Source organism: Mesorhizobium sp. LSHC412B00 (assembly GCF_000503035.1).
Lineage (GTDB): Bacteria > Pseudomonadota > Alphaproteobacteria > Rhizobiales > Rhizobiaceae > Mesorhizobium.
Genome location: NZ_AYWB01000006.1, coordinates 346,030 through 397,059, shown reverse-complemented (window position 1 = coordinate 397,059; position 51,030 = coordinate 346,030). Strand labels below are relative to the sequence as shown.

The window sequence follows — 51,030 nt, the reverse complement described above, 5'->3', positions numbered from 1 at the left end:
GAACGCTGGTAGCGCTCGAACAGCTCGGTGGAGAAGTGACCCGCCCGGTCCTGTGGAACCCGCAGCTCAAGCTTGCCCACCCGGGTGACCAGGGTGCGGCCGTAGTAACCCGAGCGATACCCAAGGCGCTCAGGCGTGCGTTCGCCCTTCGAAGCACCCAGCGCCTCCTCCATCTCGGCCTCGAGAACCTCCTGCATTACCGCACGGATCACTTCGTGCAGCCCCTCCGGGTTCGAAAGCAGAATGTCTTTGACGGCAGCGCTGGTCGATTTACCTTCTGTCTTGGTCATGGTGGCGTTCCTTCCAGGGAATCGGTGACGTTGAACATCACCAGCCTGCCATGACCGCCCTCTCTCAGCGAATTTGCAGAACTCTCAGCACACTACCGGCGCTCAACTCCTCGCCTTCAGCTCCAGCCGCCGTGCGTGCAGCACCGGTTCCGTATAGCCATTCGGCAGCTCGCGGCCCTTGAACACCAGATCGCAGGCGGCCTGGAAGGCGATTGAAGCGTCGAAGTCGGTGGCCATCGGGCGGTAGAGCGGGTCGCCGACATTTTGGAGGTCGACGATCGCTGCCATGCGCCGCAGCGAATCCATCACCTGAATTTCGGAGCAAACCTTGTGGTGCAGCCAGTTGGCGATGTGCTGCGAGGAGATGCGCAGCGTGGCGCGGTCTTCCATCAGGCCGACATCGTTGATGTCGGGCACTTTCGAGCAGCCGACGCCCTGGTCGATCCAGCGCACGACATAGCCGAGAATGCCTTGCGCATTGTTGTCGAGCTCGCGCTGGATCTCGTCGGGGGTCCAGTTCGGCCGCACCGCCACCGGCACCGACAATATATCATCGAGCTTCGCCTTCGGCCGGCTCTTGAGCGCCGCCTGGACGGCATGGACATCGACCTTGTGATAGTGCGTGGCGTGGAGCGTCGCCGCTGTCGGCGACGGCACCCAGGCGGTGTTGGCGCCGGCCTTGGGATGGGCGATCTTCTGTTCCAGCATCGCCGCCATCAGATCCGGCATTGCCCACATGCCCTTGCCGATCTGGGCATGACCGGCGAGCCCGCATTCGAGCCCGATGTCGACATTCCACGCCTCATAGGCGGAGATCCAGGCGGCCTGCTTCATGTCGCCCTTGCGGATCATCGGCCCGGCTTCCATCGAGGTGTGGATCTCGTCGCCGGTGCGGTCGAGGAAGCCGGTGTTGATGAACACGACGCGTTCCTTGGCGGCGCGGATCGCCTCCTTGAGGTTGACGGTGGTGCGCCGCTCCTCGTCCATGATGCCCATCTTGATGGTGTTTGCCGCCATACCGAGCAGCGCTTCGACGCGGTCGAAAATCTCGACTGCGAAGGCGACTTCCTCCGGCCCATGCATCTTCGGCTTCACCACATACATCGAGCCCGCGCGGGAATTCATCCGACGCCCGTTGGCGCCGACATCGTGCAGCGCGATCAGCGCCGTCATCGCCGCATCCAAGATGCCTTCCGGCACCTCGTTGCCATCGCGGTCGAGGATGGCCGGATTGGTCATGAGGTGACCGACGTTTCGCACCAGCATCAGCGAGCGGCCAGGCAAGCTCAGCGCGCCACCACTGGGCGCGGTCCAGGCGCGGTCCGGATTGAGCTTGCGCGTGAAGGTTTTGCCGCCCTTGCTGATTTCCTCCGCCAGATCGCCCTTCATCAGGCCGAGCCAGTTGCGGTAGACGATGACCTTGTCCTCGGCATCCACCGCCGCGACCGAATCCTCGCAGTCCTGGATGGTGGTCAGCGCCGATTCCAGGATCACGTCGGCAATGCCGGCCGGGTCGGTGCGGCCGATCTGGTTGGTGCGGTCGATGAGGATCTCGATGTGCAGGCCGTTCTGGACCAGCAGGATGGCTTCCGGGTTGGCGCCGTCACCGCGATAGCCGGCAAATTGTTTCGGGTTGGCCAGCGTCGTGCCGCTGGCGCCGGCGCCGAGCCGCAAGGTGCCACCCGAAACCGTCAGCCCGTTCACGCCGGCCCATTTGCCCGAGGTGAGCGGCACGGACTCGTCCAGAAAACTCTTCGCCCAGGCAACCACCTTGGCGCCGCGCACGGGGTTGAAGCTTTTGCCCTTCTCGGCGCCACCGGTCTCGGCAATAGCGTCGGTGCCGTAGAGCGCATCGTAGAGCGAGCCCCAGCGGGCATTGGCGGCGTTGATCGCATAACGCGCATTCATCACCGGCACCACCAGCTGCGGCCCGGCAACGGTGGCGATCTCGGGGTCGACATTGTCGGTCGACACGGAAAAGGCCGGCCCTTCGGGCACGAGATAGCCGATCTCACGCAAGAAGCTTTTGTAGCCCTCCATATCGATGGGCGCGCCATTGGCGCGGTGCCAGGCGTCGATCTGTTCCTGCATGGCGTCGCGTTTGGCCAACAACGCCCGGTTCTTCGGCGCGAGATCATGGACGATGGCCGAAAAGCCGTTCCAGAAGACGTCGGCGGCAATGCCGGTACCCGGCAGCGCTTCGCCGACAAAGTCATGCAGTTCGCGGGCAATCCGCAATCCGGCGATCTCGACGCGATCGGTCATCAGGGCTTCTCCAGATGAAAGGCTTTGCGGCCTTTGGCATGTCGGGGGTGAGGGGTCAATTCAGCTTAGGGTGAAGGCGGGGAATTTGAAGCTGCTGATCTCCCCCCTCGTGGGGGAGATGTCCGGAAGGGCAGAGGGGGGCGCGAAGGAACGCAAACCTTTCCATGACCGATCGAAACAGGCCGAGTCGCGGGGTTGAGCGTCGATGAGAGGTCGGCGGGACAGCGCCCCCCTCTGGCCTGCCGGCCATCTCCCCCTCAAGGGGGGAGATCGACTGCGCCACTGTTGGCGCCAGTTCCTCCGCCAGCCGCTTGATGCGCTCTACCCGCTCGCCTTGCGTGCCGAGCTTGGCGTGGAAAGTCACCCCGAGATGGTCGAGGCGGGCCATGCGTTGGTCGAGCGGCTTTTTCAGATCGAGCCCGAACTTTTCCGCCGATGCTTCAAGCTGCTCGAGATCGGGCAGATCGCCCTGGTCGGTCCGCCAGAAGTACAGCGCATCCGACAGGCGCGCGCGCACCACCTTGCCGTTGCCGTGCGCGATCTCCTTGCCGCCATCCTTCGCCTCGATGTTGGCGGTGAGGATGAACCGGTTGGAAAGGTTTTCGCCGTCGCCTTGCGGACGGGTGACAAAGCATTTCTGATTGGCGCGAATGGTCAGCCGCACCACCTCGGGCGGAATGGCAAGAAAGGCCTGCTCGAATTCGCCCATCAGCACCACCGGCCATTCGACCAGGCCCGACACTTCTTCCAACAACCCTTCGTCCTCAACCAGGTCGAGCCCGTTGGCGAAGGCGAGGTTGCGGGCGTCGGCAAGGATGATCTCCTTGCGGCGGTCGCCATCGAGCACGACCTTGGCTGCTTCGAGCTTGGTCACGTAATCGTCGAAGCGGCGCACGGTGATTTCACCCGGCGCCATGAAACGATGGCCGTAGGTGATATTGCCCGAGCGGATGCCATCGATCTCGAAATCGACCACCACCGGCTCCTCGGTCTCCGGGCCGAAGGTGCACAGGATCGTCTGCAGCGGCCGCACCCAGCGCAGCGAACCGGGCTTGGCTGAAGCCGGCCCCCAGCGCATCGATGTCGGCCACGGGAAGCTGCGGATGATGGCCGGCACCAGTTCGGCGACGATTTCTTCCGCCGCCCTGCCCGGCTTCGAAATATGGGCGACGTAGAAATCTCCCTTCTTCGGATCGGAATGGACATGCGCCTCGGCAACCGAGGCAAGGCCTGCCTTGCGCAGAAAACCCTGCACCGCCTGTTCCGGCGCCGTCGTCGACGGCCCCTTGATCTCCTCGTGGATATCCTTCGAGCGTGCGGTCAGGCCCCTGACATCGAGCGCCAGGCGCCGCGGCGTCCAGTATTCGCGCGCGGCGTCATAGGTCAGACCCGCCTCGACCAGACCGTCGGTCAGCATCTTCCTGAGATCGCCCGCCGCCTTGCGCTGCATGCGGGCGGGAATTTCCTCGGAGCGGAGTTCCAGCAACAAATCCGGCATCAGAGTTTCTCCACCCGCATGCCTTCTCCCTGATTGCGCGTCCTCGCGCCTCCGGCGCTGCGGTTGCGCGGCCGGGCGGGGATTTCCTCGGAGCGAAGTTCTAGCAAAAGATCAGGCATCAGAGTTTCTCCACCCGCATGCCTTCTTCCTGATTGCGCGTCCTCGCCCCTCCGGCGCTGCGGACGCGCGGCTGGGCGGGGATCTCTTCCGAGCGGAGTTCTAGAAGCAGATCAGGCATGGTCAGGCTCCCACCCTCCCCTCGATGGGGAGGGTCGGCGCGCAGCGCCGGGGTGGGGTGGCGACCTCTCAGCCGCCGATACCTTCGGCACCATCGCGCAAACGCAGGTGTGATTTTCGTTCTTCCACCGCCGCATAGATCGTATCGAGCACGGAATCCAGTTCGTTTTTGATTTCATGGTTCCAGAAGCGAATGACGCGGTAGCCTTGGCTCTCGAACCATTTCGTTCGACGCTCGTCATGGTGCTGCTGGTCATCGAAGCTGTGATGGGCACCGTCCACCTCAATGATCAGCTTCAGCCGGTGGGAGATGAAATCAGGGAAGTAAACGCCTACCGACGCCTGCCTGCGAAAATGAGTGCCTTCTACTGGAATGCGCCACAGATGCCGCCACAGGATGCGTTCCTCGTCGGTCATCGCCGCGCGAAGCCTTTGCGCAGACTGCAGCTTGAATCGATCGAGTTTTGGCATGGAACGTCGCGCTGTCNCCCGCCGCTTCGCGGCGACCTCCCCCATCTAGGGGGAGGTAAGAGGGCATAGCAACTCGGCTGACCGCTGTTTCCAGAAATTTTGACCGCCCCTGTCGGGCCGCAACCAGCCCGCCCGTCCTTTGATCAAAGATTTCCATGAACCAAACGCAGCGCTGAAGCGACGAACGCTCAGGCAGGGAACTTATTGGCTGAACGACCATGAAAACGGCATCGAGACTTCTCCAGATCATCGCGCTCAGCGCCTGTCTCGCCGCGCAGGTGCATGGCGCCTTCTCGATGCCGGGTGTGCGGCAGGCTATGCGGACCATGGCGGGATCGTCTGGCCAGTTCTCGGCGCCAATCAACATTTCCCCCGAAATGATGAAGTGAGCCTCAGGCGGCGAGCCCGCCGGCCTGGGTCTGCAAAAATGCCTCGCCGCAGGCTTTCGCCAGATTGCGCACCCGCAGGATGTAGCTCTGCCGCTCGGTCACCGAAATCACGCCGCGCGCGTCGAGCAGGTTGAAGACGTGGCTGGCCTTGATGCACTGGTCATAGGCCGGGAAGACCATGCGGTGCATCGGCAGATTGTCGTTCGAAGCCGGGGCGCCGGCCGCGAGCAGCGCCTTGCATTCGGCTTCGGCGTCCTCGAAATGCCTGAGCAGCATGGCGGTGTTGGCATATTCGAAATTGTGCCTGGAATATTCCTGCTCGGCCTGCAGGAAGACATCGCCATAGGTGACTTTTTCGGCGCCTTCTCGGCCATTGAAGTTGAGGTCGTAGACATTGTCGACGCCCTGCACATACATGGCCAGCCGCTCCAGGCCGTAAGTCAGTTCTCCCGCCACCGGCGCGCATTCGATGCCGCAGACCTGCTGGAAATAGGTGAACTGCGACACTTCCATGCCGTCGCACCAGCACTCCCAGCCGAGCCCCCAGGCGCCAAGCGTCGGGCTTGCCCAGTCGTCCTCGACGAAGCGAATGTCGTGCAGCAACGGATCGACGCCGATCGCCTTGAGCGAGCCGAGATAGAGTTCCTGCAGGTTCGGCGGGTTGGGCTTCAGGATCACCTGGTACTGGTAATAATGCTGCAGCCGGTTGGGGTTTTCGCCGTAGCGGCCGTCCTTGGGCCGGCGCGAGGGCTGGACGTAGGCGGCGTTCCAGCCCTTGGGCCCGAGCGCGCGCAGCGTGGTGGCCGGATGGAAGGTGCCGGCGCCGACTTCCATGTCGTAAGGCTGCAGGATGACGCAGCCATAGGCGGCCCAGTAATTGTGCAGGGTCAGGATCAGCCCCTGGAACGAGCGGCTGGGGTGCATATGGGCTGGACTGTCTGACGTCACGGCGGCCTCGGAAAGCGCTGAAATGATGACATTCCCTAGTTGCCGGGCCGGCAAGCGTCAAGGCAGCGCCTATCGCCGCCTTGATGAGAGGTTGAACGCTTTGCTTCGGACTGGCCCATTGCCGGACGGTGCCGGTGGCCGTTTGCTCGCCCAGCTTCAACGACAAAGGTTCAGCCATGCAAGGCCAGCTCACCGTACGCCCCGTCACCCGAGAGGATTACGAGCAATGGCTGCCGCTGTGGGACGGCTACAATGCGTTTTACGGCCGCTCGGGCGAGACCGCCTTGCCCGGTGACATCACTGCAATGACATGGTCGCGCTTCTTCGATGCCTATGAGCCGATGCATGCGCTGGTCGCCGAGAGCGAAGGCAAGCTTCTCGGCCTTGTCCACTATCTCTACCACCGCACCACGACGGCGATTTCGCCGAACTGCTATCTGCAGGATCTCTTCACCAATGAGGCGTCGCGCGGCAAGGGCGTCGGCCGGGCACTGATCGAAGACGTCTATACCAGGGCGCAAACCGCAGGCTCCAGCCGCGTCTACTGGCTGACACACGAAACCAACCACACGGCGATGAAGCTCTACGACAAGATCGGCGATCTCTCGGGGTTCGTCGTCTACCGAAAGCTGTTCTAGAATGAGCGCCAACGCTGGGTCTGCGCCGCGTCGCTTCGCTCCTTGCTCCGCCATAGAATGACGATCGCGATAGGGCGTCTCTATCTCTTTGTTTCTGTCGCAATTCCGAACGGAAAACCGCGCACACTTTCCTGGAATTGCTCTAAGACGCCAAGCCGAAAAAACGGGGCTCAGCGAGCCCCGTTTCATCAGAAGTATGGCCCGATCACCCCTTCGGCGCTGGCGGGGTGGCCGGCTTGACCTTCGGGGTTTCCTGCGCCGTGTTGGATTCGATCGGCGGCAGGCCCTTCATCAGCTTCTGCTGCAAAATGGCAAGCACATCGGGATCCGGCTTCAGGTCGCGCGCCTGATTCCACTGGAAAGTGGCTTCGAGCTTGCGGCCGACGCGCCAATAGGCATCGCCGAGATGGTCGTTGAGCACCGGATCTTCCGGCTTGAGCGACACGGCGCGCTCCATTTCGCGCACGGCGTCGTCGAACCGGCCCATGCGGAAATAGGCCCAGCCCAGCGAATCGACGATGTAGCCGTCGCTCGGCCTGAGGTCGACGGCCTTCTGGATCATCGCCAGGCCTTCCTTGAGGTTCATGTTCATGTCGACCCAGGAATAGCCGAGATAGTTCAGTACCTGCGGCTGGTCGGGGAACAGCTCAAGCGCCTTGAGGAAGTTCGGTTCGGCTTTTGGCCATTCCTTCAGTCGCTCATAGGCGATGCCGCGCTGATAGTAGATGTTCCAGTTGGCATTGGTCGGCGTCTTCAGCACCGCGACCGCCTTGTCGTAGAGAGTGGCGGCGGAGCGGAAATCCTCCTTCGAGGCATAGACCCCGCCCAGCGCCAGATAGGCGCGCATGTCATCGGGGTGAGCTTCGACGAATGCTTTGAGATGGGCGATCGCCTCGTCGTGACGGTTGAGATCGGCAAGGTTGAGGCCGAGCTGCAGGTCGGAAAGCTCCTTCAGCGGCGAAGAGGCTGGAATGCGGCTATAGAGAGCAATGGCGCCTTCACCGTCCTTCAACTGCTCCGCGACGGCGGCAAGCTGCACCAAAGCGGCGTCGCTGTCGGGCTTGAGCGCGAGCGCATATTGCAGATAGAGGCGCACGAACGGCTCGCCGCCGCCGCGATTGAGCGCGATTGCGAGGTCGAGCAGGATTTCAGCGGCGCCTTCGGAGGGATTGGCGACGAAGGGCTCGATCTTGTCGCCCTTGCTGATCCTGTCGCGAAGCGCCTGGATGTCGAGCTTGCCGGGCGCGAACGCCTCGGCCTTGTCGAGCACGTAGAGCGCCTTGTTCTTGTTGCCCTTGCGCGCCAGAAAAGACGCGTAGGCCTGGGCGTTGCGCATCCATGTCTCGGGCGCGGCACCGCCGGCCGTGACGTCGGTCAGGGTCGCGTCATAAAGCGCGTCGGCCTTGTCCGACAGGCCTGCGGCATCGGCGATCAGCGCGCGGTGGAAGGACTTGAACAGGCCGAACCAGTCAGGCCCCTGCAGTTTGTCGATCGAGGCCATCGCCCCGGTGGGGTCGCCGGCGCCCTCTTGTGCCCAGCCGGACATGACGCCGGAAATCAGCCGGTCGAGATCGGACTCGAGCGACAGCTTGAGCCAGTACTGCGCCTTGGTGAAATCCTTCTTGTGGAAGGAATCGACCGCCAGAGCCAGACGCGAGAAGCGCTCGACGTCGGGAACTGCCTTGAGCTTGTCGGCATAGACCAGCGATTCCTCGAAGCGGCCTTGCGCGATCAGCGACAGCATCAGGCTTTGCTGCAGCGAGGTGTCGCCGGGATTGAAGGCGAGCGCCTGCTTGTAATAAGCGATGGCATTGTCGAGGTCGTTGTCGCCTTCGGCGATGCGGGCAGCGAGATAGGCGCCCGAGAAGGAGGTGATCTTGACCGGGTCGGTCGATTCCTTGGCGTAGGCAGGCAGCGGAGAAATCGCCATCCCTGCCACAATTGCCAGCCCCGCGAGCCAGCGCGCACGTCCTTGCCGCATCGTATCCCTTTCAGCCAAGCGCCATCCCGCGTCGGCGCGGAGAAGCCATAGACTCGATGTTTCCTGACAAAGCATGGCCTTTTTGGGGTCAGGCTTCAATCCGGGCCGAATTCACAATCGGGTCACCCGATTAACAAACCATGGCGACGCAGACACTATCGGTTCCGACAATAGCAGATCGGGGTTGGGAGCTACAGCCTGACATCGCGATATCCGCCTGCCGCGACAGTGCTGCACAGGCCGGCCCACTCGCAACCCTGGCAGGCCTCACGCGTCACGCCGGCTGCAAAGGCGGCGCGCAAGCCGGCAAGCGTTGCCGCGTCGAGGCTGAAGCGGACGCCGGCCCGGATCGGCCGGGTCAGCAGCTTGCCGACATCGCGTGCTGCCAGCTCGTCCCGGCCGGCGGCGCTTTCGCGCAAGCAGTGGGGCTCCGCCCCGCCGAGCAGCGGCTGGCAGATGTCGTCGGGGCCGGAGACGATCAGAATATCCTCGCCCCGGCCCAGACGTTTCGCGATCACGTCATAGTTGGCGACGAAGGCTGCGCTGTACCCTTCGCCGATATAGGTCAGCAGGCAAAGAAGATGGTGGGAGCGCAGCCGGACGGTCATCGGTCAGGACGCACCAGCGGAGCCTGTTCCATCCCGATGGTATCGGGATGGGGCTCCATCTCTTTGTTTGAGCATGATCTCTTCCGAAAACCGGACTCCACTTTTCGGGATCATGCTCCTGCCGGGTCCGCCTTGTTGCTCCAAAACAGCTTGAGCGTCGCGGCGCCGAGCGCCGATTTCAGCAGGCCGCCGACGAGGAAGGGCAAGAAGCCGAAGGCGATGGCCTGTTCGAGGCCGATCATGAGGGCGAGCCAGGCCGTGCCGAGAACCAGGCAGGCGAGGTTGCCGAGGACCATGCCGGCGAAGGCGAGCAGCACGCGGTTGCCGTTCCAGCCGCGCTCGGCCAGCCAGCCGACGAGCGCGCCGACAAGCGGGAAGGCGAAGAGATAACCGGCGGTCGGCCCGGCAAAATGCTGGATGCCGGCAGCTCCGCCCGACAGCACCGGCAAACCCACAGCGCCCTCGACGAGCCATGCGGCGATGGTGATCGCGCCGAGCCGCCAGCCGTAGAGCGCGCCCACCAGCGTCACCGCAAAGGTCTGCATGTTCATTGGAACCGGCAGCATCGGCACTTCCATGTAGGAGGCGAGCGCAATGGACAGCGTGCCGATGACGATGGCCGCGGCTTGCCAGGCATACGAGCGGGTTTGCAGGCGCAACGGGCTGAAGGAGGGCTTGGAGGGCGAAAAGGCGATGTCGGTCATGGCGGCCTCCCTGGCTGGTTTGAATTATAGATAATTTTGTTGTTCGATCTATTATCGAATCCATATTTGCGCGGGAATGGCAACCCTCGCCCCTAAAAAGGCTTGGGCTTGCGTGCCGAATAAAGGACATTTGGAAGGCTGGCGGGACAGCACCCCCCTCTGGCCTGCCGGCCATCTCCCCCGCAGGTAGGGAGATCGGATGTCGCCTCTGCTTTCGCCAATGCCGACGTTGCAGGACTAACGCAACGGCAAAGCTGTTGATCTCCCCCCTTGCGGGGGAGATGTCCGGCAGGACAGAGGGGGGTGTGAAGGATCGCTACGCGCGGAATCCGACGACTGTCCCTTCGTCCCTACCCGACGATGGCAAACGCTTCGCGCATCTTGCCCGACGCGGTCTTGACCGGTTTCTGGCCGATCCACTGCACGTGCCGGCCAAGCGTGGCCGCGGCCGATTCGGTGTTGCCCTGCCGCAGCGCGCTCAGGATCGCGCGATGGTCCTGGTCGGTGCGGATTTCCCATTCCGAACGCCAGGCGGCGAACAGGAAGCGGGCGCTTGCGGCGTGCAAATCGTCGATGGTGGCGATGAGCCGCGGCATGCCGCAGGGCGCCAGGATCAGCCGGTGGAAGGTGCGGTTGGCCTCCTCCCAAGAGCGGACATCGCGGGATTTGTCGCCGGCCTTTGTGGCTTCTTCGGCAAGATTGAGAATGGAAGCCGTCAGATGCGGCGCGGCATGGCGCAGCGCCAGCACTTCGAGGGCTGCGCGCATTTCGGCGACTTCCCTGACTTCGCCGAGGTCGAAGGCGGCGACGCGTACGCCCCGCCTGGGCTCACTGGCCGCCAGCCCTTGCGCCTCCAGGCGCCGAAAGGCCTCGCGCACCGGGACATGGCTGGTCTGGAATTCCTCGGCGATGTGATCCTGCCGCAGCCGGGCTCCCGGTTCGATCGCACCCGATATGATGCGATCCGCCAGCACCTTGCTGATGCGCACGGCGATGGTGTCGTCTGCGGTCTTTGCCATGTTTTATAGATAATTTGCACTGCTGCCGATTGTCGAGCGGTGATTGCCCGATTTTGCGTGCAATCTTGCTTTGGCGCCAGGCGCGGGTCAGTTCACCCGGCTGATGCAGAAGTCGATGACGTCGATCAGCGCCGATTTCTGCGGCGTCGCCTCCAGCGGCGCCAGCGCGTCGCGGGCGATCTCGCCGAAATGGCGGGCCCGTCCGATGGTGTCGGCAATGGCGCCATGGCGGGTCATCAGGCCGATCGCCTTTTCCAGGCCGGCATCGTCGGTGACATTGTCCTCGATGGCGCGCTTCCAGAAGGTGCGCTCGGCCTTGGTGCCGCGCCGGTAGGCGAGGATGACCGGCAGCGTAACCTTGCCTTCGCGGAAATCGTCGCCGACATTCTTGCCCAGCTCCTGGCTGGAGCCGCCATAATCCAGCGCATCGTCGATGAGCTGGAAGGCAAGGCCGAGATTCATGCCGTAGGAGCGCAATGCGGCGCGATCGTTGCGCGTCGCCGATGCGATGACCGGACCGACCTCGGCGGCAGCCGAGAACAGCGCCGCGGTCTTGGCCTTGATGACGGCGAAATGCTCGTCCTCGGTGGTATCCAGGTTCTTGGCTGCCGCCAGCTGCATCACCTCGCCCTCGGCGATGATCGAGGCGGCGCTGGACAGGATGTCGAGCGCTTCCAGCGAACCGACATCGACCATCATGCGAAAAGCCTGGCCGAGCAGGAAATCGCCGACCAGCACGCTCGCCTGGTTGCCCCAGATCATGCGGGCAGTCTTTTTGCCGCGCCGCATGCCGCTCTCGTCGACGACGTCGTCGTGGAGCAGCGTGGCGGTGTGCATGAACTCGACCGCGGTGGCGAGCTTGACGTGGCCCTCGCCGGAATAGCCGAACATCTGGGCCGCCGCGAGCGTCAGCATGGGACGCAGCCTTTTGCCGCCCGACGAGATCAGATGATTGGCTACCTCCGGGATCATCTCGACGTCGGAGCCGGCCTTGGACAGGATCAGTTTGTTGACGCGCCCCATATCGGCTGCTGTCAGGTCGATGAGATCCTTGATGGAGGCGGGTTCCCGCTTCCCGTTTTCGATGTTGAGAACGACACCCACCAACAAACACTCCCGTCTTTGATCACGCGTGCGACGGCACCCTGGTCCCGCCTGGGACTCTAGGGCGGCACATACGGGCACGGCAAGAGGCGAATTGGCGCGGCTGCGGTGACGGCGTGTCAACCTTAGCGACCGCATGCCGTTGCCCGGAAACCGCTCCACACTTTTCGGCGCCATGCTCCAGCGTTTACATCAACGCTGCAACCTGCGAACTTCGTCCGATGATAGAACTCGTGCGCACCAACGATGCCGTGACCATCTCCTTCGTCGAATCGCTGATGCGCGATGCCGGGATCGCCTGCTTCGTCGCCGACCAGAACATGAGCATTCTCGAAGGGTCGATCGGTCTTTTCCAGAAGCGCGTCATGGTCGATGCCGACCAGGCCGATCAGGCGCGGCGCATCTTGAAAGACGCCGGCATCGAGAACGAAATCCGCCAGACATAATGGCTGAAGCGAGCGCGCTTACCAGCGATACGCCGGCCCATACGGTCGATGCCTTCCATCGCGGCCGCTTCTGGCTGGTCCAGCCCAGGACAGGGCATCGCGCCGGGATGGATGCCATGATGCTGGCGGCAGCAGTTTCATCCGGTTTTTCTGGACGCCTCGCCGATTTCGGCGCCGGCGCCGGTGCGGCGGGTCTCGCCGTGCTGTCGCGCTGCCCAGAGGCGCAGGTCGTGCTCGTCGAACGGTCGGCCGAGATGGCAGGCTTCGCCACAACCACGCTCGCCCATCCCGGCAATGCGCATCTCGGCAATCGCGCCTCGGTGCTGACCGCCGACGTCACGCTGTCGGGCCGGGCGCGGACGCAAGCCGGCCTTGCCGACAATTCCTTCGATTTCGTCATCATGAACCCGCCCTTCAACGCGGCGCAGGACCGCGCCACGCCAGATCCGCTGCGGCGGCAAGCGCATGTCATGGACGACGGGCTGTTCGAGAGCTGGATCCGAAGTGCGGCTGCCGTCGCCAAGCCGCGCGGGGGCCTGGCCGTCATTGCGCGGCCGGAACAGCTTGGCGACCTCCTTGATGCGCTGTCGGGCCGCTTCGGCGACGCCGAGATGCTGGCTGTGCATCCACGCCCGGAAGCAGCCGCAATCCGCATTGTCGTTAGGGCAGCGCTCGGCGCGCGCGGCAAGCTGTCGATCCGCCCGCCTTTGATGCTGCATGGGCAAACGGGCGACGGCCCGTCGGAACGAACCGAGATGATCAACAACGGACTGGCGTCGCTGTTTGGCGATTGATTTGGGCCCGTCAGTGTCGTTGCCGCAAAACCGGCACACAGTTGGCTGAGATGGATTGCAGCATTGCCGTTGACCGGCAAATCCCTACATGCGTTGAAGCCATTTGGAGACAGCCACCTCGTGAACCGCCTTTTCAACCGCCTGCTGCCGAAATCCTGGCGATCCAGCGTCGTCACCATTCCCGTCATCAGGCTGCATGGCACCATCATGGCCGGCGGCGGCCCGTTCCGGCCGAGCCTCTCCTTGGCGTCCACCGCCGCCCTCATCGAAAAGGCGTTCCTGTTCGATGCGCCCGCCGTCGCCATTTCGATCAATTCGCCTGGCGGCTCGCCGGTGCAGTCGCGGCTGATCTTCAAGCGCATCCGTGACCTCGCGGTCGAGAAGAACAAGAAGGTGCTGGTCTTCGTCGAGGATGTGGCGGCCTCGGGCGGCTACATGATCGCGGTCGCCGGCGACGAGATCTTTGCCGATCCGTCCTCCATCGTCGGTTCGATTGGTGTCGTCTCGGCCTCGTTCGGCTTTCCCGAGTTGATGAAGAAGATCGGTGTCGAGCGCCGTGTCCACACCGCCGGCCAGAACAAGGCGGTGCTCGACCCGTTCAAGCCGGAGAAGAGGGAAGACGTCGAGCGCCTGAAGGCGCTGCAGCTGGAAGTGCACGAGACCTTCATCGACCTGGTCAGGGAACGCCGTGGCACCAAGCTGAAGGACGATCCGGACCTGTTCACCGGCCTGTTCTGGACCGGCAAGAAAGGGCTGGAGCTTGGCCTCGTCGATGCGTTGAGCGACATGCGCACGGTACTGAAAACCCGCTTCGGCGCGAAAACCCAGCTCAGGCTGGTCACCGCGCCGCGTGGCCTGTTTGGCCGCATCGGCCTGTTCGGCTCGAACTTTTCAGCGCCCGATATTGCCGCCGCCGCCGCAAGCGGCGTGATCGATGCGGCGGAAGAGCGCGCATTGTGGGCTCGCTTCGGGCTTTGAAAAAGCAGGGAAAGCGTCTAGCATGAGGGCTTGACAGTCTGCCTTGCCGCCTTGCGAGGGAGGAGCTTTGAAATGCCACAGATCATTTTCTTCGCAGTTGTCGGCGCAGCCGCTTATTTCGGCTACCGCACCTTCGTCCGCGAGGCCGAACGTGTGACCGCCAAGGTGCGGCGCACCGAAAAGCAGGCAGCCAACGGCACCAACGGCACGCTGGTCCAGGATCCCAAGACCGGCGAATACCGCCTGGCCAAGGACTGAGCATCATCCCGTCAGCAGCCGACAGTTTGGATGCCGCAGCCCGGACGTGGCTTGCGCCCGCCAAGATAAATCTGGCGCTGCACGTCAGCGGCAGGCGCGCCGACGGGTATCATCTGCTCGAGAGCCTGGTCGTTTTCACCCGCTTCGGCGACAGGGTCGAGATCGAGCCTGCCGACGCCGACCGGTTCTCCGTATCGGGCCGTTACGCGACTTCCGTGCCGATCGACGACAGCAATCTGGTGGTGAAGGCGCGCGAGGCGCTGCGCAGGCAGGCCGGCCAGCAGAGCACGCCGCCGGTTGCCATCCGGCTGGAAAAGAACCTGCCGGTCGCATCCGGGGTCGGCGGCGGCTCGAGCGACGCGGCGGCGGTATTGCAGGGTCTTGTCCGGACCTGGGGGCTCGACATCGGCGAGGCCGAACTGAGCCGGATCGGTCTCACGCTCGGCGCCGACGTGCCGATGTGTCTTGCGGCAAAACCGCTGGTTGCGCGTGGCGTCGGCGACGAGCTGTCGCTGGTGCCGGATTTTCCGGCGCTCGCTTTGGTGCTGGTCAATCCCGGCGTCGCCGTCTCGACGCCCGATGTGTTCAATGCACTTGAAAAACGCGACAATGAAGGACTGCCGCCGCTGCCGCGCGGTTTCGATTTCCACGGCGTCCGCAATTGGCTGGAGATCACCCGCAACGATCTTGAGGAACCGGCGCAAGCAATACAGCCGCCCATCGGCAGAGCGCTTTCCCTGCTGAACAGGGCCGGATCTGGATTCTCGCGCATGTCGGGCTCCGGCGCGACATGCTTCGGGCTGTTCGAGACCGGCAATGTCGCCAAGCGCGCCGCCGCCGAGATCCGCAGCCGCGAACCGGAGTGGTTTGTCGCCGCGACACGAAGCATCGCTTCAGAGGGGGCCGATGACCAAAATTGACGAAAGCCGCCTGTTCATCCCGGTGCGCATCGCGGTGCTGACGGTGTCCGATACGCGCAGCCTTGCCGACGACAAATCCGGCCAGACGCTGGCTGATCGCATCGCCGAGGCCGGCCATGTCCTGGCCGCGCGCGACATCGTCACCGACGACCGGGAGAAAATCCGCGACAAGGTGCTGGGCTGGTCGCGCGACGAAGACATCGATGTCGTCATCACCACCGGCGGCACCGGTTTTACCGGCCGCGACGTGACGCCGGAGGCGCTGGAGCCGATCTTCGAGAAGCGCATGGATGGCTTTTCCGAAGTGTTCCACCGCATTTCCTACGACAAGATCGGCACCTCGACAGTGCAGAGCCGGGCGACGGGCGGCGTCGTCAACGCCACCTTCGTCTTTGTGCTGCCGGGCTCGCCCGGCGCCTGCAAGGACGCCTGGGACGGCATCCTGAAACCGCAGCTCGACTACCGCCACATGCCCTGCAACTTCGTCGAGATCATGCCGCGCCTGGACGAGCATTTGCGGCGCGGCAAGGCCGCCTCGTAAACCAAGGCAAAGCCGGCCAATTGCTGCCTTTGTCAGGCAGAATGGCGCTGCGCCTTCGAGAGGTCATTTCCCCCGGGTCGTCGGGCGGATAGTCTGTCGCCAAGTCAAGACGGAAGAGATCCAATGAGCGCGCACCGCGGCGGCTGCCATTGCGGCAACATCCACCTGACCTTCGAAACCGGAATTGAGCCGTCCGAGATGGAGATCCGCGCCTGCCAGTGCGCGTTCTGTGTCCGGCATGGTTCGCGCGCCGCCGCCGATCCGCAGGGGCGATTGATCGTCGCGGTCGAGGACGAGGCCCGGCTGCACCGATACCGGTTCGGATTGCGCACCGCCGATTATCTCATCTGCCGGGACTGCGGCGTCTATGTCGCTGCTGTGACCACCGACGGCGAACCGAGAGCGATCGTCATCGTCAATGCGCTGGATGACCGGCCGCGGTTCAACCGCGAGCCGGTCCCAATGGACTATGATGCCGAGAACAAAGAGGGTCGCATTGCCCGGCGGCAAGCGCGCTGGATGCCGGTCGAGATCCGCTCCGGCCTCAGCGGATGACCGGTTCGCCGTGGAAGCGGCGGCGCGAGGGCGGCGAGACGCCGAAGCCGACCTCCATCATCAGCCGTGGCGTGGTGGACGGCACGGTGCCCATGTGGAAGCCGAACGGGTCCTCGACGAAGCCGAGGCCGGCCTCGCCGGTCAGCGTGACCGGGCTGTCGTCGCCATAGACCTTGAGCACGTCTTGCGCCGGATGGCCGACCAGCAGCGTCAACTGGTGCTTGAGGCTGCGCCTGTTGTGGCTGCCTTTGACATAGACATGCGGGCCGGTGCCGGCATCGCAGGGCTTGAGATAGAAGAAGAATTTCAGCATCCGCCAGTCGTCGAGATCGAAATGATATTTGCCGAGCGAGGCAAGGTTCTTGTCGGCGTCGGAAGCCTCGCCGGTCGGAAAGCTCCACCAGACACGCGTGGTGATCAGCTTTGCCTGCCCGCCCAGATAGTGCTGGGCGATGTCGAGCAGCAGCGGGTCGTTCTGGATGGCGAGTGCCGCCTTGCAGCCGAGGATGCGCTCGAAATAGTGTCCGCTGAGCAAAGAGCGGCCGAACCGCTTCTCGGCTTCTGCGTGTTCTCCGGGCATGAATTCGAGCCGGCGGTCGAAATTGCCGAAGCACGGCGTGCTCTGAGCAAAGCTGGCGATCTCTTCGTGGATTGCCTGCGGAAGGACCAGTCCGGAGAACAGGCCATCGGCGCGCAGCGCCGCGACGATCGACTTGAGGTCGACGCCCCTGAACATCGTCGCTCCGGCACTCTGCGCGGGGCGCGCGGCTTTGGCGCCAAGCCAGTGCAGTTTGCGCGCCGGCATGGTGCGGGCAAGCACGAACATCGGCAGCCATGCGGGATTTTCGCGCAGGTCGGACAGATAGGTCGGGATACGCACCGCGATGCGGCGGAGCAGGCTGCCGTTGCGGGCAATGGCCTCTAGACTGGGGGCGCCGGATTTGTCAGGGGACGAAAGGTTCATCGGGGTCCTCAGATATGAACGGCAGCAACGACGACGCGGCGCTTGCTTACCGCTCCGGCACTACCCAAACCCGATATCCCGCATCAACGGAATGCTAATCCCGCGTCAGCTTTTGTGCAATGCACAATAGGTTTTTGCGGCGAAAAAGCCGGACGGCGCAGCGGACAGTGTCAATTCCGGGGGGACGCCGACGCTGCCCCTCATCCGCCCTTCGGGCACCCTTCTCCCTGGGAACGGGGAGAAGGGAGAAACATCACTTCTTCGGCGCCAGCCAGATTTCGGCGTCGAGCCGCCTGGTGGCGAGACCGCGCGCAAGGGCTTCGGCGCTGTGCGCGTTCTTCGACAGGGCAGCGGCCTGGCGCTTGCTGATGACCAGCCCTTCGGCCAGCGCCCGGTTGCCCGAAAACACCCGTGACAGGAACGGCGTGCGGCTGCCGCGCGCACGGGAAAAGCGCGCCGGCATGGTTTGCCGCGCCGTGTGAGCGACAACGTCGTCGATCCAGCCCTCCGCCAGCCTTGCGCCGGGTTCCAGAAACAGCAGCCAGTCACCCTTCGCCTGCCTGATTCCCGCGGCAATGCCGCCGGCCACGAAGTGGCAGCCGGCATGATCGGCAACCCGATGCGTCTGGTCGGTCGAGCCGGTGTCGCAGACGATGACATCGCGCACCACGCCCTCGACCGCGCCGCCGATCAACGAGGCGAGCGTGCGGGCAAGGCCTTCTTCGTCATCCCGGGTTTCGATGAGAACGCTGAGCATTTTTAGCCGAATAGCGGAAAGCCCGGCGCAGCGCCAGTTTTGCATGGCCCAACGAAAAAGTTCTTGCTTTGTTCTCATCAGCGAAATAGGATTATTTTCATGAACAGAGCGATTCGACAGCCAGCCGACAGTCCTTGGGAAAGGGCCAAAATGGAACATATCGTGCGTGCGGACATTGCTGCTTTCGGAGCAGGGCGAGCCGAGATGGCCAATGCGATGATCGAACAGAGCGGCATGCGCGTCCGTCCGGATCGCAACCGCGGCCGTTCCGCAGGCATCAACCCGTCCGGCCGGTTCGAGCCGGTCAGCCGGCATGTGTTCGACGACGGCTGGAATTCGCTGGAGGAATTGCCGCCGTTCAAGACCGAAGTGCAGGTCGAGAAGCCGCGCACCATCATCACCCGCAACGAATCGCCCGACATTTCCTTCGACCGCTCGATCAACCCCTATCGCGGCTGCGAGCATGGCTGCGTCTATTGTTTCGCCCGGCCGACGCATTCCTTCGTGGGCCTGTCGCCGGGGCTGGATTTCGAAGCGAAGCTGTTTGCCAAGCCGGATGCGGCGCGGCTGCTCGACAAGGAACTGTCGAAGGATGGCTATCAGCCGCGCACCATCGCGATCGGCACCAACACCGATCCCTACCAGCCGATCGAGAAACAATACCGGATCATGCGCGAGATCCTCGAAGTGCTGGAGGCGCGCGGCCATCCGGTCGGCATCGTCACCAAATCCCATCTGGTGACGCGCGACATCGACATCTTGTCGCGCATGGCCGAACGGGGCTTGGCCAAGGTGGCGCTGTCGGTGACAACGATGGACCGCATGCTGGCGCGCACCATGGAGCCACGCGCGTCGACGCCGACCAAGCGGCTTGAGGCGATCCGGCAGCTTTCCGATGCCGGCATCCCGGCCTCTGTCATGGTGGCGCCGATCATTCCCGGCCTGACCGACCAGGAGATGGAGCGCATCCTCGATTCGGCACGCGCCGCAGGCGCCCGCGAGGCCGGCTATGTGATCCTGCGCCTGCCGCTCGAGGTGGCGCCGATCTTCAAGGACTGGCTGCTGCGCCACTATCCCGACCGCTACCGGCACGTGATGTCGCTGATCCGTTCGATGCGCGACGGCAAGGACTATGATTCGGAATGGGGCAAGCGGATGAAAGGCGCTGGCCCCTATGCCTGGCAGATCGGCCGGCGCTTCGAGATCACGGCCAAGCGGCTCGGCCTCAACGCCGAGCGGCGCACGCTCCGAACCGACCAGTTTGTCGCCGCCGCCAAGGCGACCGAGCAGCTGATGCTGCTCTGAAAGTAGCGCCTGCCCTGCCCTCGTGGCTGTCAGGCGACCCAAGAATCCCGTCCGGCCTGTCCCCCGGCCTGCAGACGGTGCCCTCCCGGTCTTGCCCCACTCGACCCTGGAGGGACTTGCGGAGAATCGGAGCCGATGCGAACCTCGCCGCAACATGGCTCGCGCACGTTCCGATTCTCCGCTTCTTTTCGAAATCGTCGAAAAGCCCGATTTCTCCTTCGAGACGAAGGCGATGGCCGAAGGCCTGTGGCCGGTGGCAGGCATGGACGAGGCCGGCCGCGGTCCGCTGGCGGGGCCGGTGGTGGCGGCGGCCGTGATCCTCGATCCCGCCAACATTCCCGACGGGCTCGACGATTCCAAACGGCTCAACCATTTGCAGCGCGAGGCGCTGTTCCTGAAAATCCTGGGGTCAGCGCTCGGCGTGTCGATGGCCTCGGTCAGCGCCGAAGGCATTGACGGCAGCAACATCCTCAAGGCCAGCCTGGAAGCCATGCGCCGCGCCCTTGCCGGCCTGCCGATCCAGGCGAAGCTGGCGCTGGCCGATGGCCGCGATGTGCCGCCGGGCCTCCTCTGCGAAGGCCGCGCGCTGATCAAGGGCGACCAGCGCTCGCAATCGATCGCCGCCGCCTCGATCGTCGCCAAGGTGATGCGCGACCGCATGATGTGCGGCTGCGGCAGCCACCACGAACGCTACGGGTTCGAAGTCCACATGGGCTACGCCACCGTGCGGCACCGCACCGCGATCGAAGCGCATGGTCCGGTGGCAAGGCTGCACCGGGCGTCATTCGCGCCGTTCAGGCTGGGTGGAGTTGAGGTGGTTGAGGAAGAAGGGTTTGTCGGGTTGGACAGCTAATCTCCCCCCTTGAGGGGGAGATGGCCGGCAGGCCAGAGGGGGGTCGCCGCGCGTGAAGCGCCAGCCCTTCTTCGCAGCAGAATGCGTCGCGCCCGGTCGCACCGACCCCCTCTGTCGCCTTTGGCGACATCTCCCCCTCAAGGGGGGAGATTGTCCGCGCTCAACAAAAAAGCCGCCAGGTTGCCCGGGCGGCTTGATGTCAGCGAGTTACCCCGCTCAGTTCAGCCTGGCCTTCACGTCCTGCAGCGCGGACTTGAACAGGTCGGCGCCGGCCTTGGCGTCGATCTTGCCGGCAAGCAGCGTGCGGGCCGCCTCGACGGCGATGTCGACGGCGCTGGCGCGCACTTCGGCGACGGCTTCGCGCTCGGCCTGGCCGATCTTCTGCTCGGCAAGCGCGGTGCGGCGGGTGACATAGTCTTCGGTCTTCTTGTGCGCCTCGGCGGCAAGCATGTCGGCCTCGCGCTTGGCGGCAGCGACGATGGCTGCGGCCTCCTGCTCTGCTTCCTTGCGCTTCTTCTGGTATTGGCCGAGCAGTTGCTGGGCCTCTTCGCGCAACCGGCGGGCTTCCGCAAGCTCGTCGCTGATCTTGGTCGCACGGGCGTCGAGCGACTTGGCGATCAGGCCTGGCACCTTGATGTAAACGGCAACGCCGAGGAAAATGACGAGGGCAACTGTTGCCCAAAGCGTTGCGAGAGATGTGGCGTCCATGATGTGCTCCTCACCGGGCCACGGATTTGACCGCAGCCGAGATCTCGGCCTTGCTCGTCTTGCCGCCGACAAGCGCATCGACGATGGCTGAAGCGGTGTCCTCGGCAATCGTGCCGACTTCCTTCATGGCGTTGGCCTTGATGGAAGCAATGCTGGCCTCGGCCTCGCCGAGCTTCTTGTCGAGGGCGGCCTCGACCTTCTTGCGGGCAGCCTCGGCTTCAGCCTTGGCAGCGTCGTTGGCCTGCTGGCCTATCGCGTTGGCCTTGGCCTTGGCTTCCGCAAGTTCCTGCTCGTAAGCGGCAACGGCGGCGTCGGCCTCGCCCTTCAGCCTGGCGGCCTGGTCGAGGTCCTGCGTGATGCGATCGCTGCGGACGTCGATGATGCCGCCAAGGCGCGGCATCACCACCTTCTTCAGGAACAGATAGAACAGCCCGAACGTGATCGCCAGCCACAGAAGCTGGGACGGAAACGTCGCCGGATCGAATGGCGGGAACGTGCCGTGCGCCTCGGCAGGCACGCCGGCGCCGGAATGCGTGCCGCCTTCCGTACCGGTATGGGCGCCTTCAGCGGCGGGTGCGGACTCTTGCGCAAACGCAGATGTCACGAACATGGACTATCCCCTGATATCAGGCATGGCCGCAGGAATGCGGCCAGCCAATTCTTCCCAATGCTCGTCCGACCGATATTGGCCGAACAGGGGCTCAGCCGAACAGGGCGAGAAGCGCGATGAGAAGCGAGAAAATGCCCAGAGCTTCGGTCACGGCGAAGCCGAAAATCAGGCGGCCGAACTGGCCATCGGCGGCCGACGGATTGCGCAGGGCGCCCGCCAGGTAGCTGCCGAAGATGTTGCCGAGGCCAATGCCCGCGCCGCCCATGCCCAGGCAAGCGATACCGGCGCCGATGTACTTTGCTGCTTCTGCGTCCATTTTAAACTCCTTTGGATCTGTAATTCGTTGCAATTCCATCCGGCGAAAGATGCCGGAAATTCTAGGTCAGTGCCCGGGATGCAGGGCGTCGTTCAGATACATGCAGGTCAGCACCGCAAAGACGTAGGCCTGCAGGAAAGCGACCAGCAATTCCAGCGCGGTCAGCGCGACTGCCATGGCCAGCGGCAACACCGAACCGGCAACGCCGACGGCGCCGAGCGCGCTCAGGCTGACGACGAAGCCCGAAAACACCTTCAGTGTGATGTGGCCGGCCAGCATGTTGGCGAACAGACGAACCGAGAGGCTGACCGGGCGCGACACGAAGGAGATCACTTCGATCAGCACCACCAGTGGCAGCAGGAACACCGGAACGCCATGCGGCACGAAGAGCTTGAGGAAACCCAGACCGTGCTTCGTGAAGCCGTAGACAACGACGGTTCCGATCACCAGGGCTGCGAGGCCGAAGGTGACGATGATGTGGCTGGTGACGGTGAAGAAGTACGGGAAAAGGCCAAGCAGGTTGGCGACCAGTACGAACATGAACAACGAGAACACGAAGGGGAAGAACTTCATGCCCTGCGTTCCGGCGGCGTCGCGCAGCATGTTGGAGACGAACTCGTAGCCCATTTCCGAAACCGACTGCAGGCGCCCGGGAACAAGGCTGCGGCTGGAGGTCGAGAGGTACAGAAACGCCGATGCGACGAGCACGGTCGCGACCATGAACAGGGACGAATTGGTGAAGGACAGGTCATAGCCTCCGATATTGATCGGAATCAGCTTGACGATATGGAACTGGTGGATCGGATCGACCTTGTCAGCAGCCATTTACATCCCCGTCAAAACCGCGAGCGGCCTTAAGTGTCCTTGTGCGCCATTGGCGGCGCGCCATTTCATTCTTTCGGATCGTGCGACTTCTCGCTTTTTCCGAATTCCGCCACAACACCTGACGAACGCAGGACATTGAGCACGCCGGCGCCAAAGCCCAGCAACAAGCCGACGACCAGACCCCATGGCGAGGTTCCCGCCACGCGATCCAGAAACCAGCCAAGGCCCACACCCACCACTATCCCGGCGATGAACTCGCTGGACAGCTTGAGCGCCTGGCCATATCCGGCCGTCGCTTTCGCGCCGTCATTCCCCTCGAGCTGATCCGGCCGTCTTGTCGCAAGCGATGCTCCAAGCTCACGCCGGCGGCGTTCGAGATCTTCGTCGCGGATGTCGGCCTCGTGCTTGCTGCCGCGGCCGGTTTCTCCGGTTCCGTCTGGCCCGTTCTTGTCGGCCATCGTAACCCCCCTGCCCGGTCAGACCGTCACCGTCCGTCCGCTTCTAAAGTCGCCGGCAACATAGTTAGAGGGTTTGCGCCCGTCAAGCCACGGGCGGGACTTCAAAGCCATGTATTTTTTCTATTGGAATCAACCACTTGGTGAGGTGCGACATCGTGCCCGGCACTATCGGGTCGGCACATGCCCCGAATCCGTCCGGCGACCGCTGTCCGATTTCGGCTTCCAGGGCCTTTGCGGTTCGTTTGCGACAGGCAAGCCGAAGGGCTCAGCTCCAGCCGCCGCCATACGTGCGGTAGAAGATATGCAGGCCGATCTTGGTCATCTTCTGCATCGTGCGCGCCCAGCCCGGATGGACATAGTTGGCGTAGTAATGGGTCGATGAGCCGACTTCGGGAATGAAGATCTTGCCGGCGGTGACCGCCATCGCGACGTCCTGCGCGGTCTTGTAGTGGGCGGGGCTCTCGATGCGCTTCTTGCGGCCGTCGCAGGCGAAGGAGAACTGGCAGCGGTTCAGCCAGTTGTCGTTCTGGTAGACGACGCCGCAAATCGAGTTCGGATAGGCCGGATTGCGGACTCGGTTCAGAATGACCTGCGCGACGGCGGCCTGGCCGCGCACGGATTCGCCGCGCGCCTCGAAATAGATGCCGTTGGCAAGGCAGGCCTGCTCCTTCGTGGAGAAGACGCTGGCCGGCAGCGGGTTCTGGATCCACGAATGATCGCCCTTGGCCATCGGCGGAATGAAGCGCCCGCTGCTCGGCTCCTCGTCCTGCAGCAGCGCTTCGAAGGGCGAGGCCTTGGCGTAATCTGGTTCGGCCTGGGCATAGGCGGTGGCCAGCACGTCCGGTCTGTCATTGTTGACGAGGGCGGCAAGCATGGCCGGCACGCCGGGATCGGGCTTCTTGTCCACATTGGTGTGGAAGGCCTGGGCGATCTGGATTTCCTTGCCCTTGATGCCGGGCTTGGCGAAGGCGAGCTTCAGGCCGCTGTCCATGCTCGGCCGCAGCAGCGAGGACGTGCGCTGAAAGATCGAGCCGGCATTGAAGTTCTTCGGCGGCGCCACCGGCGAGACCTGGATGATGCGGCCCTTCTTGTCGGCGCGCATGATGCGGTCCTCGTCGGGCGTGATGCCGGCGACATTGCCCTTGCCGCGAAACGAGACCTTGCCGACGCCGGGCAGGCGCACGCCCGAGCCCGAGAGCGAACCGGTGGTGACGGAATCGATGAAAGGCATTTCGGCGGCATGAACCGAGCCGGCGACGGAGCGCTCGACATAAGAGTTCCAGCGGGTGCCCGAAGCTTCGAGGCCGGAAATCAAGCTGCCCATGTCCTGGTAGGCGACGACGGTCGGAAAGCCGATCCAGATGCCGAGCCCGATGACCAATGGCGATACGAAGGAACGTTTTTTCTCACCGGCGGCGGCGGCCAGCCGCTTCAGGACACGTCGATGCACGGGGAACTCTCCAGAAACGCCACTGAGCCACTGGAGAGCCAAAGTGAAGCATTAACCTTGATGCGGGGTTAACGCGGTTGATCGTGTTTTTCCGAAGCGGCCCGAAATGGGACGCCGTTTGCCGACCGGCAACCCGTCAGTTCGGCCGCAGGAAAATTGGCCATGCAATCAAGGCGCAGAGCGCGCCCACCAGCCAGACGCCAGGCCACGACCAGATGAGCAGCAATGCCGGAATGGCGGTCGGCACCACGAAGAAGGCGATGAAGACGAAGCTGTTGGCAAGACCGAGCGCGGTTCCGGCGCGGCTGGCGCCGGCAAGCGTGGCGAGTTCGGTGTAGGCGACGCCATGCCAGGCGGAGACCGAAATGCCGGCAACGACCAGCAGCACGGCGATCGCCAGGATCAACGCGGCATGGGCGTCTGGCGTGGCTCCTGCCGCCAGGACCAGCAGGCCGACGGCCGCGAAGCCAAGCGCGCTTGTCATGCTGCAGAGGCGCAGGAACCAGCGGCGGTTGCCATGGCGGTCGGTGAAGCGGCCGCTCCAGACGCGCATCACCATGGCGCCGGTCTGCACCGCGGCAAGGCTGGCGCTGATCGTGAGCGTGGCCATGCCGGCGAAATCGTGCAGGAAGACCGAGGCAAAGGTCAGCACCGCCACTTGCGGAAAGCAGAGCAGGCCGATGGCGGTGGCGATGCGCCAGACCTCGACATTGCGCAGCGGCGCCGGACCGCCCGACTTTGCCATGGCCATGCTGCCGGCATTGTCCAGTTCCGGCGGCTGGTGCAGCCATCGCCAGGCAAACAGCGCAGAGACGGCGTTCATGGCGGCCAGCAGCCCGAAGACCGCCGCGAAACCGTGCACCGATGCCAGCGACGGCAGGACCAGCGCGCCGAGCCCGCCGCCGAGCGGCACGGCGGTCTGCCTAATGCTCATGGCAAAGCCACGTTCGCCTTCGTGGAACCAGGCCATGATGGCGCGGCCGCTGGAACCGTTGACGCTGCCGCCGAGCAGGCCGGCGACCAGAAGGCATGCGGCCAGCATTGCGACGCCAGGCACATAGGTCACTGAGGGCACGATGAACAACGCCATCAAGGCGAGCCACGCCGCGGTCGCGCCAAGGCCGGTCAACAGCACGCCGCGATCGCCCCAGCGGTCGGTGAGCAGACCCCAGGGCAGTTCGCTCAAGGCAACGCCCAGTCCGAGAAGGCCGAGGACCAGGCCGAGATTGCCATTGCTCAAGTGATAGCCCGACCGCAGAAACACCGCCGCCGCCGGTATGCCGGCGAAGGTGGCGGAGAAACTGGCATTGGCGGCAACGCCGATGCCAAGCACCTTCCAGCGATGATTGGCGCGAAATCGTTCAGCCTTCGACCTGACGGCGGCGGCTCGGCCAACCCGGCCTGGCTCACGATTTGCGTCGGCAATCGACATGGCGGGACTCCTGTTGATGCCCTTTCGGGACCTTGACGCCTCGTCTTTACCGCCATAACTTCATCCCGAATATCGGGAATTTTTTGACAATTGTTCCCGAAAAACAGGACCGTTTTGATGCGCCGCGTAACCTTCGACCTCGATGTCCTCCGAAGCTTCGTCACCGGCATGGAACTCGGCAGCTTCGCCAAGGCCGCCGACCGGCTTGGACGCTCGACTTCGGCGGTGAGCGCGCAATTGAAGAAGCTGGAGGACCAGGCGGCGACGCCGATCTTCCGCAAGTCGGGCCGCGGACTGGCGTTGACCGAAGCCGGCGAAACCATGCTCGGCTATGCCAGGCGGCTGCTCGAGTTGAACGACGAGGCGGCCTCGGCCATCCACGACGTGGAACTGGAAGGCTGGGTCAGGCTCGGCCTGCAGGAGGATTTCGGCGAGGCGGTGCTGCCGGAGGTGCTCGGACGCTTCGCCCGCGCGCACCCCAAGGTCAAGATCGAGGCGCGGATCGGGCGCAGCTATGAACTCGCCGAGCGGATCACATCAGGCAATCTCGACATTGCGCTGGCCTGGGACAGCGGCCAGGCGCTGCCTTACAGCCGGCATGTCGGCGACGCGCAATTGCGCTGGATCGGGCCGGCAAAGCTGATCGAGACCAGGCTGCGCGAGGGCGAGGCACTGCCGCTGGTGGCGCTGGAAGCGCCATGCCTGCTGCGCACAGTGACGACGGAAACGCTCGACCGCGCCGGCCTGCCATGGCGGATGGCCTTCTCCAGCCCCAGCCTTGGCGGCATCTGGGCGGCGGTCGCCGCCGGCCTCGGCCTGACGATCCGCACCGATATCGGCCTGCCGGCCAATGTCAGGGCGATGGCGCCGCAAACGCTGGGCTTACCCGCGCTGCCGACCATGGCGCTGGTGCTGCACCAGAAAGACGCCGAACTGGACCCGGTGGCGGCGCGGCTGGCGGATATATTGTGGCACGCGGCGGTGGCGGCGCTGCCGCAGGACGAGCGGTTGAGAGAGGTCGCTTAGACGGAAGCGGCTGTCCAGCGTAGCGTTCCGTCACACCCCCCTCTGTCCTGCCGGACATCTCCCCCGCAAGGGGGGAGATTGGATCTCGCGAATGCTTTCGCCAATTTTCAACGTTGCAAGAGAGGCTCCAAAGACGAAACGACTGATCTCCCCCCTTGCGGGGGAGATGCCCGGCAGGGCAGAGGGGGGTGCTGTCCCGCCAATCTTGCGGAGAATTCCGCAACCGTCATCGCTCACTTGCGCTTGTTCGCTCTCCCCGCGAACGGGTTGTCCGAAGTCCGCAGCGCTATCCGGATCGGCACGCCGGGCATGTCGAAGGCTTCGCGCAGGCTGTTGGAGAGGTAGCGCACGTAGGATTGCGGCATCGCGTCGGGCCGCGAGCACTGGACGACGAAACCCGGCGGCCGGGTCTTGGCCTGGGTGACATATTTGACCTTGAGCCGGCGGCCGGCGACGGCGGGTGGCGGGTGATGCGCCAGAATGCTTTCCAGCCAACGGTTGAGCTTGCCGGTGGAAACGCGGCTGTTCCACACCTTGTGCGTCTTGATGACGGCATCCATCAGCTTGTCGAGGCTGCGGCCGGTCTCGGCCGAAACCGTCACCGCCTGGATGCCGCGCACCTGCGGCAAAAGCCGTGTGGTCTTTTCGCGCAGTTCCGTCAGCAGTTCCTGCGGATTGTCGATCAGGTCCCATTTGTTGAAGGCGATGACCGGCGCCCTGCCTTCGCGGATGATCAGGTCGGCGATCTGCAGATCCTGCTTCTCGAACGGGATGGTGGCGTCGAGCACGATGATGACGATCTCGGCAAAGCGGATGGCGCGCAAGCCGTCCTGCACCGACATCACTTCCAGCTTCTCGTGGATCCTGGCCTTGCGGCGCATGCCGGCAGTGTCGAACAGTTTTAGCCGGCGGCCATGCCAGTCCCAGTCGACGGAGATGGAATCGCGGGTGATGCCGGCTTCCGGGCCGGTCAGCAGCCGCTCCTCGCCGATCAACGCGTTGATCAGCGTCGACTTGCCGGCATTGGGCCGGCCGACGACGGCGATGCGCATCGGCTTGGTGTCGTCATAGGCGGGTTCGGCGTCGGGATCGGTGATGTCCTCGCCGATCAGCACCTCGCTGGCGGCGACGTCCTCGGCCTCGTCTTCTTCCTCGCCGAAGGCGCGGTCTTTGCCCAGCGCCTCGATCACCGCGTCGCGCAGATCGGGCATGCCCTGGCCGTGCTCGGCCGAGACCGGGATCGGCTCGCCCAAGCCCAGTTCCCAGGCTTCCAGCATGCCGCCCTGGGCGCCCTTGGCCTCGGCCTTGTTGGCGACCAGCACGACCGGCTTGCCGGACTTGCGCACGATCTCGGCAAAGGTGCGGTCGTCGGGCAAAAGCCCGGACTTGGCGTCGATGGTGAAGAAGATCAGGTCGGCTTCGCGGATCGCGATCTCGGTCTGCGCGCGCATGCGGCCGGGCAACGTCGAGGCGGCGGCGTCTTCGAAACCGGCGGTGTCGATGACATCGAAATGCAGATCGTAGAGTTTGGCCGCGTGGACGCGACGGTCGCGGGTGACGCCCGGCGTGTCGTCGACAAGCGCCAGCTTCCGTCCCACCAATCGGTTGAAAAGCGTCGATTTGCCGACATTGGGCCGGCCGATAATGGCGACTTTGAAGCTCATCCGGCTATCCATATCATCGCCCAAACCGCAGCGCGCCCTTGGGTCAGGCCCGAGGGCAGGCTTTGGGCGATGCGTATCATGACGCGCCCGAGCCGCGGATCAATTCCGACATCAGCGTCGCCCGCTGGCGCGCGTTGCGCGGGGCGCCGTCATCGGCGGCGATCTGGTCGAACAGTTTCAGCGCATCCTGGGTCTTGCCTTCCTTCCAGGCGGCAAGGCCGAGCGCTTCGCGCGCTGTGTGGCGCAGCGTGTTGTTGTCGGCGGTCAGCGCCTCGACGCGGCTGGAGACGTCGGCGAAGGAGCCGTGATCGACGAGCAGCAGGGCGGCCCGCAGGCGCGCCATGTCGCGAATGCCCTGCGGAATGGCGGTGTCGGCGGCGACGCCATCGAAATCCGTAACGGCGGCGGCAAAGTCGCCCTTGTCGGCCTTGACGGTTGCGGCGCGCATACGGGCGAGCAGTGGATAGGCGCCGTAGCCATCCTTTTCCAGCTGTTCGAGCGCTGTCAGCGACTCGTCGCTCTTGCCGTCATTGGCAAGCTTCAGCGCCTGCGAAAACGCATCGCCCGAGCGGTTGGCGCGGGTCTCGTCCCAATAGCGGTAGCCGACGAAGGCAGCGGTGCCGAGCACCACCAGGACGGCGAGGACAAGGATCGCCGGGCCGAAACGATCCCAAAGCACCTGCGCCTTTTCGCGACGGATCTCGTCGTTGACTTCGCGGATAAAACTGTCGTCGGACATCAATCAAAACCATTGCTGCCCCAACAGGGGCGCTTCTTGAGCCCGCGTTTTAGCGAAATTTCGCGGGCATGGAAGGGGCTCGGCAGGAAAATCGGCTAATCGCCAGGCGCATAGCTGCCGACGTTGATCGCACCCACGCCACATTTTGCCGATAGCCGGCTTGGACTGCCTCCAGATCAAGCCCAGATTGCCGATGCCACGTTTGTCCCGCGTTGTTGCGTTTTCCTCAGCCGTGTTTGCCATGGCTGGTGCGGCTTTCGCCGACCCGCCGGCGGCGCCATCCCCGGCAAAGCCGAAGCAGATCGTCATCATCTCGTTCGACAGCGCCCGTGAGATATCGCAATGGCAGCGCAGCCGGGCGCTAGCCAAGCGCACCGGCGCGCATTTTACCTACTTCCTTTCCTGCGTGTTCCTGCTGTCGCAGCAGACACGCGCCGAATACACCGCGCCGGCCAGGTCCGCGGGCAAATCCAACATCGGCTTTGCCGTCTCGAAGCAGGAAGTCGCGGACCGACTCGACCAGATCGGGCTTGCCGCTGCGGAGGGCCATGACATTGCCAGCCATGGCTGCGGCCATTTCGACGGCAAGGACTGGAGCAAGGCCGACTGGCTGAAGGAATTCGCCTCGTTCGGGCGCATTCTGGAGAACGCCTATACGATCAACGGCATTGCGCCCGAGCCCGCAGGCTGGCGCGCTATTGCCCATGCCGTGGTCGGCTTTCGCGCGCCCTATCTGTCGACCAGCAAAGGGCTCTACGAGGCCCTGCCTGAAGCCGGCTACCACTATGACGCCAGCGGCGTCTCGAACGGCCCGGTCGAGCCGCCGACCGGCGGCGGCTTGACCCGCTTTTCGCTGCCACAGATCCCGGAAGGCCCGAGTTCAAGGCCGGTGATCGCCATGGACTACAATCTCTATGTCAGGCATTCCGGCGGTTTCGAGCGGCCGAGCCAGGCAGCCGAGTTCAGCGATCGGACCTACCAGGCCTTCCGTGCTGCCTTCGACAAGCAATATCAGGGCAAGCGCATCCCATTGGTGCTGAGCTTCCACTTCACCTTGATGAACAACGGCGCCTACTGGAACGCGCTGGAGCGCTTTGCCGACGAGACGTGCGTGAAAGCCGACGTCGAATGCATCAGTTTTCGCGATTATGTGCAGCGGCAACGTGGTAGCGAGAGGCAGGCGGCGGTGGGCGGCTGAGCCGCCAACCGTCTATGCAGATAGGATCAAGCCGGGTCGGGTTCCTTTCCCTGGCGCGCGAGGAAACGACGATCGATATCGGGAAGCGGCTCGCCGTGGATAATTGCCTCGAAGGCACGCAGGCGCTTGTAAATGGACAGAAGCTCGACAATCGTTGTCCACGCATTGACGAGATATTGGAACGAGGAGCGCACTTGCCCGAAGGCATCGAGAATTCGGTTCAATAGACCCAAACTGATTTTGGCGGCCACCATCGTTGGGACCAATACTATATAAGGGAATATATTATCTATCTGAAGATAAAATATGCGAGCCACATTGAAATACATGTAGTGAAAGTAAAGCCTAAAGTAATTTCGCCGCACATTGTTAAATAGTTCGGCGACAGTGGGCGGCCGAGCACGATTCGGATCATCTTCACCATAAACAAGTTCTTTTCGATAGGCAGCCTCGACGCGCTGGTTACGGAATTCGAGGCCTGGCAACTTGATGCCGACGAGCGCCAAGAAAGTAGTCCCAAAAATCGACCAAACAATCGCTACCACCACTAGGGAGTAAGGGACCTCTCCGACGATTGGCAATTCAGTTACATTTTTCGACAGAACGAGGAGAACGGGCAAGAATGCGATCAGCGTCATTACCGAGCGGACCAAATTCACACCGAGTGCTTCCATCGTCGTGGAAAAGCGCATGGTGTCGTCCTGGACACGCTGCGACGCTCCTTCGATAGTGCGAAGCCTGTCCCAATAGAACATGTAGTATTCATTCATCGCCGTGCGCCAGCGGAAGATCCAATGGCTCACAAAAAATAGGTTAAGGACACCCACGGCAACGGCCAATCCAGCGACCCAGGAGATGGTCAGCAGTTGGCTGTAGAAATCCCACGGCGTTGTCGAATACGCCTTGCCGAGCGCCCGCTGTATGAGATCGTAGAACGGTCCGTACCAAGCGTTAAAGGCTACATCCACTTGAACCTGGAAATAGATCACGAAGAGAATGAGCGCGGACCCAAGGATCGACCAGTTCTGCCAAGGATGGGGTGAATACCACCTCCAAAAGCCAGCGAAAAGCGCTACGCCCGTGCCGTAGTATAGGTAGAACCAGACGAACGGGTCAGACCAAAAGACTTCAACGCCAACGGGCGTGTCGGCTGCCACCGGAGCAAGCCCAATCAGGGTACCCAGCTCTTGGCCGCCGAAAAACCAAATTATGATGAGCAAAAGGCTCCAGACGGCGGCCGAGGTGAAAAACAGCTTCGGCTGCGGGAAGAAGGATACGAACACTGTGGTGAAATCCTCGGTCGGTGCGCAAATCAGCGGGGTTCAGCGGGCATAAAGTCACACATTAGGTGGAAAGCAAATGCCCGTACCCGATGCCCGGCATCGAGCAAGACCACAATCATGGCGATTTTGGCGCGGCCGACCAGGTGATCCCAGCAGATACCAGCAATACGCCAGCAGCGACGATCGAGGCCAGGAAGAAGTTGCCCGAGGCTTGCGCCAGCAGTCCGGCGACGATCGGGCCGACGATCTGGCCGATGCCGAAGGAAGCGGTCATCAGCGCAAAAATCCGGCGCGGCGCCTCCGGCACGAGCTGCCTTGCCGTCTGCAGGCCGAGCGCGGTGATGGCGATGAAGGTGCCGCCGAGCAGGACGCCCGCCAGCAGCGGCCCGGCGGTGCCGCCGATGGCGACGCTGGCGGTGACGCCGACCACCTCGACCAGGCAGCCCACGGCATAGGCGGTATAAAGCCCGATCCGTGCCGCTACCTTCTGCCACAGCCAGACCGAGGGAAAGCCGGCAAGGCCGGTGACCATCCAGACGCTTGCCTCGAAGACGCGGCCGCCGCCGCCCTGGCGCACGATGGCGACCAGGAAGGTCGCCGTCACCACATAGCCGAAGCCGAACAGGCCGTAGGCAACGATGACTTTTGCCAACGACCGGTCCCTCGGCAGTGCCGGTTCGCGGTCGGCCACGCCGCGGCCAGGTGCGGTGCTGCCGGCGAGCAAGGCGACCATCGCAAGGCCGCCGGCGGAAATCGCTGCCGACCACAGCCAGCCCGAAGCCCAGCCGGCATGTTCGGTGACCAGAACCGCCATCAGCGCTGAGGATGCCGCGATGCCGAGGCCGACGCCGCCGAAATGCAGCGCCTGCAGGTCGCTTCTGTTGGCGGCTGCCAGGTGACCGAAGACGATCGAGGCCATGAACACCATGACGAAGGCGCTGGCGAGACCGGCAAGGAAGCGGAGGACGACAAAGGCGGTCATCGTCTCGCTCAGCCCCATCAGGGCGGCGAGCGCAGCACTGGCGGCAAGGCCGCCAAACATCAGCAGGCGCTCGCGCCCATGCGCCCAGCCGCCTGCCGCCGCAAGCGCGCCGACGAGGTAGCCGAGATAATTGGCCGACGCGATCCAGCCGGCATCGGCCGGCGACAGATGCAGTTCTTCCATCATTCCGGGCAGGATCGGCGTGTAGACGAAACGGCCAATGCCCATGGCAACGGCCATGGCGATCATGCCAGCGAGAGCTTGGCGCAAGGGTGATGGAGCGGCGTTCATTGCAGCGCACCATAGAATTGGCGACCGATGAAACAATCCGCTTTGTGTTGGGCCAGCGGGCGCGACTAACGCCCCCGCATCTCAGCCGCAGCCGACCGCCCCGGTCTCGTAGGCGGTGCGGCGCGCCGTCAGCCGGAACGGGATATCTCCGAGTTCGCGTTCCGACATGGTGTCCAGCACCGGATGCGACAATGGGTCGGTAACCCAGTCGATGACATCGCCGCCGTGCATCCCATCATAGCGGTCCGGCCGGAGGCCGGCAGCGGCTAAGATCTTGAACAATGATACGATCGTCATCCTCGCCTCCTCGGTCTGACTGTCCCACTAAAATCTGCCTTGTCGGGCTGTCTTTCAATTGAGATTTCAGCCGCGCCGGTTTAGAAAAACTGAAATGGCTATGCTGAACCGCGTCCATCTCAACGGCCTGCGCGCCGTCGAAACCGTCGCCCGCCTCGGCTCGCTCGCGGCGGCGGCCGGCGAACTCAACGTCTCGGTCAGCGCCGTCAGCCAGCAGATCAACCGCACTGAAAAGCAGCTCGGACAGGCGCTGTTCGAACGCACCGCAAGCGGGCTGGTGCTGACCGAATTCGGAACGGTTTTTTCCGCCCGGCTGGGCGCCGGTTTTCGCGAGCTGGCGCAGGCGGTGGCGCTGGCCGATGAGGCAAGCCAATGCACGCTGGTGGTTTCGGTGGCGCCGGCCTTCGCCTCGAAATGGCTGCTGCCGCGATTGTCGCGGCATTTCGACCGCCATCCCAACGTGCTGCTGCGCATCGACGCCTCGGTGCGGCTGGCCGATCTCGAGCGCTCCGACATCGACATCGCCATCCGGCTTGGCGACGGCAAATGGCCGGGCGGCCGGGCGGAACTTTTGTTGGCGCAGGAAGTCTTTCCGGTCTGCGCGCCGGTGATCGCCAAGAAACTGAAGTCGATCGAAGACCTGGCGCAGACCTGCGCCATCACCGACGAACGGGCGATGATCAACTGGGAGAGCTGGTTCAAGGCTGCCGGGGCCGAGCCGGTCAGCTTCCGCAAGGGCGCGCGCTTCACCGACCCGATGCTGTGCCTGGAATCGGCGATCGCCGGCCATGGCGTCATGCTCGGCTGGCAATTGCTGGCCGCCGATGCGCTGGCCGACGGCCGCCTCGTCGCGCCTTTCGGCGTGCGGGCGCAGAGCGGCCTCGGCTACTGGCTGGTGACCTCGGCGACCAAGACCGAAAGCCGCAAGGTGCGCGATTTCAAGATCTGGATCCGCGAGGAAATCGCGGCGACCGTGGCGCAGTTTAGCGCGCTGGAAAGCGCTGCCTAGGGCTGTCCGTCGCGACGGTGCTGGAAAGGACAGCCGCGCCGGCCTATGTTGGAACTCTCACTCCCGGACCAAGGCAGGCAGGATCATGACCACACATTCGCGCGGCGTTTCCGCAACGATCGACCCGGTGAAGCTCGACAGGCTGGCGGAAGTCGCCATCAAGGTCGGGCTGCAATTGCAGCCGGGGCAGGATCTGGTGCTGACCTCGTCGATCGCCGCACTGCCGCTGACCAGGCGCATCGTTGAGCACGCTTATAAAGCGGGCGCCGGCCTGGTGACGCCGATCTTCAACGATGACGAGATCACGCTGGCGCGCTTCCGCTACGGCGCGGATGCCGGCTTCGACCGCGCCGCCGGCTGGATGTATGAAGGCATGGCGAAGGCCTTTTCCAACAATGCGGCGCGGCTTGCCGTGCGCGGCGAGGACCCGTCGCTGTTGTCGGCGCAGGACCCGGCGAAAGTGGCGCGCGCCAACAAGGCGAACTCGATGGCCTACCAGCCGGCGCTGGAAAAGATCACCGGCTTCGACATCAACTGGAACATCGTCGCCTACCCGGATCTCGCCTGGGCAAAACAGGTCTTCCCCGGCGATGCCGACGATGTCGCCGTGGTGAAGCTCGCCGATGCGATCTTTTCGGCATCACGGGTCGATGTGGAAGACCCGATCGCAAACTGGACGGCGCACAATGCAGCGCTGCGCGGCCGCACAAAGTGGCTGAACGAGCACAATTTCCATGATCTGCATTTCAGCGGCCCGGGCACCGACCTCACCGTCGGGCTGGCCGATGGCCATGAATGGATGGGCGGCGCCTCGACTGCCAAGAACGGCGTCACCTGCAATCCGAACATCCCGACCGAGGAGGTCTTCACCACGCCGCATGCACGGCGCGTCTCCGGCCGTGTATCCTCGACCAAGCCGCTGTCCTACCAGGGCACGCTGATCGACGATATCTCGGTGCGTTTCGAAGAGGGCAGGATCGTCGAGGCCAAGGCTTCGAAGGGCGAGGACGTGCTGAAGAAAGTGCTCGACACCGACGAGGGTTCGCGCCGGCTCGGCGAGGTGGCGCTGGTGCCGCATTCCTCGCCGATCTCGGCCAGCGGCCTGCTGTTCTTCAACACGCTGTTCGACGAGAACGCCGCCTGCCACATCGCGCTCGGGCAGTGCTATTCAAAATGCTTCGTCGACGGCGCCTCGCTCACCCAGGACGAAATCGCCCAGCGCGGCGGCAACAAGAGTTTTATCCACATCGACTGGATGATCGGCTCCGACAAGATCGACATAGACGGCGTGCACAAGGATGGCCGCAAGGTGCCGGTGATGCGCAAGGGTGAGTGGGCGTAAGCTCGCGGAGGGCGGATGGCCTTCGACCTGACGGTCAAGCGAATTTACGAAGCACCCGCGCCCGATGATGGGCAGCGGGTGCTGGTTGATCGCATCTGGCCGCGCGGCATCAGCAAGGAGGATGCCGCGCTGACGCTGTGGCTGAAGGAGATCGCGCCGAGCGATGAATTGCGGAGGTGGTTCGGACATGAGCCGGCGCGATGGGCGGAGTTTCAGGTGCGGTATTCGGTCGAGCTGGATGGGAATAGAGAAGCGGTGGCGAAACTGCGTGGCTTGCTCGGCAAGGCCAAGGTGACGCTGCTTTATGGCGCACATGACGAGGCGCATAACAATGCGGTGGCGTTGGCGGGGTATTTGCGCTGGACGGGTTGAGAGACAGCGACCGCTGCATACGCCGCAAGCGAAAGCCTTCACAATTAGCGATCGCCCTCCACGCGTTCGTCATCCTCGTGTCTGCGCTGCGTCGCTTCGCTCCTTGCTACGCCATAGGCTGACGAGGCAGGGCTACGCTACTTCACCACCCCTTCATAAGCCTCCGGCTTGAACCCCACCAAAATCTCATCCCCGACCTCGAGCACCGGGCGCTTGATCATCGTCGGGTTGGCCAGCATCAGCTTCCTGGCCTTCTTCTCGTCGAGCCCTTGCTTGTGCTTGTCGGGCAGTTCGCGGAAGGTCGTGCTGCCCTTGTTGAGCAGCTTTTCCCAGCCAACCTTGCCGATCCATCCATCCAGTCTGCCCGCGTCGATCCCCTCGGCCCGGTAGTCGTGAAAACGGTAAGGCACATCGTGGCCCTCCAGCCAGGTGCGCGCCTTCCTGATCGTGTCGCAGGTGGTGATGCCGTACATGGTGATCGTCAAAACGCACTTCCCTTGGGCTGGTGGTCGAATCCGCCGGACAGCCTAAAACCGTCCTTCCCGCTTTGCCAGCACCCCGGTCACATCAGCCCATTTTTAGGGCTTGCCAATACTAAGGAATTTTCCTAAGTATCTTTCTATACCCGTCGACGGACCTCAGGATCGCCCATGCCAAGCCTCCACGCCCCAACTACAAGTCTCCCGCCGATCGACGGCATCTTCCGCGCGCTGGCTGACCCGACGCGGCGGCGCGTGGTCGAGCGGTTGAACCGCAGTCCCGCCTCGGTCAGCGAGTTGGCGCAGCCTTTCGAGATGGCGCTGCCTTCCTTCATCGAGCATCTGAAAGTGCTGGAAGGCTGCGGACTGGTGCGATCGGAAAAAATCGGCCGCACCAGGACCTATCAGCTGGCGCCCGAACCGCTGCAGCTCGCCGAAAACTGGCTGGCCGAACAGCGCACGCTGTGGGAGCGCCGACTCGATCAATTTGACGCCTATGTGATGAGCCTCAAGGAGCAAGAAAAGTGAGCTATCCCTTCAAGCCCGACCCCAGACTGGACCTTGTGCTGGAGCGCAAGCTCGACGCGCCGCGCGAACTCTTGTGGAGCGCGATGACGGTGCCGGAGCATGTCAAGCAATGGTTCACGCCCAAGCCCTGGCTGATCACCGATTGCGAGATCGACCTTCGTCCGGGCGGACTGTTCCGGACGCGCATGCAATCGCCCGACGGCAAGGAGGTCAACGACCGCCATTGCTGCTATCTCGAGATCGTGCCGAACGAGCGGCTGGTGTGGACCGATGCGCTGCTGCCGGGCTATCGGCCCTCGGGCGAGCCCTTCATCACCGCAGTCATTTCGCTTCAGTCGGATGACAAGGGCACGCGCTACACGGCAACGGCCATCCATCGCGACCAGGCTACCCGCAACAATCATGAAGAGATGGGGTTCTTCGACGGCTGGGGCACGGTGGCCGATCAGTTGGCGCAGTATGTGAAGACCATTTGAGCTTTTCCCACTGCGGCCAGGACTTTGTCCCGGCCGCCTGGTTTTTGGGTCGTGCAGCGAAGTGCGCCGGAACCCTACGGCACCCGGGCTCAGTAGTAGAAGCGCTCTTCGGTGATCTTGCCGTTCTTGACCGTGTACAGGCCAACCTCGTCCATGGTGACCCGTTCGCCGGTCGCCTTGGGCGTTATGTCGAACTTGAAGCGCACCGCGAACTGGTCGCCGTTGACATAGGGGCCTTCGACAGAGCCGCCATGGACTTCGTGGTTCTCTTGCCACCATTCGCCCTTTTGCCTGAGAGCCTCCTTGCCACGGGCGATGGCCATCGGCCCCTCCATGGCTTCGAGGCTGACGATATCATCGGCATTGTACTTTTCACCAGCACCCAGGTGATCCCCCTGCTGGAGCATTTCAGTGAAATCCTTGGCAACATCCGCGATGGTCATGTGTGTTCCTCCTGTTCAGACTGGTTTGAAGTAGGGAAGCGCTTGCCGGCCCGCCACCTTTACCCGCACGACAGCTGACAAGGTGTGTCAGGACGATGATATAGCGCGGCTGTGTGACGACGATTGCGGCGGCGTCGGACAGCGACTTCGGTTGCAGACAAAAGCCAATTCCGCAATGCTGGGTGCATGTGCAACCTCTACAACATCACGACGACGCAAGAGGCGGTCCGCCAATGGACCCGCACATTGCGCGATATCAGCGGCAACCTCGAACCTTCGCTTGATGTCTATCCCAATCAACCTGGGCTTGTCGTTCGCAACAGGACGGATGGGGAGCGTGAACTGGCGAAACTGCTTTGGGGTTTGCCAACGCCGCCCGAGCGCATGAAAGGTAAGGCCGACTACGGCACCACCAACGTTCGCAATCCGCAATATTCGCACTGGCAGCAATATTTGGGCGTCGAGCACAGATGTGTCGTGCCGGTGACCAGCTTTGCCGAGCCCAGCCCTGCGGCGAACGATAAAGACCCGGAAACAGGAATCCAGCGAAATTACTGGTTTGCCCGTGGCGAGAGCCGGCCGCTGTTCTTCTTCGCTGGTTTCTGGACGTCTTGGCAGGGCGTGCGAAAGGTCAAGGACGGTCCCGGCGACTTCGAGCTATACGCCTTCATGACCACCAAGCCTAATGCTCTCATTGCGCCGATACATGAGAAGGCTATGCCCGTGATCCTCACCACGCCGGAGGAAACCGAGGCTTGGCTGACGGCGCCATGGTCGGAAGCACGGCGTTTGCAGCGGACGGCGCCCAACGACGCGTTGGTGATCGTTGAGAAGCCAGCCACACAGATCAAGTTCCCACCACAGGCCCCGGCCCAAGGGTCTCTGTTTTAGCCCGAAATCGGCTCTCCTCAATCGTCGTCTCGCCAGATTACCCGGCGAACCATGCGGATTTCGACAAGACGTCTGACGCGAATTTTAAGGCGTTCAGCAGCGCTTGGCAGAATGATGCCTGCATCGAGCTCACGACCTTTGCAGCGCTCGCACCGCATGTGCCGCTCCACATCCCAAAAGGGGATATCACCAACCAGCTTTGCGAGATCGCCAGGCAGATAGTGTCGAGTGATGTTGCAGTTCCGACATCGAACACGAATTAGCTGCCCGACTTCATGCGCCAAGCAGAGGGTTTGCACATTTCGGCGCGGTCGGGTGCTTAGTTCGGGCATCCCGCAAAGTAGGAATATGTTCCTTTGCGAGTCAATTCACACTTAATTCCACCTTGGCGATCTTCACAGCAGGTTAAATCCAACCGTCGATGAAGGGATTGGGTTGGATCAGCTTCGCAGCATAGGGCAGTTGGCACCACGGCGCAGGCTGATATGCGCCACGTCGCCGACGCTGAATTGAAAGCCCTCGGCCTGGCGCGGCGCATCGATCACCACCGGCAATCCCTGCCCCAGCTCAGCATGCAGCCGCAGCGTGCGGCCGTGGAAGACGATGGAGTTGACGCGCGCCGGCGCGGTGCCGGCGGCGGCATCGGTGGTGGCCAGCAAGTCCTCGGGGCGAACGCCGATGGTGCGCTCAGTGCCTTCGCCGGGTGTGTCGCCGGTTTCAGATGTTGCTTCCAGCGAAAGCCCGCCAGCGGCGAAGCGCAGGCGGTCGCCGTCGCGGCCGATGAAGCGCGATTGCAAGAGGTTCATGGTGCCGATGAAGCTTGCGACGAATTTCGTCGCCGGCCGGTCGTAAAGCGTAGCCGGCGGCGCGATCTGCTCGATGCGGCCCTTGTTCATGACGACGATGCGGTCGGAGATCGACAGCGCTTCGGTCTGGTCGTGGGTGACCATGACGAAGGTGGTGCCGAGCCGCGACTGCAGCCGCTTCAGTTCGACCTGCATCTGTTCGCGCAGATGCGCATCGAGCGCCGACAGCGGTTCATCGAGCAACAGAACGCGCGGCTCGCAGACTATGGCTCGGGCGAGCGCGACGCGCTGGCGCTGGCCACCCGACAGTTCGGAAACGCGGGCGCCGAGCTTGTCGGCGAGGCCGACCATGTCGAGGGCTTCGCGGACGCGCTTTGCCTGCTCGGCGCCGGACAGTTTGCGCAGCGACAGGCCGAAGCCGACATTCTCGGCGACGTTCATATGCGGGAACAGCGCATAATCCTGGAACACGGTGTTGACGGGACGGTCGAACGGCCTGAGCGCGGTGATGTCGCGACCATCGAGCAGCACCTTGCCGCTCGACGGGCTCTCGAAACCGGCAATGACGCGCAGGCTGGTGGTCTTGCCGCAGCCCGAGGGCCCGAGCAGGGTGATGAACTCGCCGCTGATAATGTCGAGATCGACGGCGTCGAGCCCGACAATGCCGCCGGGGAAAACCTTCGAGACCGTGTCCAGGCGTACCAGCGCATCAGGCGCCATCGCGAACCTCGGACGGCTTGGTGGTGTTGACCCAGAGGATCTGGCAAGGCTCGGTGCCGGGATTGCGGAAGGCGTGCAGAAGCGTGCTCTTGAAGGCAAAGGAGTCGCCGCTCTTCAGCACGTATTTTGTCGAGTCCACCACCAGTTCGACCTCGCCCGACAGGACATAGCCGAACTCGTGACCGATATGCGCATAGGCTTCCGCCGTGCCGCCATCGGCTTCCACGGTCACCAAGAGGCCGGTCAGCGCCGCGCCCGGCGGCGACAGCAGCGCCTTGGCGATGCCTTCCGACTTGACCGGGAGCTGCCGCCTTTTGTCGGCGCGCACGCAATAGAGATCGTTGGCGGCTTCGTTGCCGTCGGTGATCAGCGCCGAAGGCTCGATGTCGAGAGCGGCGGCCAGCGGCCAGATCACCTTGACGCGCAGCGAAGACAGGCCGCGCTCGATCTGGCTCAGCGCCCCAATCGACACGCCGGCTTTTGCCGCAAGCTCGGCCAACGACAAATTGCGCTCCAGCCGCAGCGCCCGCACGCGCCGGCCGACGCGAATGTCGGCGTCGGCCTTTGGTTTCTCGGTTGCGTCGTCAAGCATGTCCATGCGTGGGTCCCTGTAACTGTCCTATTGGCGCGGCGCAGCGCCGAAGAGCTCCCCCTTCTCCCCTTGTGGGAGAAGGTGTCGCCGAAGGCGACGGATGAGGGNCACCCCTCATCCGTCTCGGCGCTGCGCGCCGATCCACCTTCTCCCACAAGGGGAGAAGGTGAGGTCTGCGCTGCTCACCCCCCGGCCTTCACTTTCTCGAACATCTTCGCCACATCGTCGTTCTGCTTCATCGGGCCGGTGAAGATGGTGGTCTTCAGCATCACCTCCGGGTCCGCCGGCAATTGCAGCTTGTCCAGTTCGTCCTTCGCCACGCCGGCGAAGGCGGTGCTGAGCGAGCTGCCATAGCCGTAGGCCTGGATCAGGTACTTACCCGAGTCGGCGTCGAGCCGGCTGTTGATGAAGTCATAGGCGAGGTCGACGTTTTTGGCGTCCTTGAGCATGACGAAGCCGCAGGCCCAGGTCAGCATGCCCTCCTTCGGCTTCATGAACTCGACCGGCACGCCCTGCTTCTTCAGCGAGGTTGCCGACGCGTTCCAGGTCATGGCGGCGACCAGCTGGCCGCTGGCCAGCGCCTGTTCGACCGAGGTCATGTCGGTGGTGTAGTTGGAGAGGAGGGGACGCTGCTCGCGCAACTTTTCCGCCACCTTGTCCATCTGCTCGGGCGTCATGTCGAAGGGGTTTACGCCGGCCAGAAGTGCGGCAACGATCGGGGTGTCATGCACGGCATCGATGGTCGCCATGCGGCCGGCATATTGCTTGTCCCACAGAAGGTTCCAGCTCGCTTCCGGGTTCTTCACCAGATCGGTGCGGTAGAGGATCGAGGTGTTGCCCCAATCCCACGGCACCATCCAGACCTTGCCGTCGCCGGCCTGGATGTCGGGCAGGTTCTTGAACACCGGGAAGATCGAATCCCAGTTCTTGATGCGCTTGGTATCGATCGGCTGCAGCAGGCCTTCCTTGTTCCAGCGCGCCACCTTGTCGTAGCAGGGATGGGCGATATCGGGGCGGAAGCCGGCCTTGACCTTGGTGAAGGCATCGTCGTCGTCGCCGAAGATCGAGGCCTCGACGCCATCGGGATGGGCCGTCAGGAAGCTCTTGTTGAAGTCGGGCAGCTCGTACCCCGACCAGGTGAAATATTGCAGCTTGTCGGCGGCGAAGGCGACAGTCGACGACAGGACGATTGCAAGCGCGGCAAGCCCGGTGCGGGCTGTCTTTGCAGTGATCGATTTCGGGCCAGTGATCGATTTCAGCCCAGTAATTGATTTCGGGTCGAATGCCATTTCGGTTCTCCTCTTTATGGTTCAGGCTGGACTGGTGGGCGCCGNCGGGCTGTGCTCAGCCCGCGATGGCGCAGGATTTCGGCGATGCCGGCGATGATGACGGACACAGCAAGGATAGCTGTCCCCAGCGCCATCACGGTCGGCAGCGAGCGAGGAAAACGCAGTTGGCTCCAGATGTAGAGCGGCAGCGTCGGCTCGGTGCCGGCGAGGAAGAAGACGACGATGAACTCGTCGAAGGAAATCAGAAAGGCCAGCATGAAGGCCGAGACGATGGCCGGCAGCGAGAGCGGCAACATCACCCGCCGGAAGGTCGTCCAGTCGGAAGCGCCGAGATCGAGTGCGGCCTCGCGAATGGTTTTCGGAATTGCGGCAAACCGGCTGCGCATGATCACCACGGTGGTCGGCAGCGCCACCAGTATGTGGCCGAGAACGATGGCGATGCGCGACGGGCCGAGGCCGATGAGATTGACGAGGATCAGCAACGATATGCCGACGATGACGCCGGGGATCAGGATCGGCAGCCTGGAGATGGCGCTGATGGTGGCGGCGAGCGGCGAACGACCGTAGAGGTCCATATAGGAGACGGTGATGCCGCAGAGCGTGGCGCCGGCGGCGGCCACGACGCCAATGACGAGACTGTTCAAAAGCGCGCCGGACAGCGCCGGATTGCCATAGAGCGTGGCATACCATTCGAGCGTGAAGCCCTGCAGCGGAAACGCGGCCTGGATGGAGTTGTTGAAGGAAAACAGCGGGATCAACAGCACCGGCAGATAGAGGAAGACGAGATAGGCAAGCACATAGACGCCGAGCCAGCCGCGGCCATCATCTCTCCGCGCCGCGCTCATGTGCGGCTGCCGAATTTGCGGTCGGCGCCGCGTGCGACCAGCACCACGCAGAGGATGACCAGCATCACGCAGACTGAAAGTGCCGCCCCGAACGGCCAGTCATTGGCCTTGCCGAACTGCGACTGGATCAATGTGCCGATCATGGTGCTGGCGGGACCGCCGACCATGGCCGGGGTGACATAGTCGCCGACCGTCGGCACAAAGACGACGAGGGCGGCCGCCAGAACGCCCGGCATCGAATTGGGCAAGACGACGCGGCGAAACGCCGTGAACGGTCTGGCGCCGAGATCGGAGGCGGCTTCGAGCAGTGATTTCGGGATGGTGTCCAGCGCCACATAGATCGGCAGGATGGCGAAGGGCGCATAGGCATGCGCCAGCGTGACGACCACCGCCGCCGGCGTGTTGAGGAAGGCCAGCGTCGGCTCCGACCAGATGCCGCTTTCGATCAGCGCCGAGTTCAAGACGCCGTTGTAGGCGAGCACGATCTTCCAGGCGAAGACGCGCAGGAGATAGCTGGTCCAGAACGGCAGGGTCACCAGAAACAAAAGCAGGCTGCGGCGGCGGCCGGCATGGAAGGCGAGATAGTAGGCGACGGGATAGGCGGTGACGACGGTCGCCAGCGTCACCAGGCCGGCGATCACCAGCGAGCGCAGCGTCACTGTCCAGTAGAGCGGATCGGAGACCACGGTGATGAAGTTGCCTGCCGTAAAGCCGGCGCCGAGCAGCGAACCGTCATTGCCGCGCAAGGCGAGGAACAGCACGAGGCCGAGCGCAAACAGGATCAGGAAGAAGGTGACCAGCCCGCCCGGCAGCAACATGGCGAAGCGGAAGCCCCGGGCGGAGCCTGCTGGCGCTTCAGACGCAACGACGGTCGACATCAGGCTGCTCAATGGAAATATGAAATCGACTTAGCTTTTTTCATATTCATGAAACTGTCAAGCTGAATCCACGAGGCCTAAACGGCCGGCGCGCAATCAGCGCTCGAAGGCGTCGAGCATGCGGTACCAGGCGATCGTCGCGGCGACGCCGATCTGGCGAAAGGCGTGGAACGGAATCGGCCGGATCGGCGACAGCGGGAACGGCAATTGCGCTGCCTCACCGTTTGCCAAATAGCCCGCCATGCGTTTTCCCAGCGCGGTCATCATGCCGACGCCCCTGCCCTGGCAACCGACCACGGCGAGCAGGCCCTTTTCCGGCTCATGGATGTGCGGCAGGTGATCCGGTGTCATCGCCACGCGGCCGAACCAGCGCTTCTCGATGACGACATCGGAGAGCGCCGGATAGAGCCGCACCAGCGCGCGCTGCAGATGCGCCCAGTCGGCCTCGCTCCTCGGCCGCGCCATGCGGCCGCGGCCGCCAAGCACCAGATGGCCGTCGGCTGTTTTGCGGTAGTAGACGAGAATGCGCCTGGAGTCGGACACCGCCTGCCCTTCCGGCAGGATCGTCGCCGCAAGGTTGGATGACAGCGGTGCGGTCGCGACCTGGAAGGAATGCAGCGGCACGATCGTTTCGGCGAGGCCCGGAAGCAGTCCATCGGTATAGGCGTTCGTCGCCAGGACAACCGCTTTCGCCCGCACCTCGGCGCCGCTTTCGGTTGAGACACGCCAAAGGCCGGCCTCCTTGCGGAGTTTCACCACCTTCTGCCGCTCGGCAATGCTGGCGCCGGCGGCGGCGGCGATGCGCGCCAGTTCCACTGTATAGGCGAGCGGATCGATGATGCCGGCGCGGCGGTCGAGCCAGCCGCCGAGATAGCCTTGCGCGCCGGTCATAGCGGCGATCTCGCTTTCATTCAGAAGCCGGACATCGGCGCCACGCGCCCGCCATTGACGATCCCTGTTCGCCGCCGCTTTCAATGCGGTTTCGGTATGCGCGGCCTGGATCCAGCCATTGCGGGTGAACGGCACCGCCAGCTTTTCGTCTTGGATGAGATCGAACACCGTATCCGCCGTCGAGGCGGCGAAATCGACCAGCGCTTGGCCACGCTCGGGGCCGAAATGCTCGAGCAGCCATTCGGGATCATATTTCAGGCCGGGAATGACCTGGCCGCCATTGAGGCCCGAGGCGCCCTGCCCGATCTCGCCAGCCTCCAGCACCTGTACACCGAGACCGAGCCGGGCTGCGTGCAAGGCGGTCGACAGGCCCATGAAGCCGCCGCCGACGATGGCAACGTCGACCGGCGCAGTGACGAGCAACTGGAAGGCGGATGCGGTCTGCGGCTTCTGCCAGATCGGAACGGAAAACGGTGCGGGCAAGGCTTCACCTGGAGTATGCGGAAAATGAAAATTCTAGTGCCAGTTTCATTTTTTTGAAAGAGCGGGCCTCATGTCAGAACCGACAATTGCCTGCGCCACGGGATAGACCTTTGGCGTGAATCCGGTGAAAGTGCAGCGGCCCAGCTGCCATCTCGATCATCAAAGGACCGTAAGCCATGAAGAACCCAACGCAGCTTCCCGCCGACGGGCTCTTCATCGGCCGAGCCAGGGCAAGCGATGCCTCGCATCCGCTGGTGGTCACCGTGCGCGACGGCATCGTTTTCGACATCACTTCGACCACCGCACCCACCGTGCGCGACATTTGCGAGATGGCCGATCCGGCCCGACACGTGCGCTCAGCCAAAGGCGAACCGGTCGGCTCGCTCGACGCGATCGCCGCCAACAGTTTTCAGGCCACCCGCGATCCGGCAAAACCCTATCTGCTCTCGCCTGTCGACCTGCAGGCGGTGAAGGCGTCGGGCGTGACCTTCGTGGTCAGCCTGCTCGAACGCGTCATCGAGGAGCAGGCGCGCGGCTCGGCGGAAAAGGCCGACGCCATCCGCGCCGACATTGCCGGGCTGATCGGCCACGATCTGTCGAAGCTGAAGCCCGGCTCGCCTGAGGCGATGGAGATCAAGGCCAAGCTCATCCAGCGCGGCGCCTGGTCGCAATATCTGGAAGTCGGCATCGGCCCCGACGCCGAGATCTTCACCAAATGCCAGCCGATGGCGTCCGTCGGCTTCGGCGCCGATGTCGGGCTGCATCCTGTCTCCACCTGGAACAACCCCGAGCCGGAGATCGCCATGATCGCCGCCAGCACCGGCAAGATCGTCGGCGCGACCATCGGCAACGACGTCAATCTGCGCGACGTCGAGGGACGCTCGGCGCTGCTGCTCGGCAAGGCCAAGGACAACAATGCCTCGGCCTCGCTTGGGCCCTTCATCCGGTTGTTCGACGCAAGCTTTTCCATCGACGATGTCAAGCGCGCCACTGTGCGGCTGAAGGTCGAGGGCGAGGACGGGTTTTCGCTGGAGGGCGCGAGCTCGATGGCCGAGATCAGCCGTTCGCCCGAAGAGCTGGTCGCGGCCGCCATGGGGCCGCACCACCAGTATCCCGACGGCTTGGCGCTTTATCTCGGCACCATGTTCGTGCCGTCGAAGGATCGCGGCGAGAAGGGCAAGGGATTCACCCACAAGATCGGCGACATCGTCACCATCTCGTCAGAGAAATTCGGCGCGCTGGTGAACCGCGTGCTTCTGTCGCCCGATTGCCCGCACTGGACCTACGGCGCCAGCCATCTCATGCGGGACCTCGCCAAGGCCGACCTGATCTGATTTCGGAGCAGCCAGGACGAACGGATAGCCGATAAACGTTCCTATCCGGTCCCTGTAAGCCGTTTGTTAGCGGAATCCGGGTGACTGTATCGGAAATTCGCTCCAGGATCGGGGCGCGGTCTGTGGGGGCCGAATCGCATGCTCGGTTTGCCGATGATATCGGTGCGCAATCTCGCCATGCGTTATGGCGGCGTTGTCGCGCTCAGGGATATGAACCTGTCTGTCGGACAGGGGACCATCCATGCTGTCGTCGGTGAAAGCGGCGCCGGAAAGTCGACGCTGGTGAAGCTGCTTGCCGGCGTGCTCCGGCCCAACAGCGGCACCATCCGCGTCGGCGACCAGATCGTCACCGTCGACAGCCCGATCGCTGCACGCAAGCACAGCTTCGGCGTCGTCCACCAGGGGCTCGGCCTGTTTGCCGACCGCTCGGTGCTGGCCAATCTGTTCGTCAATCGCGAGCCGTTGCGCAATGGCTTCGTCTCCAGGCGCGAGATGGAGGCACGCAGCCGCACCTTGCTTCGGCAACTCAAGCTCGACGTCGATGTCCACGCTCCTGTGGGACAACTCGGCATGGGCGAACGGCAATATGTCGAACTCGGCCGCGCAATTCTGGAAGGCCCGAGGCTGCTGATCCTCGATGAACCGAATTCTGCGCTCGACCGGCGCCAGACCGAGCACCTGTTCACCGTACTAAGTGACCTCAAGGCCAAGGGCACGAGCGTGCTCTATGTCTCGCACCGGCTGGAGGACGTGTTTGCGATCGCAGACCAGGTCACCGTGATGCGCAACGGCCGTGACGTGCTGACAAGTGAGCGCTCGGCGTTGAGCGAAGCCGATGTGATCGACGCCATGATCGGCCAGCAGCGCGGCAGCCTGTTCCCGCCTGCACTGCCGGCCAATGCCAGCACGATAAGGCCGCGGATCACGGTGGAGGGTCTGAGCGGCGGCCGGATTTCCGGCGTCAGCTTCACCGCCCGCTCCGGCGAGATCCTCGGCTTGGCCGGGCTTGAGGGGTCGGGCGTTGAAGACCTGTTCGAGATGCTGTTTGGCCTGCGCCAGGCGCAAAGCGGCAGGGTGCGGCTCCCCGACGGCTACGGCTTGCCTGGAAATCCGACCGAAGCGGCGCGGCGCGGCATCGGCCTGGTGCCGGCCAACCGCCTGTGCAACGGCCTGATGCCCGACCGGTCGCTGGCCTTCAACATAGGCAACATCGCTACCGGCGCCCGCAACTGGGGGTCTCGCCGCTACTCGCCCAAGGCCGCGATCGCCGCCGCCGCAAGGCAGATCGATGCGCTGCGCATCAAGGGCCTGCCGGACGCGCCGGTGAATTCGCTGCTGGCCGGCGATCAGCAGAAGATCGTAATCGCCAAATGGCTGGAGACGGCGCCGCAAGTGCTGCTCCTAGACAATCCGGCTGGCGGTATCGAGGCGGCTGCCAAGCGCAAGATCTATGCGCTGATCCGGCAGATGGCGGCCAATGGCTGTATCGTTTTGCTGCGTTCGGTCGAGCCGTCCGAACTGACCAACCTCAGCAACCGCGTCCTTGTCTTCCACCGCGGCCGGGTCGCCGGCGAGCTGTCCGGCGCCGAGATGAAGCGAAGGACAGTGCTGCAACTGACCACCACCGGCGAGATGCCGGAGGCGGAGCGGCCGAAAAAGAAACTCGTGGGAGCCATGGCATGACACGATTGGATCCCATGCTACAGCTTGCCGGTTCGGCTGCCCACCCGAAGCGCAGCCTTCGCCTGCCAGTCGAACTCAGGCCGCTCATCGGGCTCGTTGTCCTTGTGGCGATTACAGGCTTTGCCCGGCCGGATTTCCTCGACGAGGCCAATGTGCTGTCGTTGCTGGAAACCGCTGCGTATCCCGGCATGCTGGCGATCGGCATGGTGTTCGTGCTCGCACTCCGCGAGATCGACCTTTCCGTCGGCTGGATATTCCATCTCGCGGCCCTTCTCACCGCATTCCTTCTGGCCGCCGGCATCGACCCGTGGCTTGCCGCCCTTTCCGGCGTGCTGCTCGGCGCCGGGCTCGGTCTCGTCAACGGCCTGCTGGTGGTGGCGCTGCGACTGCCGGCCATCGTCGTTACGCTGGGCACCTTTGCAATGTTCCGGGGCCTGGCGGCGGTGGCCGTCAAGATGCGAGCGACAGCTCCGGCCAGCCCAGGCGGCGACTTCTTTGAGATCGTTCACGGCAAGCTGTTCGGCCTTGTGCCGACGGCTGTCTTTGTCTTCGTCACAATGGCGGTGGTGATGCACCTCGTGCTTCACCGCAGCCGCTTCGGCTACCGGATCCAGGCCGTCGGCAGCAATCCGCAGGCGGCGCTCTATGCCGGCATCCCGACAGGTGCTGTGCGGCTGCAGACGCTGGTGCTGATGGGCATCGTCTCGGGGCTGGCGGGCGCGCTGTGGCTTGGCTCTCCCGTTACCGACGTCGACCAAGGCGGCGGTTTCGTGCTGATGGCGATTGCCGCGGCGATCATCGGCGGCACCTCGCTTTCCGGCGGGCGCGGCACCGTCTTCGGTGCGGTGATCGGCATGCTGATCGTCCAGGTCATCTTGAGCGGCGTGACCCTGTTCGGCATCGACGCCGCATGGAGCCCCTTCGTGATCGGCGCGGTGATGGTGCTGGCGCTCGCGCTCGACCGGCTGGACAAGGTGCTGCGCATCCGCCAGGCCGAGCGCTTTCAGGAAAATCCGCGCGCCTGAGTTTAAGCCCCGCCTGCTTGCCGGGAAATATCTCTATCTCTTGGTTGACGCAATTCCGGACGGAAAACCGTTTCACACTTTTCCTGGAATTGCCCTCTAACTGATGCGATCTGATGGGATCGATGATGGCGCGTTGCATCGCGCCACCATCCATTGGGCGGATGGAGGCTTGCCATCGGCCGCAAAAGAAGATGCTCTGCGCATCCGGGTCGGCGCTGGCAGGAGGAGAGGATCAAGGGCATGGCCCGGATCATCGCCGGACGTGGAGGTCGTTTTTCAACATGGGAGGAAAGCAAATGCTGACGAGGCTACGATTACTCGTGCTTGGCTTGATTGTGGCGCTGGCCATTCCGGCGGCGGCACAGGCCAAGACGTTCTACTGGATTTCGCATGGCGGCCCGGCCGACCCGGTCTGGACCTACTTCCTGGCCGGTGCCAAGCAATGGGCGAAGGACACCGGCAACACCGTCAACACCTCGTTCCACAATGGCGACGTTGCCTCGCAGCAAGAGGCCGTGCGTGCCGCGATCTCGGCCAAGGCCGACGGCATCGTCACCACCAGCCCCGATCCGGGCAGCCTGATCGAAATCGCCAAGGAAGCCAACACGGCCAAGATCCCGATCATCAACTTCAACACGCCCGATCCCAAGGCAAGCTTCGACGCCTATGTCGGCGGCGACAACGTCACCTTCGGCAAGCACTGGGCGCAATATCTGGTCGACAAGGGCCTGGTGAAGAAGGGCGACTTCGTCTGGATGCCGGTCGAAATCCCCGGCGCCACCTACGGCGTCCAGGAAGAGGAAGGCATCAAGAGCGTCTACGAACCGCTGGGGATCACCTATGAGATCACCGAAGCGACCCTCGACCAGGCCGAAGCCATCAACCGCATGGTCGACTATCTCACCGCCAACAAGGCCAAGGTCAAGGCAATCATCGGCCTCGGCGATCTGGTCACCGGCTCGATCAAGCGGGTGTTCGACCAGGCCGGCATCAAGCCGGGCGAAATCCCGGTCGTCGGCTGGGGCAACTCGCTCGACACCACCCAGGAAGTGCTGACCGGCTACGTCAATGCCGGCCAGTGGCAGGACCCGCAGGCGACCAGCTATGTCGCTCTGTCGCTGGCCAACATGGCGGCGTCAGGC

Annotated in this window: 54 protein-coding genes and 1 pseudogene (1 of these 55 only partly in view); 23 read left to right on the top strand and 32 right to left on the bottom strand. The window is 63.6% G+C overall.

Annotation, left to right across the window (positions count from 1 at the left end):
- The 4 genes and pseudogenes from X757_RS0133985 to X757_RS150210 form a co-directional block, all read right to left on the bottom strand.
- Positions 1 to 290, bottom strand: a 290-nt coding sequence (locus tag X757_RS0133985) for an IS256 family transposase (protein WP_031251322.1), incomplete at its 3' end; no start/stop codon positions are given.
- 102 nt (positions 291 to 392) lie between these two features.
- On the bottom strand, positions 393 to 2,555 hold the full coding sequence (locus tag X757_RS150200) for a malate synthase G (RefSeq protein ID WP_023726402.1): 2,163 nt from the start codon (positions 2,553 to 2,555) through the stop codon (positions 393 to 395).
- Between the two features lie 280 nt (positions 2,556 to 2,835).
- Positions 2,836 to 4,053, bottom strand: a pseudogene (gene glyS / locus X757_RS150205) (glycine--tRNA ligase subunit beta); the annotation flags it as partial.
- Between the two features lie 306 nt (positions 4,054 to 4,359).
- On the bottom strand, positions 4,360 to 4,761 hold the full coding sequence (locus tag X757_RS150210; RefSeq protein WP_023668463.1) for an endonuclease domain-containing protein: 402 nt from the start codon (positions 4,759 to 4,761) through the stop codon (positions 4,360 to 4,362).
- A gap of 218 nt (positions 4,762 to 4,979) precedes the next feature.
- On the opposite strand from X757_RS150210, the gene X757_RS1000000168530 reads away from it, so the two are divergent.
- Positions 4,980 to 5,150, top strand: coding sequence for a hypothetical protein (locus X757_RS1000000168530; protein ID WP_023726399.1), 171 nt, complete (start codon positions 4,980 to 4,982; stop codon positions 5,148 to 5,150).
- Between the two features lie 3 nt (positions 5,151 to 5,153).
- Here the strand turns inward: X757_RS1000000168530 and X757_RS150215 are convergent, their stop codons facing one another.
- Positions 5,154 to 6,098, bottom strand: a complete 945-nt coding sequence (locus X757_RS150215; protein WP_023687115.1) for a glycine--tRNA ligase subunit alpha — start codon at positions 6,096 to 6,098, stop codon at positions 5,154 to 5,156.
- Positions 6,099 to 6,274: 176 nt separating this feature from the next.
- On the opposite strand from X757_RS150215, the gene X757_RS150220 reads away from it, so the two are divergent.
- A complete protein-coding gene (locus X757_RS150220) occupies positions 6,275 to 6,736 on the top strand; it encodes a GNAT family N-acetyltransferase (RefSeq protein ID WP_023684366.1) in 462 nt (153 codons plus the stop codon).
- Positions 6,737 to 6,941: 205 nt separating this feature from the next.
- On the opposite strand, the gene X757_RS150225 is transcribed toward X757_RS150220, so the two are convergent.
- The 5 genes from X757_RS150225 to X757_RS150245 form a co-directional block, all read right to left on the bottom strand.
- On the bottom strand, positions 6,942 to 8,717 hold the full coding sequence (locus X757_RS150225; protein ID WP_031251320.1) for a tetratricopeptide repeat protein: 1,776 nt from the start codon (positions 8,715 to 8,717) through the stop codon (positions 6,942 to 6,944).
- Between the two features lie 191 nt (positions 8,718 to 8,908).
- Positions 8,909 to 9,325 carry a DUF1284 domain-containing protein gene (locus X757_RS150230; protein ID WP_023726396.1) on the bottom strand — a complete coding sequence of 139 codons (417 nt, stop codon included), beginning with the start codon at positions 9,323 to 9,325 and terminating at the stop codon, positions 8,909 to 8,911.
- Between the two features lie 110 nt (positions 9,326 to 9,435).
- Positions 9,436 to 10,029: a biotin transporter BioY gene (locus X757_RS150235; protein ID WP_023684369.1), complete on the bottom strand. Its 594-nt coding sequence runs from the start codon at positions 10,027 to 10,029 to the stop codon at positions 9,436 to 9,438.
- 350 nt (positions 10,030 to 10,379) lie between these two features.
- Positions 10,380 to 11,048 carry a GntR family transcriptional regulator gene (locus X757_RS150240; protein ID WP_023702055.1) on the bottom strand — a complete coding sequence of 223 codons (669 nt, stop codon included), beginning with the start codon at positions 11,046 to 11,048 and terminating at the stop codon, positions 10,380 to 10,382.
- A gap of 87 nt (positions 11,049 to 11,135) precedes the next feature.
- Positions 11,136 to 12,152 (bottom strand): polyprenyl synthetase family protein, encoded by a 1,017-nt coding sequence (locus X757_RS150245; protein WP_023668471.1) that lies wholly within the window; start codon positions 12,150 to 12,152, stop codon positions 11,136 to 11,138.
- Between the two features lie 221 nt (positions 12,153 to 12,373).
- Between X757_RS150245 and X757_RS150250 the strand changes: the two genes are divergently transcribed.
- The 7 genes from X757_RS150250 to X757_RS150280 all read left to right on the top strand — a co-directional run bounded on the left by X757_RS150250 (position 12,374) and on the right by X757_RS150280 (position 16,644).
- Entirely contained in the window at positions 12,374 to 12,598 is a 225-nt protein-coding gene (locus X757_RS150250) for a DUF2007 domain-containing protein (RefSeq protein ID WP_023726395.1), read from the top strand.
- Positions 12,598 to 13,392, top strand: coding sequence for a tRNA1(Val) (adenine(37)-N6)-methyltransferase (locus X757_RS150255; protein WP_023696580.1), 795 nt, complete (start codon positions 12,598 to 12,600; stop codon positions 13,390 to 13,392). The genes X757_RS150250 and X757_RS150255 overlap by 1 nt, the downstream gene beginning before the upstream one ends.
- Before the next feature lie 120 nt (positions 13,393 to 13,512).
- Positions 13,513 to 14,370 carry a S49 family peptidase gene (locus X757_RS150260; protein WP_023702057.1) on the top strand — a complete coding sequence of 286 codons (858 nt, stop codon included), beginning with the start codon at positions 13,513 to 13,515 and terminating at the stop codon, positions 14,368 to 14,370.
- A 72-nt stretch (positions 14,371 to 14,442) separates the two neighbouring features.
- Positions 14,443 to 14,628, top strand: coding sequence for a membrane protein (locus X757_RS150265; protein ID WP_023668475.1), 186 nt, complete (start codon positions 14,443 to 14,445; stop codon positions 14,626 to 14,628).
- A 26-nt stretch (positions 14,629 to 14,654) separates the two neighbouring features.
- Complete coding sequence (locus X757_RS150270) at positions 14,655 to 15,548, top strand: 4-(cytidine 5'-diphospho)-2-C-methyl-D-erythritol kinase (RefSeq protein ID WP_023709896.1); 894 nt, start codon at positions 14,655 to 14,657, stop codon at positions 15,546 to 15,548.
- Entirely contained in the window at positions 15,535 to 16,089 is a 555-nt protein-coding gene (gene moaB, locus X757_RS150275) for a molybdenum cofactor biosynthesis protein B (protein ID WP_023726394.1), read from the top strand. The genes X757_RS150270 and moaB overlap by 14 nt, the downstream gene beginning before the upstream one ends.
- A 123-nt stretch (positions 16,090 to 16,212) precedes the next feature.
- Entirely contained in the window at positions 16,213 to 16,644 is a 432-nt protein-coding gene (locus X757_RS150280) for a GFA family protein (RefSeq protein WP_023726393.1), read from the top strand.
- Here X757_RS150280 and X757_RS150285 read toward each other — a convergent pair.
- Positions 16,634 to 17,608 (bottom strand): hypothetical protein, encoded by a 975-nt coding sequence (locus X757_RS150285; protein WP_023726392.1) that lies wholly within the window; start codon positions 17,606 to 17,608, stop codon positions 16,634 to 16,636. The genes X757_RS150280 and X757_RS150285 overlap by 11 nt on opposite strands.
- 253 nt (positions 17,609 to 17,861) lie before the next feature.
- The gene (locus X757_RS150290; protein ID WP_023684377.1) at positions 17,862 to 18,365 is read right to left on the bottom strand and encodes a glycosyltransferase; all 504 of its coding nucleotides are present in this window, start codon (positions 18,363 to 18,365) and stop codon (positions 17,862 to 17,864) included.
- A 150-nt stretch (positions 18,366 to 18,515) separates the two neighbouring features.
- On the opposite strand from X757_RS150290, the gene X757_RS150295 reads away from it, so the two are divergent.
- Both X757_RS150295 and X757_RS150300 read left to right on the top strand, forming a co-directional pair.
- Positions 18,516 to 19,670: a PA0069 family radical SAM protein gene (locus tag X757_RS150295; protein WP_023726391.1), complete on the top strand. Its 1,155-nt coding sequence runs from the start codon at positions 18,516 to 18,518 to the stop codon at positions 19,668 to 19,670.
- 154 nt (positions 19,671 to 19,824) lie between these two features.
- Positions 19,825 to 20,523 (top strand): ribonuclease HII, encoded by a 699-nt coding sequence (locus X757_RS150300; RefSeq protein ID WP_023726390.1) that lies wholly within the window; start codon positions 19,825 to 19,827, stop codon positions 20,521 to 20,523.
- A 216-nt stretch (positions 20,524 to 20,739) separates the two neighbouring features.
- Here X757_RS150300 and X757_RS150305 read toward each other — a convergent pair whose 3' ends face one another.
- The 7 genes from X757_RS150305 to X757_RS150335 all read right to left on the bottom strand — a co-directional run bounded on the left by X757_RS150305 (position 20,740) and on the right by X757_RS150335 (position 26,322).
- Positions 20,740 to 21,231 carry a F0F1 ATP synthase subunit B gene (locus X757_RS150305; protein WP_023668483.1) on the bottom strand — a complete coding sequence of 164 codons (492 nt, stop codon included), beginning with the start codon at positions 21,229 to 21,231 and terminating at the stop codon, positions 20,740 to 20,742.
- 10 nt (positions 21,232 to 21,241) lie between these two features.
- Positions 21,242 to 21,841 (bottom strand): F0F1 ATP synthase subunit B, encoded by a 600-nt coding sequence (locus X757_RS150310; RefSeq protein WP_023668484.1) that lies wholly within the window; start codon positions 21,839 to 21,841, stop codon positions 21,242 to 21,244.
- A gap of 91 nt (positions 21,842 to 21,932) precedes the next feature.
- Positions 21,933 to 22,157 (bottom strand): F0F1 ATP synthase subunit C, encoded by a 225-nt coding sequence (locus X757_RS150315; RefSeq protein WP_006206606.1) that lies wholly within the window; start codon positions 22,155 to 22,157, stop codon positions 21,933 to 21,935.
- Between the two features lie 66 nt (positions 22,158 to 22,223).
- The gene (locus tag X757_RS150320) at positions 22,224 to 22,982 is read right to left on the bottom strand and encodes a F0F1 ATP synthase subunit A (protein ID WP_023668485.1); all 759 of its coding nucleotides are present in this window, start codon (positions 22,980 to 22,982) and stop codon (positions 22,224 to 22,226) included.
- A 65-nt stretch (positions 22,983 to 23,047) separates the two neighbouring features.
- Entirely contained in the window at positions 23,048 to 23,440 is a 393-nt protein-coding gene (locus X757_RS150325; RefSeq protein ID WP_023668486.1) for an AtpZ/AtpI family protein, read from the bottom strand.
- A gap of 265 nt (positions 23,441 to 23,705) precedes the next feature.
- On the bottom strand, positions 23,706 to 24,890 hold the full coding sequence (locus X757_RS150330; protein ID WP_023668487.1) for a cell wall hydrolase: 1,185 nt from the start codon (positions 24,888 to 24,890) through the stop codon (positions 23,706 to 23,708).
- Between the two features lie 136 nt (positions 24,891 to 25,026).
- Positions 25,027 to 26,322 carry an MFS transporter gene (locus X757_RS150335; protein ID WP_023726389.1) on the bottom strand — a complete coding sequence of 432 codons (1,296 nt, stop codon included), beginning with the start codon at positions 26,320 to 26,322 and terminating at the stop codon, positions 25,027 to 25,029.
- Positions 26,323 to 26,439: 117 nt separating this feature from the next.
- Between X757_RS150335 and X757_RS150340 the strand changes: the two genes are divergently transcribed.
- On the top strand, positions 26,440 to 27,348 hold the full coding sequence (locus tag X757_RS150340; RefSeq protein WP_023668489.1) for a LysR substrate-binding domain-containing protein: 909 nt from the start codon (positions 26,440 to 26,442) through the stop codon (positions 27,346 to 27,348).
- Positions 27,349 to 27,581: 233 nt separating this feature from the next.
- Here X757_RS150340 and der read toward each other — a convergent pair whose 3' ends face one another.
- Together der and X757_RS150350 are read right to left on the bottom strand one after the other, a co-directional pair.
- Entirely contained in the window at positions 27,582 to 29,012 is a 1,431-nt protein-coding gene (gene der, locus X757_RS150345; protein ID WP_023668490.1) for a ribosome biogenesis GTPase Der, read from the bottom strand.
- Positions 29,013 to 29,088: 76 nt separating this feature from the next.
- Positions 29,089 to 29,751: a tetratricopeptide repeat protein gene (locus tag X757_RS150350; RefSeq protein WP_023726388.1), complete on the bottom strand. Its 663-nt coding sequence runs from the start codon at positions 29,749 to 29,751 to the stop codon at positions 29,089 to 29,091.
- 193 nt (positions 29,752 to 29,944) lie between these two features.
- Between X757_RS150350 and X757_RS150355 the strand changes: the two genes are divergently transcribed.
- The gene (locus X757_RS150355) at positions 29,945 to 30,949 is read left to right on the top strand and encodes a polysaccharide deacetylase family protein (protein WP_031214688.1); all 1,005 of its coding nucleotides are present in this window, start codon (positions 29,945 to 29,947) and stop codon (positions 30,947 to 30,949) included.
- A gap of 26 nt (positions 30,950 to 30,975) precedes the next feature.
- On the opposite strand, the gene sbmA is transcribed toward X757_RS150355, so the two are convergent.
- From sbmA to X757_RS150370, 3 genes are all read right to left on the bottom strand, one after another.
- Positions 30,976 to 32,232 carry a peptide antibiotic transporter SbmA gene (sbmA, locus tag X757_RS150360; RefSeq protein WP_023726387.1) on the bottom strand — a complete coding sequence of 419 codons (1,257 nt, stop codon included), beginning with the start codon at positions 32,230 to 32,232 and terminating at the stop codon, positions 30,976 to 30,978.
- A 115-nt stretch (positions 32,233 to 32,347) separates the two neighbouring features.
- Complete coding sequence (locus tag X757_RS150365; RefSeq protein ID WP_023738455.1) at positions 32,348 to 33,505, bottom strand: YbfB/YjiJ family MFS transporter; 1,158 nt, start codon at positions 33,503 to 33,505, stop codon at positions 32,348 to 32,350.
- 81 nt (positions 33,506 to 33,586) lie between these two features.
- The gene (locus tag X757_RS150370; RefSeq protein ID WP_023668495.1) at positions 33,587 to 33,802 is read right to left on the bottom strand and encodes a hypothetical protein; all 216 of its coding nucleotides are present in this window, start codon (positions 33,800 to 33,802) and stop codon (positions 33,587 to 33,589) included.
- A gap of 94 nt (positions 33,803 to 33,896) precedes the next feature.
- Between X757_RS150370 and X757_RS150375 the strand changes: the two genes are divergently transcribed.
- From X757_RS150375 to X757_RS150385, 3 genes are all read left to right on the top strand, one after another.
- Entirely contained in the window at positions 33,897 to 34,811 is a 915-nt protein-coding gene (locus X757_RS150375; protein WP_023687096.1) for a LysR substrate-binding domain-containing protein, read from the top strand.
- Positions 34,812 to 34,896: 85 nt separating this feature from the next.
- The gene (locus tag X757_RS150380) at positions 34,897 to 36,153 is read left to right on the top strand and encodes an aminopeptidase (protein WP_023684389.1); all 1,257 of its coding nucleotides are present in this window, start codon (positions 34,897 to 34,899) and stop codon (positions 36,151 to 36,153) included.
- Positions 36,154 to 36,168: 15 nt separating this feature from the next.
- Positions 36,169 to 36,525, top strand: a complete 357-nt coding sequence (locus tag X757_RS150385) for a DUF488 domain-containing protein (RefSeq protein WP_023704867.1) — start codon at positions 36,169 to 36,171, stop codon at positions 36,523 to 36,525.
- Positions 36,526 to 36,662: 137 nt separating this feature from the next.
- On the opposite strand, the gene X757_RS150390 is transcribed toward X757_RS150385, so the two are convergent.
- A complete protein-coding gene (locus tag X757_RS150390; protein WP_023692123.1) occupies positions 36,663 to 37,010 on the bottom strand; it encodes an ArsC family reductase in 348 nt (115 codons plus the stop codon).
- Positions 37,011 to 37,175: 165 nt separating this feature from the next.
- Here X757_RS150390 and X757_RS150395 point away from each other — a divergent pair, with 165 nt between their 5' ends.
- Both X757_RS150395 and X757_RS150400 read left to right on the top strand, forming a co-directional pair.
- On the top strand, positions 37,176 to 37,532 hold the full coding sequence (locus X757_RS150395; protein WP_023687094.1) for a helix-turn-helix transcriptional regulator: 357 nt from the start codon (positions 37,176 to 37,178) through the stop codon (positions 37,530 to 37,532).
- Positions 37,529 to 38,008 carry an SRPBCC family protein gene (locus X757_RS150400; RefSeq protein WP_023726386.1) on the top strand — a complete coding sequence of 160 codons (480 nt, stop codon included), beginning with the start codon at positions 37,529 to 37,531 and terminating at the stop codon, positions 38,006 to 38,008. Before X757_RS150395 ends, X757_RS150400 begins: the two co-directional genes overlap by 4 nt.
- Before the next feature lie 89 nt (positions 38,009 to 38,097).
- Here X757_RS150400 and X757_RS150405 read toward each other — a convergent pair whose 3' ends face one another.
- Positions 38,098 to 38,451 (bottom strand): nuclear transport factor 2 family protein, encoded by a 354-nt coding sequence (locus X757_RS150405; protein ID WP_023684393.1) that lies wholly within the window; start codon positions 38,449 to 38,451, stop codon positions 38,098 to 38,100.
- Positions 38,452 to 38,637: 186 nt separating this feature from the next.
- Between X757_RS150405 and X757_RS150410 the strand changes: the two genes are divergently transcribed.
- Positions 38,638 to 39,342: an SOS response-associated peptidase gene (locus X757_RS150410; RefSeq protein WP_023726385.1), complete on the top strand. Its 705-nt coding sequence runs from the start codon at positions 38,638 to 38,640 to the stop codon at positions 39,340 to 39,342.
- A gap of 440 nt (positions 39,343 to 39,782) precedes the next feature.
- On the opposite strand, the gene X757_RS150415 is transcribed toward X757_RS150410, so the two are convergent.
- From X757_RS150415 to X757_RS150440, 6 genes are all read right to left on the bottom strand, one after another.
- Positions 39,783 to 40,868, bottom strand: coding sequence for an ABC transporter ATP-binding protein (locus X757_RS150415; protein WP_023684395.1), 1,086 nt, complete (start codon positions 40,866 to 40,868; stop codon positions 39,783 to 39,785).
- The gene (locus X757_RS150420) at positions 40,858 to 41,466 is read right to left on the bottom strand and encodes a helix-turn-helix domain-containing protein (RefSeq protein WP_023687089.1); all 609 of its coding nucleotides are present in this window, start codon (positions 41,464 to 41,466) and stop codon (positions 40,858 to 40,860) included. The genes X757_RS150415 and X757_RS150420 overlap by 11 nt, the downstream gene beginning before the upstream one ends.
- A 176-nt stretch (positions 41,467 to 41,642) precedes the next feature.
- The gene (locus tag X757_RS150425) at positions 41,643 to 42,749 is read right to left on the bottom strand and encodes an ABC transporter substrate-binding protein (RefSeq protein WP_023668506.1); all 1,107 of its coding nucleotides are present in this window, start codon (positions 42,747 to 42,749) and stop codon (positions 41,643 to 41,645) included.
- 14 nt (positions 42,750 to 42,763) lie between these two features.
- Complete coding sequence (locus X757_RS150430; RefSeq protein WP_023726384.1) at positions 42,764 to 43,594, bottom strand: ABC transporter permease; 831 nt, start codon at positions 43,592 to 43,594, stop codon at positions 42,764 to 42,766.
- Positions 43,591 to 44,472 carry an ABC transporter permease gene (locus X757_RS150435; protein ID WP_023687088.1) on the bottom strand — a complete coding sequence of 294 codons (882 nt, stop codon included), beginning with the start codon at positions 44,470 to 44,472 and terminating at the stop codon, positions 43,591 to 43,593. Before X757_RS150435 ends, X757_RS150430 begins: the two co-directional genes overlap by 4 nt.
- A 96-nt stretch (positions 44,473 to 44,568) precedes the next feature.
- On the bottom strand, positions 44,569 to 45,846 hold the full coding sequence (locus X757_RS150440; protein ID WP_023726383.1) for an FAD-binding oxidoreductase: 1,278 nt from the start codon (positions 45,844 to 45,846) through the stop codon (positions 44,569 to 44,571).
- Positions 45,847 to 46,022: 176 nt separating this feature from the next.
- Between X757_RS150440 and X757_RS150445 the strand changes: the two genes are divergently transcribed.
- The 4 genes from X757_RS150445 to X757_RS150460 form a co-directional block, all read left to right on the top strand.
- The gene (locus X757_RS150445; protein WP_023726382.1) at positions 46,023 to 47,180 is read left to right on the top strand and encodes a fumarylacetoacetate hydrolase family protein; all 1,158 of its coding nucleotides are present in this window, start codon (positions 46,023 to 46,025) and stop codon (positions 47,178 to 47,180) included.
- A gap of 138 nt (positions 47,181 to 47,318) precedes the next feature.
- Complete coding sequence (locus tag X757_RS150450) at positions 47,319 to 48,863, top strand: sugar ABC transporter ATP-binding protein (RefSeq protein WP_023726381.1); 1,545 nt, start codon at positions 47,319 to 47,321, stop codon at positions 48,861 to 48,863.
- Positions 48,860 to 49,888, top strand: a complete 1,029-nt coding sequence (locus tag X757_RS150455) for an ABC transporter permease (RefSeq protein WP_198024406.1) — start codon at positions 48,860 to 48,862, stop codon at positions 49,886 to 49,888. Before X757_RS150450 ends, X757_RS150455 begins: the two co-directional genes overlap by 4 nt.
- Positions 49,889 to 50,184: 296 nt before the next feature.
- Positions 50,185 to 51,030: the 5' portion of a substrate-binding domain-containing protein gene (locus tag X757_RS150460; protein ID WP_031251313.1), read on the top strand. 87 nt of this gene lie beyond the right edge of the window; 846 of the gene's 933 nt are visible here — the first part of the coding sequence; it begins with the start codon at positions 50,185 to 50,187; the stop codon falls past the right edge of the window.

Bases quoted from the DNA above. Each gene is read 5' to 3' on its own strand.
- X757_RS150200 (WP_023726402.1), bottom strand. From the start codon at position 2,555: ATGACCGATCGCGTCGAGATCGCCGGATTGCGGATTGCCCGCGAACTG.
- X757_RS150210 (WP_023668463.1), bottom strand. From the start codon at position 4,761: ATGCCAAAACTCGATCGATTCAAGCTGCAGTCTGCGCAAAGGCTTCGC.
- X757_RS1000000168530 (WP_023726399.1), top strand. From the start codon at position 4,980: ATGAAAACGGCATCGAGACTTCTCCAGATCATCGCGCTCAGCGCCTGT.
- X757_RS150220 (WP_023684366.1), top strand. From the start codon at position 6,275: ATGCAAGGCCAGCTCACCGTACGCCCCGTCACCCGAGAGGATTACGAG.
- X757_RS150225 (WP_031251320.1), bottom strand. From the start codon at position 8,717: ATGCGGCAAGGACGTGCGCGCTGGCTCGCGGGGCTGGCAATTGTGGCA.
- X757_RS150230 (WP_023726396.1), bottom strand. From the start codon at position 9,325: ATGACCGTCCGGCTGCGCTCCCACCATCTTCTTTGCCTGCTGACCTAT.
- X757_RS150235 (WP_023684369.1), bottom strand. From the start codon at position 10,029: ATGACCGACATCGCCTTTTCGCCCTCCAAGCCCTCCTTCAGCCCGTTG.
- X757_RS150240 (WP_023702055.1), bottom strand. From the start codon at position 11,048: ATGGCAAAGACCGCAGACGACACCATCGCCGTGCGCATCAGCAAGGTG.
- X757_RS150250 (WP_023726395.1), top strand. From the start codon at position 12,374: ATGATAGAACTCGTGCGCACCAACGATGCCGTGACCATCTCCTTCGTC.
- X757_RS150255 (WP_023696580.1), top strand. From the start codon at position 12,598: ATGGCTGAAGCGAGCGCGCTTACCAGCGATACGCCGGCCCATACGGTC.
- X757_RS150265 (WP_023668475.1), top strand. From the start codon at position 14,443: ATGCCACAGATCATTTTCTTCGCAGTTGTCGGCGCAGCCGCTTATTTC.
- moaB (WP_023726394.1), top strand. From the start codon at position 15,535: ATGACCAAAATTGACGAAAGCCGCCTGTTCATCCCGGTGCGCATCGCG.
- X757_RS150280 (WP_023726393.1), top strand. From the start codon at position 16,213: ATGAGCGCGCACCGCGGCGGCTGCCATTGCGGCAACATCCACCTGACC.
- X757_RS150285 (WP_023726392.1), bottom strand. From the start codon at position 17,608: ATGAACCTTTCGTCCCCTGACAAATCCGGCGCCCCCAGTCTAGAGGCC.
- X757_RS150290 (WP_023684377.1), bottom strand. From the start codon at position 18,365: ATGCTCAGCGTTCTCATCGAAACCCGGGATGACGAAGAAGGCCTTGCC.
- X757_RS150295 (WP_023726391.1), top strand. From the start codon at position 18,516: ATGGAACATATCGTGCGTGCGGACATTGCTGCTTTCGGAGCAGGGCGA.
- X757_RS150300 (WP_023726390.1), top strand. From the start codon at position 19,825: ATGGCTCGCGCACGTTCCGATTCTCCGCTTCTTTTCGAAATCGTCGAA.
- X757_RS150305 (WP_023668483.1), bottom strand. From the start codon at position 21,231: ATGGACGCCACATCTCTCGCAACGCTTTGGGCAACAGTTGCCCTCGTC.
- X757_RS150310 (WP_023668484.1), bottom strand. From the start codon at position 21,841: ATGTTCGTGACATCTGCGTTTGCGCAAGAGTCCGCACCCGCCGCTGAA.
- X757_RS150315 (WP_006206606.1), bottom strand. From the start codon at position 22,157: ATGGACGCAGAAGCAGCAAAGTACATCGGCGCCGGTATCGCTTGCCTG.
- X757_RS150320 (WP_023668485.1), bottom strand. From the start codon at position 22,982: ATGGCTGCTGACAAGGTCGATCCGATCCACCAGTTCCATATCGTCAAG.
- X757_RS150325 (WP_023668486.1), bottom strand. From the start codon at position 23,440: ATGGCCGACAAGAACGGGCCAGACGGAACCGGAGAAACCGGCCGCGGC.
- X757_RS150335 (WP_023726389.1), bottom strand. From the start codon at position 26,322: ATGTCGATTGCCGACGCAAATCGTGAGCCAGGCCGGGTTGGCCGAGCC.
- X757_RS150340 (WP_023668489.1), top strand. From the start codon at position 26,440: ATGCGCCGCGTAACCTTCGACCTCGATGTCCTCCGAAGCTTCGTCACC.
- der (WP_023668490.1), bottom strand. From the start codon at position 29,012: ATGAGCTTCAAAGTCGCCATTATCGGCCGGCCCAATGTCGGCAAATCG.
- X757_RS150350 (WP_023726388.1), bottom strand. From the start codon at position 29,751: ATGTCCGACGACAGTTTTATCCGCGAAGTCAACGACGAGATCCGTCGC.
- X757_RS150355 (WP_031214688.1), top strand. From the start codon at position 29,945: ATGCCACGTTTGTCCCGCGTTGTTGCGTTTTCCTCAGCCGTGTTTGCC.
- X757_RS150365 (WP_023738455.1), bottom strand. From the start codon at position 33,505: ATGAACGCCGCTCCATCACCCTTGCGCCAAGCTCTCGCTGGCATGATC.
- X757_RS150370 (WP_023668495.1), bottom strand. From the start codon at position 33,802: ATGACGATCGTATCATTGTTCAAGATCTTAGCCGCTGCCGGCCTCCGG.
- X757_RS150375 (WP_023687096.1), top strand. From the start codon at position 33,897: ATGGCTATGCTGAACCGCGTCCATCTCAACGGCCTGCGCGCCGTCGAA.
- X757_RS150380 (WP_023684389.1), top strand. From the start codon at position 34,897: ATGACCACACATTCGCGCGGCGTTTCCGCAACGATCGACCCGGTGAAG.
- X757_RS150385 (WP_023704867.1), top strand. From the start codon at position 36,169: ATGGCCTTCGACCTGACGGTCAAGCGAATTTACGAAGCACCCGCGCCC.
- X757_RS150395 (WP_023687094.1), top strand. From the start codon at position 37,176: ATGCCAAGCCTCCACGCCCCAACTACAAGTCTCCCGCCGATCGACGGC.
- X757_RS150405 (WP_023684393.1), bottom strand. From the start codon at position 38,451: ATGACCATCGCGGATGTTGCCAAGGATTTCACTGAAATGCTCCAGCAG.
- X757_RS150410 (WP_023726385.1), top strand. From the start codon at position 38,638: ATGTGCAACCTCTACAACATCACGACGACGCAAGAGGCGGTCCGCCAA.
- X757_RS150415 (WP_023684395.1), bottom strand. From the start codon at position 40,868: ATGGCGCCTGATGCGCTGGTACGCCTGGACACGGTCTCGAAGGTTTTC.
- X757_RS150420 (WP_023687089.1), bottom strand. From the start codon at position 41,466: ATGGACATGCTTGACGACGCAACCGAGAAACCAAAGGCCGACGCCGAC.
- X757_RS150425 (WP_023668506.1), bottom strand. From the start codon at position 42,749: ATGGCATTCGACCCGAAATCAATTACTGGGCTGAAATCGATCACTGGC.
- X757_RS150435 (WP_023687088.1), bottom strand. From the start codon at position 44,472: ATGTCGACCGTCGTTGCGTCTGAAGCGCCAGCAGGCTCCGCCCGGGGC.
- X757_RS150445 (WP_023726382.1), top strand. From the start codon at position 46,023: ATGAAGAACCCAACGCAGCTTCCCGCCGACGGGCTCTTCATCGGCCGA.
- X757_RS150450 (WP_023726381.1), top strand. From the start codon at position 47,319: ATGCTCGGTTTGCCGATGATATCGGTGCGCAATCTCGCCATGCGTTAT.
- X757_RS150455 (WP_198024406.1), top strand. From the start codon at position 48,860: ATGACACGATTGGATCCCATGCTACAGCTTGCCGGTTCGGCTGCCCAC.